Annotated in this window: 47 protein-coding genes and 1 pseudogene; 28 read left to right on the top strand and 20 right to left on the bottom strand. The window is 71.2% G+C overall.

Features of this window, described 5'->3' with window-relative positions; all coding sequences use genetic code 11:
• The 10 genes from ACFWYS_RS33605 to ACFWYS_RS33560 all read left to right on the top strand — a co-directional run.
• A partial coding sequence (locus ACFWYS_RS33605) for an RNA polymerase sigma factor (protein ID WP_384776901.1) occupies positions 1–1,182 on the top strand: 1,182 nt, incomplete at its 5' end.
• Positions 1,183–1,340: 158 nt separating this feature from the next.
• Positions 1,341–2,111, top strand: a complete 771-nt coding sequence (locus ACFWYS_RS33600) for a GntR family transcriptional regulator (RefSeq protein WP_384776899.1) — start codon at positions 1,341–1,343, stop codon at positions 2,109–2,111.
• 59 nt (positions 2,112–2,170) lie between these two features.
• Positions 2,171–2,398, top strand: a complete 228-nt coding sequence (locus ACFWYS_RS33595; RefSeq protein ID WP_031480193.1) for a ferredoxin family protein — start codon at positions 2,171–2,173, stop codon at positions 2,396–2,398.
• Positions 2,399–2,412: 14 nt separating this feature from the next.
• Positions 2,413–3,768: an ABC transporter substrate-binding protein gene (locus ACFWYS_RS33590; protein WP_384776897.1), complete on the top strand. Its 1,356-nt coding sequence runs from the start codon at positions 2,413–2,415 to the stop codon at positions 3,766–3,768.
• On the top strand, positions 3,765–4,607 hold the full coding sequence (locus ACFWYS_RS33585) for an ABC transporter permease (RefSeq protein ID WP_384776895.1): 843 nt from the start codon (positions 3,765–3,767) through the stop codon (positions 4,605–4,607). Before ACFWYS_RS33590 ends, ACFWYS_RS33585 begins: the two co-directional genes overlap by 4 nt.
• A complete protein-coding gene (locus ACFWYS_RS33580; protein ID WP_384776894.1) occupies positions 4,604–5,422 on the top strand; it encodes an ABC transporter ATP-binding protein in 819 nt (272 codons plus the stop codon). The genes ACFWYS_RS33585 and ACFWYS_RS33580 overlap by 4 nt, the downstream gene beginning before the upstream one ends.
• A gap of 66 nt (positions 5,423–5,488) precedes the next feature.
• Positions 5,489–7,528: a fumarate reductase/succinate dehydrogenase flavoprotein subunit gene (locus ACFWYS_RS33575; protein WP_384776892.1), complete on the top strand. Its 2,040-nt coding sequence runs from the start codon at positions 5,489–5,491 to the stop codon at positions 7,526–7,528.
• Entirely contained in the window at positions 7,513–8,364 is an 852-nt protein-coding gene (locus tag ACFWYS_RS33570) for a HEAT repeat domain-containing protein (protein WP_384776905.1), read from the top strand. The genes ACFWYS_RS33575 and ACFWYS_RS33570 overlap by 16 nt, the downstream gene beginning before the upstream one ends.
• A gap of 231 nt (positions 8,365–8,595) precedes the next feature.
• Entirely contained in the window at positions 8,596–9,303 is a 708-nt protein-coding gene (locus ACFWYS_RS33565) for a chitinase (protein ID WP_384776890.1), read from the top strand.
• A gap of 38 nt (positions 9,304–9,341) precedes the next feature.
• Positions 9,342–10,247: an aldo/keto reductase gene (locus ACFWYS_RS33560; RefSeq protein WP_384776888.1), complete on the top strand. Its 906-nt coding sequence runs from the start codon at positions 9,342–9,344 to the stop codon at positions 10,245–10,247.
• A 19-nt stretch (positions 10,248–10,266) separates the two neighbouring features.
• On the opposite strand, the gene sph is transcribed toward ACFWYS_RS33560, so the two are convergent.
• Together sph and ACFWYS_RS33550 are read right to left on the bottom strand one after the other, a co-directional pair.
• Complete coding sequence (sph, locus tag ACFWYS_RS33555; RefSeq protein WP_384776886.1) at positions 10,267–11,253, bottom strand: sphingomyelin phosphodiesterase; 987 nt, start codon at positions 11,251–11,253, stop codon at positions 10,267–10,269.
• Positions 11,254–11,756: 503 nt separating this feature from the next.
• Complete coding sequence (locus ACFWYS_RS33550; RefSeq protein ID WP_384776884.1) at positions 11,757–12,113, bottom strand: hypothetical protein; 357 nt, start codon at positions 12,111–12,113, stop codon at positions 11,757–11,759.
• A 537-nt stretch (positions 12,114–12,650) separates the two neighbouring features.
• Here ACFWYS_RS33550 and ACFWYS_RS33545 point away from each other — a divergent pair.
• The gene (locus tag ACFWYS_RS33545; RefSeq protein ID WP_384776882.1) at positions 12,651–13,112 is read left to right on the top strand and encodes a pyridoxamine 5'-phosphate oxidase family protein; all 462 of its coding nucleotides are present in this window, start codon (positions 12,651–12,653) and stop codon (positions 13,110–13,112) included.
• 485 nt (positions 13,113–13,597) lie between these two features.
• Here ACFWYS_RS33545 and ACFWYS_RS33540 read toward each other — a convergent pair whose 3' ends face one another.
• Positions 13,598–13,843, bottom strand: coding sequence for a hypothetical protein (locus ACFWYS_RS33540; RefSeq protein WP_384776880.1), 246 nt, complete (start codon positions 13,841–13,843; stop codon positions 13,598–13,600).
• A gap of 134 nt (positions 13,844–13,977) precedes the next feature.
• Here ACFWYS_RS33540 and ACFWYS_RS33535 point away from each other — a divergent pair, with 134 nt between their 5' ends.
• Both ACFWYS_RS33535 and ACFWYS_RS33530 read left to right on the top strand, forming a co-directional pair.
• On the top strand, positions 13,978–14,364 hold the full coding sequence (locus ACFWYS_RS33535; RefSeq protein ID WP_384776878.1) for a VOC family protein: 387 nt from the start codon (positions 13,978–13,980) through the stop codon (positions 14,362–14,364).
• Between the two features lie 48 nt (positions 14,365–14,412).
• A complete protein-coding gene (locus ACFWYS_RS33530; protein ID WP_384776876.1) occupies positions 14,413–15,477 on the top strand; it encodes an adenosine deaminase in 1,065 nt (354 codons plus the stop codon).
• On the opposite strand, the gene ACFWYS_RS33525 is transcribed toward ACFWYS_RS33530, so the two are convergent.
• Both ACFWYS_RS33525 and ACFWYS_RS33520 read right to left on the bottom strand, forming a co-directional pair.
• Positions 15,465–15,974 carry a DinB family protein gene (locus tag ACFWYS_RS33525; RefSeq protein WP_384776874.1) on the bottom strand — a complete coding sequence of 170 codons (510 nt, stop codon included), beginning with the start codon at positions 15,972–15,974 and terminating at the stop codon, positions 15,465–15,467. The two genes, ACFWYS_RS33530 and ACFWYS_RS33525, sit on opposite strands and share 13 nt — an antisense overlap.
• 42 nt (positions 15,975–16,016) lie before the next feature.
• Positions 16,017–16,904 (bottom strand): LysR substrate-binding domain-containing protein, encoded by an 888-nt coding sequence (locus ACFWYS_RS33520; RefSeq protein WP_384776872.1) that lies wholly within the window; start codon positions 16,902–16,904, stop codon positions 16,017–16,019.
• Between the two features lie 136 nt (positions 16,905–17,040).
• Here ACFWYS_RS33520 and mgrA point away from each other — a divergent pair, with 136 nt between their 5' ends.
• On the top strand, positions 17,041–18,033 hold the full coding sequence (gene mgrA, locus ACFWYS_RS33515; RefSeq protein WP_384776870.1) for an L-glyceraldehyde 3-phosphate reductase: 993 nt from the start codon (positions 17,041–17,043) through the stop codon (positions 18,031–18,033).
• Between the two features lie 32 nt (positions 18,034–18,065).
• Here mgrA and ACFWYS_RS33510 read toward each other — a convergent pair whose 3' ends face one another.
• A complete protein-coding gene (locus ACFWYS_RS33510) occupies positions 18,066–18,353 on the bottom strand; it encodes a DUF1905 domain-containing protein (protein WP_384776868.1) in 288 nt (95 codons plus the stop codon).
• A 72-nt stretch (positions 18,354–18,425) separates the two neighbouring features.
• Positions 18,426–18,830: a nuclear transport factor 2 family protein gene (locus tag ACFWYS_RS33505; RefSeq protein WP_384776866.1), complete on the bottom strand. Its 405-nt coding sequence runs from the start codon at positions 18,828–18,830 to the stop codon at positions 18,426–18,428.
• A gap of 349 nt (positions 18,831–19,179) precedes the next feature.
• On the opposite strand from ACFWYS_RS33505, the gene ACFWYS_RS33500 reads away from it, so the two are divergent.
• The 4 genes from ACFWYS_RS33500 to ACFWYS_RS33485 all read left to right on the top strand — a co-directional run bounded on the left by ACFWYS_RS33500 (position 19,180) and on the right by ACFWYS_RS33485 (position 23,610).
• Positions 19,180–19,590, top strand: a complete 411-nt coding sequence (locus ACFWYS_RS33500) for a hypothetical protein (RefSeq protein WP_384776864.1) — start codon at positions 19,180–19,182, stop codon at positions 19,588–19,590.
• Between the two features lie 71 nt (positions 19,591–19,661).
• On the top strand, positions 19,662–22,010 hold the full coding sequence (locus tag ACFWYS_RS33495) for an FHA domain-containing protein (protein ID WP_384776862.1): 2,349 nt from the start codon (positions 19,662–19,664) through the stop codon (positions 22,008–22,010).
• Positions 22,011–22,019: 9 nt separating this feature from the next.
• Positions 22,020–22,565 carry a hypothetical protein gene (locus tag ACFWYS_RS33490; RefSeq protein WP_384776860.1) on the top strand — a complete coding sequence of 182 codons (546 nt, stop codon included), beginning with the start codon at positions 22,020–22,022 and terminating at the stop codon, positions 22,563–22,565.
• Entirely contained in the window at positions 22,555–23,610 is a 1,056-nt protein-coding gene (locus ACFWYS_RS33485) for a serine/threonine-protein kinase (RefSeq protein ID WP_384776858.1), read from the top strand. Before ACFWYS_RS33490 ends, ACFWYS_RS33485 begins: the two co-directional genes overlap by 11 nt.
• 12 nt (positions 23,611–23,622) lie before the next feature.
• On the opposite strand, the gene ACFWYS_RS33480 is transcribed toward ACFWYS_RS33485, so the two are convergent.
• The gene (locus ACFWYS_RS33480) at positions 23,623–24,909 is read right to left on the bottom strand and encodes a streptophobe family protein (RefSeq protein WP_384776856.1); all 1,287 of its coding nucleotides are present in this window, start codon (positions 24,907–24,909) and stop codon (positions 23,623–23,625) included.
• Between the two features lie 124 nt (positions 24,910–25,033).
• Here ACFWYS_RS33480 and ACFWYS_RS33475 point away from each other — a divergent pair, with 124 nt between their 5' ends.
• From ACFWYS_RS33475 to ACFWYS_RS33465, 3 genes are all read left to right on the top strand, one after another.
• Positions 25,034–26,242: a DUF6777 domain-containing protein gene (locus ACFWYS_RS33475; protein ID WP_384776854.1), complete on the top strand. Its 1,209-nt coding sequence runs from the start codon at positions 25,034–25,036 to the stop codon at positions 26,240–26,242.
• Positions 26,243–26,341: 99 nt separating this feature from the next.
• Positions 26,342–26,797, top strand: coding sequence for an ATP-binding protein (locus tag ACFWYS_RS33470; RefSeq protein WP_384776852.1), 456 nt, complete (start codon positions 26,342–26,344; stop codon positions 26,795–26,797).
• A 97-nt stretch (positions 26,798–26,894) separates the two neighbouring features.
• The gene (locus ACFWYS_RS33465; protein WP_384776850.1) at positions 26,895–27,389 is read left to right on the top strand and encodes a helix-turn-helix domain-containing protein; all 495 of its coding nucleotides are present in this window, start codon (positions 26,895–26,897) and stop codon (positions 27,387–27,389) included.
• Between the two features lie 39 nt (positions 27,390–27,428).
• Here the strand turns inward: ACFWYS_RS33465 and ACFWYS_RS33460 are convergent, their stop codons facing one another.
• The 3 genes from ACFWYS_RS33460 to ACFWYS_RS33450 form a co-directional block, all read right to left on the bottom strand.
• Positions 27,429–28,031, bottom strand: coding sequence for a ClpP family protease (locus ACFWYS_RS33460; RefSeq protein ID WP_384776848.1), 603 nt, complete (start codon positions 28,029–28,031; stop codon positions 27,429–27,431).
• 1 nt (position 28,032) lies between these two features.
• On the bottom strand, positions 28,033–28,671 hold the full coding sequence (locus tag ACFWYS_RS33455) for a ClpP family protease (RefSeq protein WP_384776846.1): 639 nt from the start codon (positions 28,669–28,671) through the stop codon (positions 28,033–28,035).
• A gap of 87 nt (positions 28,672–28,758) precedes the next feature.
• Positions 28,759–29,979: an epoxide hydrolase family protein gene (locus ACFWYS_RS33450; protein ID WP_384776844.1), complete on the bottom strand. Its 1,221-nt coding sequence runs from the start codon at positions 29,977–29,979 to the stop codon at positions 28,759–28,761.
• 148 nt (positions 29,980–30,127) lie between these two features.
• On the opposite strand from ACFWYS_RS33450, the gene ACFWYS_RS33445 reads away from it, so the two are divergent.
• The gene (locus tag ACFWYS_RS33445; protein WP_384776842.1) at positions 30,128–30,610 is read left to right on the top strand and encodes a VOC family protein; all 483 of its coding nucleotides are present in this window, start codon (positions 30,128–30,130) and stop codon (positions 30,608–30,610) included.
• Positions 30,611–30,634: 24 nt separating this feature from the next.
• On the opposite strand, the gene ACFWYS_RS33440 is transcribed toward ACFWYS_RS33445, so the two are convergent.
• From ACFWYS_RS33440 to ACFWYS_RS33420, 5 genes are all read right to left on the bottom strand, one after another.
• Positions 30,635–31,546: an SGNH/GDSL hydrolase family protein gene (locus tag ACFWYS_RS33440; protein WP_384776840.1), complete on the bottom strand. Its 912-nt coding sequence runs from the start codon at positions 31,544–31,546 to the stop codon at positions 30,635–30,637.
• Positions 31,547–31,762: 216 nt separating this feature from the next.
• Entirely contained in the window at positions 31,763–32,641 is an 879-nt protein-coding gene (locus tag ACFWYS_RS33435) for a geranyl diphosphate 2-C-methyltransferase (RefSeq protein ID WP_384776838.1), read from the bottom strand.
• 74 nt (positions 32,642–32,715) lie between these two features.
• The gene (locus ACFWYS_RS33430; RefSeq protein WP_384776836.1) at positions 32,716–33,762 is read right to left on the bottom strand and encodes a family 2 encapsulin nanocompartment cargo protein terpene cyclase; all 1,047 of its coding nucleotides are present in this window, start codon (positions 33,760–33,762) and stop codon (positions 32,716–32,718) included.
• A 16-nt stretch (positions 33,763–33,778) separates the two neighbouring features.
• Positions 33,779–35,221, bottom strand: a complete 1,443-nt coding sequence (locus tag ACFWYS_RS33425) for a family 2B encapsulin nanocompartment shell protein (RefSeq protein ID WP_384776834.1) — start codon at positions 35,219–35,221, stop codon at positions 33,779–33,781.
• A gap of 191 nt (positions 35,222–35,412) precedes the next feature.
• Positions 35,413–36,420, bottom strand: coding sequence for a zinc-binding alcohol dehydrogenase family protein (locus ACFWYS_RS33420; RefSeq protein WP_384776903.1), 1,008 nt, complete (start codon positions 36,418–36,420; stop codon positions 35,413–35,415).
• A 148-nt stretch (positions 36,421–36,568) separates the two neighbouring features.
• On the opposite strand from ACFWYS_RS33420, the gene ACFWYS_RS33415 reads away from it, so the two are divergent.
• Together ACFWYS_RS33415 and ACFWYS_RS33410 are read left to right on the top strand one after the other, a co-directional pair.
• Positions 36,569–37,372: a VOC family protein gene (locus ACFWYS_RS33415; RefSeq protein WP_384776832.1), complete on the top strand. Its 804-nt coding sequence runs from the start codon at positions 36,569–36,571 to the stop codon at positions 37,370–37,372.
• A 47-nt stretch (positions 37,373–37,419) separates the two neighbouring features.
• Complete coding sequence (locus tag ACFWYS_RS33410) at positions 37,420–38,100, top strand: ribonuclease H (protein ID WP_384776830.1); 681 nt, start codon at positions 37,420–37,422, stop codon at positions 38,098–38,100.
• A 19-nt stretch (positions 38,101–38,119) separates the two neighbouring features.
• Here the strand turns inward: ACFWYS_RS33410 and ACFWYS_RS33405 are convergent, their stop codons facing one another.
• Positions 38,120–38,944: a tyrosinase family protein gene (locus tag ACFWYS_RS33405; protein ID WP_384776828.1), complete on the bottom strand. Its 825-nt coding sequence runs from the start codon at positions 38,942–38,944 to the stop codon at positions 38,120–38,122.
• Between the two features lie 34 nt (positions 38,945–38,978).
• Positions 38,979–39,350 (bottom strand): tyrosinase cofactor, encoded by a 372-nt coding sequence (locus ACFWYS_RS33400; protein ID WP_384776826.1) that lies wholly within the window; start codon positions 39,348–39,350, stop codon positions 38,979–38,981.
• Positions 39,351–39,697: 347 nt separating this feature from the next.
• On the opposite strand from ACFWYS_RS33400, the gene ACFWYS_RS33395 reads away from it, so the two are divergent.
• Positions 39,698–40,909 (top strand): FAD-dependent monooxygenase, encoded by a 1,212-nt coding sequence (locus ACFWYS_RS33395; RefSeq protein ID WP_384776824.1) that lies wholly within the window; start codon positions 39,698–39,700, stop codon positions 40,907–40,909.
• A gap of 7 nt (positions 40,910–40,916) precedes the next feature.
• Here the strand turns inward: ACFWYS_RS33395 and ACFWYS_RS33390 are convergent, their stop codons facing one another.
• Complete coding sequence (locus ACFWYS_RS33390) at positions 40,917–42,608, bottom strand: cholesterol oxidase substrate-binding domain-containing protein (RefSeq protein WP_384776822.1); 1,692 nt, start codon at positions 42,606–42,608, stop codon at positions 40,917–40,919.
• 138 nt (positions 42,609–42,746) lie between these two features.
• Between ACFWYS_RS33390 and ACFWYS_RS33385 the strand changes: the two genes are divergently transcribed.
• Both ACFWYS_RS33385 and ACFWYS_RS33380 read left to right on the top strand, forming a co-directional pair.
• Positions 42,747–43,730 carry an aldo/keto reductase gene (locus ACFWYS_RS33385; protein WP_384776820.1) on the top strand — a complete coding sequence of 328 codons (984 nt, stop codon included), beginning with the start codon at positions 42,747–42,749 and terminating at the stop codon, positions 43,728–43,730.
• Between the two features lie 86 nt (positions 43,731–43,816).
• Positions 43,817–44,299: a DUF6328 family protein gene (locus ACFWYS_RS33380; RefSeq protein ID WP_384776818.1), complete on the top strand. Its 483-nt coding sequence runs from the start codon at positions 43,817–43,819 to the stop codon at positions 44,297–44,299.
• Positions 44,300–44,327: 28 nt separating this feature from the next.
• On the opposite strand, the gene ACFWYS_RS33375 is transcribed toward ACFWYS_RS33380, so the two are convergent.
• Entirely contained in the window at positions 44,328–45,371 is a 1,044-nt protein-coding gene (locus ACFWYS_RS33375; protein WP_384776816.1) for a hypothetical protein, read from the bottom strand.
• A 119-nt stretch (positions 45,372–45,490) separates the two neighbouring features.
• On the opposite strand from ACFWYS_RS33375, the pseudogene ACFWYS_RS33370 reads away from it, so the two are divergent.
• Positions 45,491–46,309: pseudogene (locus ACFWYS_RS33370) on the top strand (serine hydrolase domain-containing protein); the annotation flags it as partial.
• Positions 46,310–46,316 lie beyond the last annotated feature (7 nt).

Raw genomic sequence — 46,316 nt, 5'->3', positions numbered from 1 at the left:
CGCGCGCGCGGCGCGGCGGCCGCCCCCCCCCCCAGCGGGCTCAGGCGCGCGGGCCTCTGCGCCGCGCCCACCCCGCCTCGCCCCCCCCCGGTCCAGGACGCCTTCACCACCGCCGTACGGCGCTGGCCGGAGACCGGTGTGCCCCCGAGCCCCGCCGGCTGGATCATCACCACCGCCCGAAACCGTGCCGTCGACCGCCTGCGCCGCGAGGCCGGCCGGGACGAACGCCACGCCCAGGCCGCCCTGTTGCACGCCCCCGACGCACCGCCCGAGGAGGGCCCCGTGCGCGACGACCGGCTCCGGCTCATCTTCACCTGCTGCCACCCCGCCCTCGCCGTCCACGCCCGGGTCGCCCTGACCCTGCGCCTGCTCGGCGGGCTCACCACGGCCCAGCTCGCCCGCGCCTTCCTGGTCCCGGAACCGACCATGGCCCAGCGCCTGGTGCGGGCCAAGGCGAAGATCCGCAACGCCGGGATCCCGTACCGCGTGCCCCGCGACGCCGACCTGCCGGACCGGGTCCCGGGGGTGCTCGCCGTCGTCTACCTGATCTTCAACCAGGGATACGAGGGTGAGGCGGGCCTGTGCGAGGAGGCGCTGCGCCTCGGGCGCCTGCTGGCCGACCTCATGCCGGACGAACCCGAAGCAACCGGGCTGCTCGCGCTGATGCTCCTCGTCGAGTCGCGCCGGGACGCCCGGCGGGATGCCCATGGCGAGCTCGTGCCGTTGCCCGAGCAGGACCGTGACCGCTGGGACCGGGAACTGATCGCCGAGGGGCAGGAACTGGTCCGGCGCTGTCTGCGCCGCAACCGGCCGGGGCCGTACCAGATCCAGGCCGCCATCCAGGCCGTGCACAGCGACGCACCGGACGCCGGGGACACCGACTGGGGCCAGATCCTGCGCCTGTACGACCAGTTGGCCGCCGTCGCCCCCGGTCCCGTCGTGGCCCTGAACCGGGCGGTCGCCGTCGCCGAGGCCGAGGGCCCACGGCAGGCCCTCCGTCTCGTGGACGCCCTGGACCTGGACGGCTACCACGTATTCCACGCCGTCCGCGCCGACCTCCTGCGCCGCCTGGGCCGCGACACGGAGGCCGTGCGGGCGTACGAGGCCGCCGTAGCGCTCTCGGAGAACCCGGCGGAGCGGGCGTACCTCGAACGCCGCCGCCGGGAACTCGTCCGCGGGTGACATGCCGTCGGCGACCCGCCCCGCGCGAACTGCGGGCGCAGTGGCGAAACCGCGCCAAGCTCCCGGAAACACGCAGGTCAGAGACCTGGTGAAAGGGGCTCAGGTGGCGCAATGATTCAGCAACACCATCGCGCGGAAACCGTCGGTATGGTCGCCGCATGCCACCCGAACGAACCCGCGAGCACACCGCGCCACTCGCCGCCGCCCGTCGCCGTCGGCTGCGTGCGGACCGGGCGCGGCAGCTCGCGGACCTGCTTCGGCACCTGATCCTGACCGGGGGATATCCCGGCGGCGCGCTGCCCCACGAGGACGTCCTCGCCGCCGACTACCAGGTCTCGCGCAACACCGTCCGGCACGCACTGGACCTGCTGCGCGCCGAACAGCTCGTCGAGCGGCTCCCCGGCGTCGGCACCGTCGTCGTCGCCGAGAAGTACTCGCACGGCCTCGACCGGCTGATGGGACTCGCGGAAACCCTGCGGGAACACGGCCGGGTCACCAACGAGGTACGCACCATGGGCCCCGTCGCTGCGCCCGCACCCGTGGCCGAGCGCCTCCGCCTGCCCACCGGCACCGACGTCCTCTACATCGAGCGGCTCCGCAGACTCAACGGGCTGCCGCTCTCCCTCGACCTCACCTACCTCCCCCTGGACATCGGCGGCGAACTCATCGGCGCCGACCTGGAGAACACCGACGTATTCCGGCTGCTGGAGCAGATCACCGGGCAGCCGCTCGGGCACGCGGAGATCACCCTGGAGGCCGTCAACGCCGACGCGCACTCCGCCACCGTGCTCCAGGCGCCGCGCGGCACCGCCGTGCTGATGCTGGAGCGCCTCACCCACCTGTGCGACGGCAGGCCCGTGGACCTGGAGTTCATCCGGTTCCGCGGCGACCGGATCGCGATGAGCGGGCTGCTGCGCCGCACCGTCTGAACACCCCCGCCCCGACCGGCGTTCCTTTCACCCCTCGCAGTACCTCACTGGAGACAGCCATGCCCTTGGTGCCCCAGCGGGCCGACGTGCCCGTGACCGTCGACGAGTCGAAGTGCATCGACGGCTGCACGCTCTGCGTCGACATGTGTCCGCTGGACTCCCTCGCGATCAACCCCGACAGCGGCAAGGCGTACATGCACGTCGACGAGTGCTGGTACTGCGGCCCCTGCGCCGCCCGCTGCCCCACCGGGGCCGTCACGGTCAACATGCCCTACCTGCTGCGGTGAAAGGCCCACTTCCGATGAAACGCACGACTCCTGCCGCCCTGCTCGCGGCCGCCCTCCTCTCCACCCTCGTCACCGGCTGCGGCGGCGACGCCTCGGCCGGTGACGCCACCCACGTCACCGTCACCGTCGGCTACCAGTCCAAGACCATCAACACCGTCACCGCCGGCACCCTGCTGCGCTCCCTCGGCTACTTCGAGCGCGCACTCGCCGCACAGGGCAAGCGGGACGGCATCTCCTACAAGGTCCAGTGGCAGGACTACGCCACGGGCGCGCCCATCACGGCGCAGATGACCGCAGGGAAGATCGACATCGGCTCGATGGGGGACTTCCCGCTGCTGCTCAACGCCGCCCGCGGCAAGCAGCTGAACCGCCCCACCCACCTGGTGTCGGTCACCGGCTACAACCTGAAGGGCGCCCTCAACACCGTGGTGACGGCGCCGGACTCGAAGCTCGGCTCCCTGAAGGACCTGCGCGGCAAGAAGGTGTCCACCAGCGTCGGCTCGGCGGCCGACGGCACCCTCGTACGAGCGCTCCAGCGTGCCGGGTTCGACCCGCAGAAGGACATCAGCAAGCTCAACCAGCAGCCGGCGGTGGGCGCTTCGGCACTGCAGGCGGGCAGCGTCGACGCCCTGTCGCAGTTCGTGGCCTGGCCCGGACTGCTCGTCTTCCAGAACAAGGCGAAGGCCCTGTACGACGGTGCGGAACTGAACCTTCCCACCTTCCACGGGGTCACCGTCCGCGAGGACTTCGCCGAGCAGCGGCCCAAGGTGCTCGACGCCTTCCTCACCGCGCAGATCGAGGCGACGAAGTACCTCAACGAACACCCCGTCCAGGCCACCGAGAAGGTCGCCGACGCCACCGGCCTGCCCCCGGAGGTCGTCTACCTCTACAACGGCAGCGGCGGCATCGCCACCTTCGACCCGGCCGTCAAGCCGCAGCTCGTCGCCGCGCTGAAGAAGGACGTGTCGGTGCTGAAGTCGGCGGATCTCGTCGGCGACGTGGACGTCGACTCCTTCGTCGACGACGGCGCGATCAAGCGCGTGTACGGCAAGGAGTACGCCGAGCGGCTCGCCGCCACCCCCGCGGCCTCGCGCAGCGAGGTGTGGCTCAAGGGCGAGGACAGCACCCATGGCTTCGACTCGCCCGCCGCCTTGCTGAAGTTCGTCGCCGGGCACCAGGACGACGTACGCGCCGCCTATGTGCCGGACGCCACCAACGGAACCCGCTGGTACGCCGACAAGGCGGTCTGGACCCAGGACGGCAAGGAGCTGAAGCCCTTCGTCACCGCTTCCGCCGCCCGGGCGTACACCCAGGCGCACCCCACCGCCCGTACCGTCTCCTACACCACCGCACTGGAGCAGGCGTCATGACCGCGGTGACGGCCCCGCCGAAGAAGGCATCGGCGGGGCCGGCACCCGTGCGGCGCACGGCCCCCCTCCGGCCCGTCGTGCGTGTCCTGTCGCTGCTCGCCGCGCTCGGGCTGTGGCAGCTGCTCACCACGCTCGACGTCCAACTGTGGCTGCGCTTCGACCAGTTCCCGTCCGTCACCGACGTGGCCGGGGAGTTCGGCGAGCGGCTCGGCGACGGCGCCTACTGGCAGGACGTGACCGACAGCCTGCGCAGGATCGTCACCGGCTTCCTGCTGGCGGCGGTGCTCGGCGTCGCCGCGGGCGTGGCCGTCGGCCGCTCCCGCTGGGCCGCGGACCTGATCGGGCCGGTACTGGAGGTGCTGCGGCCCATCCCGGCCATCGCGCTGGTACCCGTGGCGATCCTGCTCTTCCCCAGCAACGAGCAGGGCATCGTCTTCATCACCTTCACCGCCGCCTTCTTCCCGGTGCTCGTCGCCACCCGGCACGCGGTGCGCGCCCTCGTCCCGGTGTGGGAGGAAGCGGTGCTCACCATGGGCGGCGGACGATGGCGGGTGCTCGCCTCCGTGGTGCTGCCCGGCGCGCTGCCGGGGATCTTCGGCGGGCTGTCGGTCGGGATCGGCGTCTCGTGGATCTGTGTGATCTCCGCGGAGATGATCTCCGGCGAGTACGGGGTCGGCTACCGCACCTGGCAGGACTACACCGTCATCGACTACCCGGGTGTGTTCACCGGCATCGTCAGCATCGGCCTGCTGGGCTGGCTGACGTCCACCGTGGTGGAACTCCTGGGACGCCGCCTGACGCACTGGCTGCCGCGCCGCGAGGGGAAGGCCACTTCATGAGCACGGACACGGATACGAACACGGACACGGACGCCAACACCACCGTCACCGCCGCGCGCACCGACCTGCCCGCACCCGGGGCACGGCTCACCGTCACCGGCGCGGAGCTCGGACGACCGGGTGCCGTGGTGCTGCACGGGCTGGACCTCGAAGCCGCCCCCGGTGAGATTCTCACCGTCGTCGGACCGTCCGGGTGCGGCAAGTCCACCCTGCTGCGGACCCTGGCCGGGCTGCTGCCCGCGCTCGCCGGACAGGTCGCCCAGGACGGGCGGCCCGTCACGGGGCCCGGCGCGGACCGGGCGCTGGTCTTCCAGGAGGACGCGCTGCTGCCGTGGCGTACCGCCCGGGCCAACGTCGAACTGCCGTTGGCGATCCGGGGTTCGGGCCGTGCCGAGCGCCGGGCCACGGCGGAGCGGTGGCTGGACCGGGTCGGACTGGCAGGTCTGGAGCGGCAGTTGCCGCACCGGCTCTCCGGCGGGCAGCGCCAGCGCGTGCAGCTCGCCCGCGCTCTTGCCGGTCAGCCGCGGGCCGTCCTGATGGACGAGCCGTTCGGCGCCCTGGACGCCCAGACCCGGGCCGGCATGCAGCAGCTGCTGGTGGAGGTGCTGGCGGGGACCGGCGCCACCGTCGTCTTCGTCACCCATGACGTGGACGAGGCGCTGTTCCTGGGCGACCGTGTCGCGCTGCTCGGATCGGGCGGCCTCACCCGGGTCCGGACCGTGCCGCGGCCCCGCGACCGCGGCGCCCGCGACGACCCCGCGACCGTGGCCCTGCGCCACGACATCCTCGCGTCCCTCGACCCCAGCACGTCCTGAGCGTTCGTCGGCCCCGAGCGTCCCGAGAGCCCTCCGCCGCCCGCACGTCCTGAAAGGCACTCCGCCATGACCACCCCGACACCGACGCAGATCCCCGCCCTCGACTCGGCCGAGGCGCTGAGCTGCGACGTCCTGGTGATCGGCGGCGGCACCGCCGGCACCATGGCCGCGCTGACCGCCGCCGGGCGCGGTGCCTCCGTGCTGCTGCTGGAGAAGGCCCACGTACGGCACTCCGGAGCGCTGGCGATGGGCATGGACGGCGTCAACAACGCCGTCATCCCCGGCCGCGCCGAACCGGACGACTACGTCGCCGAGATCACCCGCGCCAACGACGGCATCGTCGACCAGTCGACGGTCCGTCAGACCGCCACCCGGGGCTTCGACATGGTCAAGCGCCTGGAGTCGTACGGGGTGAAGTTCGAGAAGGACGAGCACGGCGACTACGCGGTCCGCCAAGTGCACCGCTCGGGTTCGTACGTGCTGCCCATGCCCGAGGGCAAGGACGTCAAGAAGGTCCTCTACCGGCAGCTGCGCAGGCGGGAGAACCGGGAGCGGATCCGGATCGAGAACCGGCTGATGCCGGTGCGCGTCCTGACCGCCGACGGCAAGGCGATCGGCGCCGCCGCCTTCAACACCCGCACCGGCGCCTTCGTGACCGTGCGCGCCGGCGCCGTGATCCTCGCGACCGGCGCCTGCGGCCGTCTCGGGCTGCCCGCGAGCGGCTATCTGTACGGCACCTACGAGAACCCGACCAACGCAGGCGACGGCTATGCGATGGCGTACCACGCGGGCGCCGAGCTCACCGGCATCGAGTGCTTCCAGATCAACCCGCTCATCAAGGACTACAACGGCCCGGCCTGCGCCTATGTCGCCAACCCGTTCGGCGGCTACCAGGTCAACCGGCACGGGCAGCGGTTCGTCGACTCCGACTACTGGTCCGGGCAGATGATGGCGGAGTTCGCCGCCGAGGTCGCCTCCGACCGCGGCCCGGTCTACCTCAAGCTCAGCCATCTGCCCGAGGAGTCGGTCGCGGCCCTGGAGTCCATCCTGCACTCCACCGAGCGCCCCACCCGCGGCACCTTCCACGCCGGACGCGGCCACGACTACCGCACCCACGACATCGAGATGCACATCTCCGAGATCGGCCTGTGCGGCGGTCACTCCGCCTCGGGGGTACGCGTCGACGACCACGCCCGTACGACCGTGCCCCGCCTGTACGCGGCGGGCGACCTGGCCTGCGTCCCGCACAACTACATGATCGGCGCGTTCGTCTACGGCGACCTCGCGGGCGCGGACGCCGCTCAGTACACCGCCTACGAGGGCGAGTTGCCGCGCGACCAGCTGGCCGAGGCCCATGAACTGATCTACCGGCCGCTGCGCAACCCGGACGGCCCCGCCCAGCCCCAGGTCGAGTACAAGCTGCGCCGCTTCGTCAACGACTACGTCGCCCCGCCCAAGAGCGGCGCCCGGCTCTCCCTGGCGCTGGAGCACTTCGAGCGGATGCGGGACGAGATCGCCGGCATGGGGGCGCGGACCCCGCACGAACTGATGCGCTGCGCCGAGGTCTCGTTCATCCGCGACTGCGCGGAGATGGCGGCCCGGTCCTCCCTCGCCCGCACCGAGTCCCGCTGGGGCCTCTACCACGAGCGCCTCGACCACCCCCAACGGGACGACACGGCCTGGCTGCACCACCTCGACCTGCGCAAGAGCCCGGCCGGAGCGATGGAGTTCACGGCGCGTCCCGTGGAGCCCTACCTCGTCCCCGTCGACGAGTTCACCCCCACCGGCGGCTCCTCCCGCCACCTGGGCGAGGTGCATCCGCTGGAGACGGCCACGGCGGGGGGGGGGGGCGGCGCGCCCCCCGGCGCCCCCCCCCCCCCCCGCGCGCCCACCCCCCCCCCTGCGGGGGTGCAGCCCCGCGGGCCGCCCGCCGCGGGGGGCCCGCCGGCCCCCCCCCCCCGGCGCCCGCCACCCCGGAGCCGGGAGACGCGGCCGACCCCACCGGACCCGCGCACGGAACCTCGGAATCGACCCGGGAACGGCTTCTCGAACTCGTCGCGCTCACGGAGGAGGAACCCGATCTCCCTGCTCTGGAGCCCTACTTGAAGGACGGGGACGCGGCCGTGCGACTCGCCGCCGTCAAGGCGCTGACCGAGACGGTGCCGCCGGGAGCGGGCCCCGCACTGGCCGCCGCCCTGACCGACGGCGACGGCCGCGTGAGCGCCGCGGCCGCCGCCTCGCTGCGTGAACTGGCCGAAGTCCTCGCGCCGGAACCGGAGTTGAGGGTCCCGCTGGTGACCGCCCTGACGGCGGTCGATCCGACGGCCCGTGGCACGGCCCTGGACGTGCTGCGTGCCCTGCGCCTCGGAGACACCGCCCTGTTCGCCGCGCACCTGGCCGATCCGGACACCGACGTACGCCTGGCCGCCGTGCGCGCCCTGGTCTCGGTGGACGCGGCCGAGGCGCTGTCCGGGGCGGCCGGCGACGCCGCGCGTGAGGTACGGGTCGCTGTGGCGCGCGGGTTCGCCGCCCTGGCCCCGCATCTCGACCGGGACCGGCGGGAGCACGCGGAGGAAGGCACGCCGGCCGCGCTGCACCGCCTGATCCACGACCCCGACGTCCTGGTGCGCGCCGCGGCCCTGGAGACCCTGGGCGCCCTCGGCGTCCCCCACGCACTCCTCGAAACCGTGACGGCGGCACTCAACGACCCTGCCTGGCAGGTCCGCACGGGCGCGGCGACCGCCCTCGGCGCAGCGGCACCGGACCACGGCGTGCCCGCCCTCGCCGAGTTGCTGCGGGACGCCGACGCCGACGTGCGCAAGGCCGCCGTACTCGCTCTGTCGCGCCATGCCGGGCACGAAGACGCCCGCACGGCACTGTCCACCGCCGTCGACGACCCCGACGCCGACGTCCGTGCCTACGCGAGCCGAGCGGTGCGCTGACACGGGGGATCCGGCGCCTCACCAACCGCTTCGGCCAACCCTTCAGGCCAACTTTCGAGTTGATTGGTCCGGACCATTGACTGGTACAGACCAATGCGATTGAGTGTGTCTCCACACCCCCCACCACGGCCGCCCCACGCCGTGGCCGACCCCGTCGGCACGTGCGCACAAGGCGCTGCTTCGCCCTGCCCTTGTCCGGGTGCGGCCGTGCTCCGCAAAGGAGTTGATCCTGTGTCGAGGCGCCGCATAGCCGCAGTCCTGTCCGCGCTCGCCCTGGGCAGCGCCGCGCTGGTGATCCAGCCCCCGAGCGCGTCCGCCGCCGGCTTCGTCGTGAGCGAGTCGCAGTTCAACCAGATGTTCCCGAACCGGAACCCCTTCTACACGTACAGCGGTCTCACCGCCGCCCTCAGCGCCTACCCCGCCTTCGCCAACACCGGCAGCGACACGGTGAAGAAACAGGAGGCGGCGGCGTTCCTCGCCAACGTCAACCACGAGACCGGCGGCCTGGTCCACATCGTCGAGCAGAACCAGGCCAACTACCCCCACTACTGCGACCGCAGCCAGCCCTACGGCTGCCCCGCGGGCCAGGCCGCCTACTACGGTCGCGGCCCCATCCAGCTCAGCTGGAACTTCAACTACAAGGCGGCCGGTGACGCCCTCGGCATCGATCTGCTCAACAACCCCTGGCGGGTGCAGAACGAGTCGGCCGTCGCCTGGAAGACCGGCCTGTGGTACTGGAACACCCAGAACGGCCCCGGCACCATGACCCCGCACAACGCCATGGTCAACCAGGCCGGCTTCGGCCAGACCATCCGCTCCATCAACGGCTCCCTGGAGTGCGACGGCAAGAACCCGGCCCAGGTGCAGAGCCGTGTGGACGCCTACCAGCGCTTCACCCAGATCCTCGGCGTCTCCCCGGGCGGCAACCTCTACTGCTGACGCCCACCGGTGCCCCAGGCGTGTGCGAGACTCCGCCGATGACCTCCGAAACGATCACCGCACACGCCGCGGGCACCTGGGAACTCGGCGATCTGCCGGTCCACCGCGTCGGCTTCGGCGCGATGCGGCTGATGGGCAGCGCCGCCTTCCACCACGGGACGCCGAGCGACCGGAAGCACTCGATCGCCGTACTGCGCAAGGCGATCGAGCTCGGCGTCAACCACATCGACACGGCCGCCTTCTACTTCTCCGCGCTCCGCTCGGCGAACGAACTGATCAACACCGCGCTGGCGCCGTACCCCGACGACCTGGTCATCGCCACGAAGGTGGGCCCCCACCGCGACTACCACGGGGACTGGGGCACCTCGGCCCGACCCGACCAACTGCGCGGCCATGTCGAGGAGAACCTGCGCCAGCTCGGCCGCGACCACCTGGACGTCGTCTACCTGCGCCGCATGCGGCAGGACTCCATCGCCGAGCACTTCGGCGCGCTGGCCGAACTGCGGGAGGCGGGGCTCGTCCGGCACCTCGGCATCTCCGCCGTGGAGCCCCGGCACCTCGCCGAGGCGCAGGCCATCGCGCCCGTGGTGTGCGTACAGAACCGGTACGCGCTCGACCGGCCCGACCCCGAGGCCGACGAACTCCTACGCCTGTGCGGCGAGCAGGGCATCGCCTTCGTACCGTTCTACGCCGTCGCCGGGGAGGCGGGGGAGCGGGGCGCGACCGCCGCCCACGACGACGAGGTGCTCGCCATCGCGCGGGCGCACGGCGTCGGCCCCGCACAGGTGCGCATCGCCTGGACCCTGCACCAGGGCCCGCACGTCCTCGCCATCCCCGGCACCGGCAACCCCGGCCACCTGGCCGAGAACGTGGCCGCCGGCGCCCTGCGCCTCACCGCCGACGAACTGGCCCGGCTCAACACGGCACGCGAGCACGCCGGTTGAGCCGGACCGACGCCGTCGCTCAGCCCGCGTAGCCGGTCACGGGGTAGTGGTCGGAGAGGTTCGTGTACGTGTAGTCCGTGCCCCAGCTCGTCACCGTCCAGGGCGCGCTATGCTCCTTGACGACCTCGTTCTTCCAGACCGCGGGACGGACGTGACCCGCGCGGTGCAGAACGTAGTCAAGGTCCTCGCGCGGGTCGTCGGGATAGCGGTCGTGGGCTATGGAGTTGTCCTGCGTGTCGAAGGAGTACGGGTGCCCGGTGCGCCCGTCGGCGCCCGCCAGCCCGCCGTCGGCGAGCATCGAGGCGTACTCCGAGCTGCGCGAGTCGACGTTCATGTCACCGGCGACCAGCACCTGCTCGCCCGCCGGGATGTTCTTCGCGTCCAGGAACGCGTCGATCGCCTTGAACTGCCGGCTGCGCATCGCGGCCGCCTCACCGGCGGCACAGCCCGGGTCGGTCGACTGGGCGTGCGTACCGACGACGTGCACCTTGGTGCCGTTCACGTTCAGCACGACGTACGCGAAGCCCTTGTTGGACCACCAGTCCGCGCCGCACGCGTCCTTGTAGACCCACTGCTCCTTGCGCAGGATCGGCCACTTGCTGAGGATCGTGACCCCGCCGTCCTCGGGCGTCGTCGCCGAGTACGAGCCGCCGGTCGCGTCCCAGCCGCTCTTGGAACGCCCCACCACCGGCGTCTGGTGCGGGTACTGGCCGGTGAGGGAGCTCTTCAGCGCGTCCGAGGCGGAGTTGTCGAACGCCTCCTGGAGGACGACGACGTCGTTGCCCTGCACGAACGGCGCCTTGGCGATCTCGGCGGCCCGGTGGTCCTGGCCCCAGTTGGGGTACAGGGACTTGCTGAAAAGGAACACGTTGTACGTCAGCACCTTGAGCGGTGGCGTCTGCTCGGCGGCCGATGCGGTGGGCGTCGCGCCCACGAGACCCGCGGTGGCGAGCGAAAGTGCGAGCACGGCCGAGCCCTGTGCACGTCGGTGTGCGAAGAGCGTCACTGGATCTCCCTGTGGGGTGAAGGGGGTTGAGTGGCGCCGCACATCAAACCATCAGGGATTACTCCCAGGTAACAGTCGTGCGGGAATTGGATGGCGTAGGGACGTACGCCACGGAAGTTGTTCAGACAAGCCACGTTCCGTTTCGCATCAGATGCCGCTGCGGAGGTTCGCGCACCTGAAGCGGGCGATGGTTTGCCGGGCGTGCGCGGACCAGTGCCACCACCACTTCAGCTTCAGCTGACGTCAGGGGGCCTGACAGGGCTCGACACGCCGCCCACAGACATCTGGCCAACGCGGACAAGGTGCAGGCGATGGACCGAGGTTCTCGAACCTCGGTCATCTGCAGCTCCAGATGAGGATGGCGGCCAGATCCGGCGCAGCCACGGACCGCGGTGCCGCGCGGCGGGGTGAGGCCAGCCGGGTTGGCCTGCGAGCTACCGATTCGGCGCTCGCGTACCGCCAGTGACGCCACCCTCGTGGAGGGGAGCGGGCGAAATGCGCTTTCAGTGCCGGTCGGTCAGGTACACCGAACGCAACTTGAGCCGGTCCGAGGCAGGTTGCCCATGCGGGCGCAACGTCCAGGAGTCGCCCGTGCAGTCCGGCTCGGTGAACACCATCACCCACGTGTCGGTGTCGTTGTGCGGGGCGAACGCCGGCTCGGAGGAGCCCGGGTCCGCTACCTCCGCCAGGGGGATGCAGCCGGGGCTCGGCGGGTCGTGCAGGGTGACCGACTGCGGAGAGCCGTCGAGGCCGGTGAACTTGTACGAGAAGTCGCCGGTGGCGGCGCTCGCCGAGGCCGGCAAGGTGACAACAAGAGCGACGGCGCCGAGGGCGGCACCGAGAGTACGGCGTAGACGCATGAGATCCCTTTGCTTGGCGGACATCGGCCGACGACCGGCCGTCCGGCCCAGAGCATGCCCCGCCCGCTGCCCCCGCCCCGGGATCATGCGGGAGCGCCAGGGTGATCTTGAGAGCGCACGGAAGTGTCATCGGTAAAGGCCCTGCGCGTCTGCACGCTCGCCCAATCGAGTTCCGGGGGCTCGGCCCGGTCCCCGATTTCGGCGATCGACCAGCAGTTCTTGCGTGGCAGGTCCGACAGCGGCCCCAGTACCAGGTCCCGTACCCGGCGCCGGGGCTCAACCCTCGCAAACCGGCCCGCTATCCGGCCCATCAGGACCTCGAACATCTCAGGCCAGCGGGCAGGGTCTACGCCATGACCCGCGGCCAGCGTCTCTTCGTTTGTCCACGCCACACACGATGATCAGCGGTGGCCGTAGCCGTCTGCCAGCCAGCCTGTGCTGGCTGTCCGGATCAGAAGCTGAGGGGTTCATCGGTCGCGGGGCGTAGGTCTCTCGCCTCATGCGCGCTTTGAGCCTGCCGGCTTATGGTCGGCACTCATGCAGACCACGGGGATTGTTCGCCGCCAGGCGGCGGAGCGTAGGCGCGACACTCTGGAACGGCTCGTCACCGAGCGGGATGTATGGGTGTCGACAGCACATCCTGATCACGGGCCGCACCAGGTGCCGCTGTGGTTCATGTGGGATGGGCGAGCAGTGTGGATGTGCACCAGTGCCACTTCCGCGACTGCGCGGAACGTCCGCGAGGAGCCGCGCGTGCGCCTGGCGCTGCCGGACACCTTCGACGTGGTGCTTCTCCAGGGTGAGGCGGAATGCTTCCTGGACCAGGACGTGCCCGGAGACGCGGCAGAGGCGTTCGCCGCCAAGTTCGGGTGGGACCCGCGGGCGGAGGAAGGTTCCTTTCTGTATGTGCGCGTGATGCCGAAGAGTGTCCGCGCTTGGCGCGGCGAACCGGAACTACGCGGCAGAGTCATCATGCGCGACGGGACATGGCTGGAATAGCGGCCGTCGCTGACTGGCGCTCCTCTCCCCACCAGCAAGATCACGATCTACGGCTGGAGTACTGACCAAGAGGCTGGCGCCGCAGCCGCTGCCTGGGCGTAGGTCATCTTCCGCATGCGCGGCTTGCTGGTGGCTCTGAGGGCAGTGGGAGCGAGAGCGGGACAGCGGCCGAAGTGGGCACGCTTTGTGTCGCTCCGTTCCAACTGCTTCTCACCTGCAATGCGGCGGGAAATGCCGGCCGTGTAGGCGGCCCTAGAAGTCGGCGTGCCTACGTCCGCCAACTTCGGCGCTCACGCTCGCCAACTCAAGCACCTATCGGCCGGATAAAGCACACAGTCACACCACGATTTCCCTCACTCCTGTCTGAGCATCGGATCTGACCTGTCATCAAACCCTGTTGTCAGCCGTCATCGGAATTCATGGGATCCGCGCCGACGTGAAGCCCCGAAAGGGCCGGGTTCACTGGACACCCGTCATGCCTGTCGTCATCGCCATTGACGACAGGTACGGAGATGTGTCCGGCTGCCGGTGCGGAGCTTGCGGCCCGTGAGGTCGGCCGGGCGCGTGGCCAGCCGGAGCGCCTCGCCGTCCCAGACGAACCAGAGCGCGACCGGACACGGCACCCCGACCGCGTCCGCCGAGGCCGCCCAGATGTCCGTCTCCCGTGCCAGCCGGTCCAGTACGTCCTGCTTACGGCGTTCGGGGCTGCGTGGCGCTTGCGTGATCGTCATGCCCGGAACGCCGGCCGCGGGCCGTCTGTCGCACCTTGGGCCGCAGACGTAGCACCGCGGTCCCGGTCATGACTGGCGCCACCGAAGTTTTACGTATAACCTCTCCCGTCAACCGACTGCCCCGGAAGGCCCCGATGAGACGCATCGCCCTGGTCACCCTCGTCGTCGACGACTACGACGAGGCGATCCGCTTCTACACCGAAGCCCTCGGCTTCCGGCTCGTCGAGGACGCCCCGCGCCCGGACGGCTCCCGCTGGGTCGTCGTCCAGCCCGGCGACCACGGCACCGGGCTGGTGCTGGCCCGGGCCAAGGGCGACGGCCAGCGTGCCCGGGTCGGCGACCAGACCGGCGGGCGTGTCGGGTTCTTCCTGCACACCGACGACTTCGCCCGCGATCACGCCCGGATGCTCGCCGCGGGCGTGACCTTCCTGGAGGAGCCCCGGCACGAGCCGTACGGCTCGGTCGCCGTCTTCCAGGACCTGTACGGCAACCGCTGGGACCTGCTCCAGCCCGCCGGCTGACCCCTTCTCCCGCCCCTTCGAACCGCCCCGCTCAAGGAAAGACCCGCCATGACTGCTACGCGCGTAGACGCCGAAGTGATCCGCCGCCTCCCCAAGGCCGTCCTGCACGACCACCTCGACGGCGGCCTGCGCCCCGCCACCGTGGTGGAGCTCGCGGCAGAGGTCGGTCACACCCTGCCCACCACCGACCCGGACGAGCTCGCCGCCTGGTACTTCGAGGCCGCGAACTCCGGCGACCTGGTCCGTTACATAGCCACCTTCGAGCACACCCTCGCCGTGATGCAGAGCCGCGAGGGCCTGCTGCGCACGGCCGAGGAGTACGTCCTCGACCTGGCCGCCGACGGTGTCGTCTACGGCGAGGTGCGCTACGCCCCCGAGCTGAACACCAACGGCGGGCTGAGCCTCGCCGAGGTCGTCGAGACCGTCCAGGAGGGGCTCGCGGCGGGCATGGCCAAGGCCGCTGCCGCCGGTACCCCGGTGCGGGTCGGCACGCTGCTGTGCGGGATGCGGATGTTCGACCGGGTGCGCGAGGCGGCCGACCTGGCCGTGGCCTTCCGCGACGCCGGTGTCGTCGGCTTCGACATCGCCGGTGCCGAGGCCGGCTTCCCCGCCGCCGACCACCTCGCCGCCTTCGAGCACCTGCGCCGCGAGAGCGTGCCGTTCACCATCCACGCCGGTGAGGCCGACGGCCTGTCCAGCATCCACCAGGCCCTGCAGATCTGCGGCGCCCAGCGCCTCGGGCACGGCGTCCGCATCACCGACGACATCGTGGACGGCAAGCTCGGCCGCCTCGCGGGCTGGGTGCGCGACCGCCGTATCGCGCTGGAGATGTGCCCGACCTCCAACCTCCAGACCGGCGCCGCCACCTCCATCGCCGAGCACCCGATCACCGCGCTGAAGGACCTCGGCTTCCGCGTCACCCTCAACACCGACAACCGTCTGGTGTCCGGAACCACGATGACGCGCGAGATGTCGCTGCTGGTCGAGCAGGCCGACTGGAGCGTCGAGGACCTGCGCACGGTCACGGTGAACGCCGTGAAGAGCGCGTTCATGCCGTTCGACGAGCGCAAGGCCCTCATCGAGGACGTCGTCCTGCCGGGCTACGCGCTCTGAAGCAGCCCGCGCGCATAGGCGGCCTGTCCGACGTGCTGCAGATCGTCGGACAGGACGCTGACCAGCCGTACGCCCAGCGTGACCGGCGGATCCCAGCGGTCGTCCACGACGCGCTCCAGATCCTTGGCGGCCAGCGCCCGCAGTGCCCCTAGGGTCTGGGCGTGCACGGCGTCGTAGTAGCCGGTGAGCAGGTCACCGGAGTCGACCCGCACCTTGGCCACCTTGGCGGGGGTGTGCCCGTAGCCGGTGTCGTGGCGCGGCAGGTCCAGGCCGAAGGTCTTCTGGAAGTCCTGGGTCAGCCAGACCTGGTCGAGGCCGAAGGCGTCGGCGATGTGGTCGTCCTGGACGCGGGTGAGATGCCAGATCAGCCAGGCTACGGAGTTGGCGTCGGGGGAGGGGCGGGCGTGCAGCGCCTCGGGGTCGAGACCCTGCACGGCTGCGTGGACTTCTTCCTGGATGCGGTCGTATCCGTCGATGAGGATGTCCTTGGCATGCATGGCTCCACCATCGCGCACCCGTCCGTCATGCGCCTTCCGTCGTCATGCGCCTTCTGTTTCGAGCAGCGCCATCAGTGCCCGGGCCGCCGGGCTCGTGGCCTGTGCGGGCGGCAGCAGGGCGACCGTCTCGTAGACGCTCTCGCCGCTGACCTTCACCGGCAGCGCGGTCAGTGACCGCCGCTTGTGCCGGAAGTGACGCGGTACGACGGCGACGCCGAGGTTCTCGTCCACCAGGTCCAGCAGGCTGTGCACGTCGTTGACCTCCAGGGCGACGCTGCGGCGTACGCCCGCCGCGGCGAACACGGCGTCGGTGGTGCGGCGCGGCCCCCAGTCCGGGTGGAAGTCGACGAAGACCTCCCCGCCGAGGTCCTCCGGGGTGACCGCCGCCCCGGCGGCCGCGAGCGGGTGGCTCGGATGGCACAGGACGGTCATCGGCTCGCCGGTCAGCGGTACGACCCGCAGCTGGTCGGTGTCCTCCTGCGCGGCCCGCACCGCGAAGGCCATGTCGAGGCGGCCGGCCGCGACCTCCTCCGCGAGCGCGCCCGAGCCCGCCTGCCGCAGACAGATCTCCACGTCCGGATGCGCCCGCCGGAACGCCGCGAGCAGCCCCGCCACATGCACCCCGGCGATGCACTGCTCGGACCCGAGCGCCAGCATCCCGCGCAGCACACCCTGCACCGCGGCCACCGCCTCATGGGCGGCCCGCACCTGGGCCAGGATCCGCTCCGCCTCGCACAGCAGGGCACGTCCCGCCGGGGTGAGGGTCACCCGGCGGGTCGTCCGCACGAACAGCGGCGTCTGCAACTCCCGCTCCAGCGCCCGGATCGAGGCCGACAGGCCCGACTGGGACACCATCAGGCGCTCGGCCGCCCGGGTGAAATGCTGGTCCTCGGCGACCGCCACGAAGTGCTGGAGATGGCGCAGTTCCATGATTGAGCAGCGTAGCCGCTCAATCCCATCTGATTTACCTGTTGGACCACTGCCCGCAGGTCACGAAAGAGTGGATACCGAACGGAACTCGGCTCCACGGAGCCGTCCCTCGTGTGCCAACCCCTCTGGAGTCGCGTTGTACACCGCACACCCCGACCGCTACGCGGACATGCCCTACCGGCGCACCGGACGCAGCGGCCTCAAGCTCCCGGCGCTGTCCCTCGGACTGTGGCACAACTTCGGCCCGGACCGCCCGGTCGAGACCCAGCGCGCCATCCTGCGCCGCGCCTTCGACCTCGGCGTCACCCACTTCGACCTGGCCAACAACTACGGCCCGCCGCCCGGCGCCGCCGAGTCGGCGTTCGGCGAGGCGCTGAAGGCGGACTTCGCGCCGTACCGCGACGAGCTGATCATCTCCACCAAGGCCGGCTACCACATGTGGCCCGGCCCGTACGGCGAGTGGGGCTCGCGCAAGTACCTGCTGTCCTCACTGGACCAGAGCCTGAAGCGGATGGGCCTGGACTACGTCGACATCTTCTACTCGCACCGCCCCGACCCGGAGACTCCCCTGGAGGAGACGATGGGCGCCCTGCACTCGGCGGTGCAGCAGGGCAAGGCGCTGTACGTCGGTGTCTCCAACTACTCGCCCGAGCAGACCCGCGAGGCCGCCCGCATCCTGCGCGAGCTGGGCACCCCCCTCCTCATCCACCAGCCGCGCTACTCGATGCTCGACCCCCGTGTCGAGAACGCGGGCCTGTTCGACACGCTGGACGAGCTCCAGGTCGGCTCCATCGTCTTCTCCCCGCTGGAGCAGGGCGTGCTGACCGGGCGCTACCTCGACGGCATCCCGGAGGACTCGCGGGCCGCGAGCGACAGCCCGTTCCTGAACTCGGACCGGCTCACCGAGGAGCTGCTGGGGCAGCTGCGTGCCCTCGACGAGATCGCCAAGTCCCGCGGCCAGAGCCTGGCCCAGATGGCGCTGGCCTGGGTGCTGCGCGGCGGCCGGGTGACCTCGGCACTGGTCGGTGCGAGCAGCACACGGCAGATCGAGGACAGCGTCGCCGCGGCCGGCAACCTCGACTTCGACGCCGAGGAACTGGCCCGGATCGACGCGGTGGTCAAGAGCTGAGCGTTGTGGTGATCAGGGGCTGATCCCTGTGATCACGGGCTGAGCCGTTCCGTCAGGCGGACGGTGACGCAGTCCCCCTCCTCCTTCCCGATGGCCTTGCGTACCTCGGCCTTGACGGGGAGCTTGTGGGTGCCGTCCCCGAGGGCCATGAACGAACTCTGGAACGGATGTCCGTCGACGGTCCCGCGGATCCTGAACAGTCCGCGGGTACCGAAGAAGCCGACGGACTCCGGCCAGACGACGTAGGTCCATCCGCCTTTGCTCGGGCTCTTGCGCAGCACGGCGGTGAACTCCGCGTCCACTTTCCCGCTGGTTGTCATGGTGTTCCTCCGTCGCGGCGGTCTCTGTGGCCTTCACTGGTCGAGACCGCCGCAAGTCCCGGAACTCATCGCTCACGCGTCGGCGGGCACCCGGTCCAGGAATCCGAGCACGGACACGATCCGCCCCTCGGCGTCCAGGGTGATCACATCGGACCCGGCCACGGGCGCCGACCCGTCGGCCTCGTTCACCAGCTCCCAGGAGAAGCGGGCCGTGTCGTGGTGGCCCTCCACGGAGCCGGTGAGGCGGAAGGCGAAGCCCGGGAACTGCGCCTGCGCGGCCGCGACGACGGCCACGATCCCCTCCTGTCCGCGGACGTCGGCCAGGGGGTCGGTGTAGCTGCCGAGCGGGGTCCATGCGGTGGCGACGGCCCGGGCCAACGCTGCGGGTTCGCGGGCGTTCCAGGCCTCGAAGTAGCGGTCGACGGCGGTCGCGTAGCGGTCGATGCCGGTGTCGTGGTGGTCGGTGGATGCGGGCATGGCCGATCAGCCTCCAATGAGGTCGTCACTGCTGGTGGGACCCGGGTCCCGGTAGGGGGGAGCCGGTACCGCAACGATGCCCGCACGCGTCGGGAAGCTCGATTACCTCGGGGGTAAGGAAAGGCGGGTTTGACGTGGGTTTGACGTGTACCCGCAGTGTTTCAGCCAACACCGGCTGTGAATATGCCAGGAGACTGGCCGGAAAGTCATGGTGACAGTGTTTCAGTAGTGAACATACTCACTACGAGGGTGCCTCACATGGGGCGACGGCGCCCTTACACACCGCTCATGAGCCGCACCGAAAGCGAGGCCCGCCGACAGGCGAACACGGCAACACGGGGGAGGCCACGTGCACGACGAGTTCCTTTGCCATGTCACCGCATACGGAGTCTGCGGAGGCCGGCGCATCGGTGTACCCCTGGGCACGTACCGCGCACCCACCCTGGCCCTGGCCCTGTGGTGGTTACGCGACCGGGCCTCCTGGATCGCCGAGCGATTAGACCCGCAACCCGATGCCGAGCACTTCCCCCCGAGCGCGCTCGTCCCGGTCGCCGACACCGTGCCCGACGTACCGGCCGTGCTGCGCACCTGGTGCGCCGACACCGACCGACAGGAGCTGGTCGCCGACGAGTTGGCGGCCGGGCACCTGGTCCGGATTGCCGTGAGCGACGACACCACCGAGTACGAACTGCTCGCCGAGTCGGTGGACGCCCTGCGGATGCAGCGCACCCTCCCGGCGCTGGTCATGCCCGTCGGCTGAGCCCCGTAGAGCAAGATCCCCGCTCCGATCGTAGGCAGGCGTATATGTGGGCAGATCGATAGAATCCTGGCATGGCGGAGCGGCCGATCGCACCGACAGCCCCCGTACTGGTCCTGGAGACCGAGTCGGGCTCCACCGTGATGACCCCGGGCCGTGACTACCACGTCGGACGTGACCCGCTCTGCGACATCGTCATCGACGACGCCCGCGTCTCCTGGCACCACGCGGTCCTGCGGCCCGAGGCCGACCACTGGACCCTCGCGGACGAAGACAGCACGAACGGCACCTACACCGAGGGCCACCGCGTCCAGGAGTGGGATGTCGGCCCGGGTACCGTCATCCGCTTCGGCAACCCCTCCGACGGACCGCGCGCGGTGCTGCTCGACCGCCGCCCCGCCCCGGCCACCGCGCCGGAACGCCCCTCGGCGGTCTCCATGCCCGGCCTGACCGGCACCTTCCGGCAGCCCACCCATGTCCGGCCGCTGCCCACCCGCACCGTCCGCATCGGCCGCGCCGCCGACAACGACCTGGTCATCGACGACCTGATCGTCTCCCGCCACCACGCCGAACTGCGCGCCCTGCCCGACGGGACGTACGAGATCGCCGACCTGGGCAGCCACAACGGCACCTACCTCAACGGCAGTGCGGTCACCGGGTCCCCGATCGGGCCCGGCGACATCGTCGGCATCGGCCACTCCGCGTTCTGCCTGGTCGGCGACCAGTTGCAGGAGTACGTCGACACCGGCGAGATCTCCCTGGAGGTGCAGGACCTGGAAGTGGCCGTCGACCACGGCCGCAAGATCCTCCTCGACAACGTCTCCTTCCCGGTGGGGGAGAAGTGCCTGCTCGCCGTCGTCGGCCCGAGCGGCGCCGGGAAGTCCACCCTGCTCAACGCCTTGACCGGACAGCGGCCCGCCGACCACGGCACCGTGCTCTACGACGGCCGCGACCTCTACCGCGACTACGCCGAGCTGCGCCAGCGCATCGGCCTGGTCCCGCAGGACGACATCCTGCACGCGCAACTCACCGTCCGCGGCGCCCTGTCCTACGCCGCCGAACTGCGCTTCCCCCAGGACACCGCCAAGGCCGAGCGCCGGGCCCGGGTCGACGAGGTGATCCGCGAGCTGGGCCTGGAGCAGCGCGCCGGGCAGCCCGTGCACAGTCTCTCGGGCGGGCAGCGCAAGCGGGTGAGCGTCGCCATGGAGCTGCTGACGAAGCCGTCGCTGCTCTTCCTCGACGAGCCGACGTCCGGGCTCGACCCCGGCATGGACCGCTCGGTGATGAACATGCTGCGCGGCCTCGCCGACGACGGCCGCACCGTCATCGTCGTCACCCACAGCGTCCTCAGCCTCGACGTCTGCGACCGGCTCCTCGTCCTCGCGCCCGGCGGCCGGATCGCCTACTACGGCCCGCCCGACGAGGCCCTGCTCTTCTTCGGCTTCGCGCACTGGCCGGAGGCCTTCGAGGCCTTCGAACGCGACCAGGAACGGGACTGGGCCGGCGACTACCGGGCCTCGCTCCTGCACCGGCAGTACATCGCCGACGCGACCGGACAGCCCCGGCTGCCCCGCACCGGCCCGGTCGTCATCACCCGGCCGCCCAGACCGCGCAGCCGCGGCGCCCAGCTCGGCACGCTGATCCGCCGCTACACCAGCGCGCTGAGCGCCGACCGCACCTTCCTCGCCATCATGATCGCCCTGCCCTTCGTGATGGGCGCGATGGCCCGCGCCCTGGCGGGCAGCAGGCTGACCCAGGAGACGGCGATGAACGCGCTGCTCATCCTGTGCGTCGGCGGCGTCCTCACCGGCGCGGCGAACGCCGTGCGCGAACTCGTCAAGGAGCGCGTGATCTACCAGCGGGAGCGGGCCGTCGGCCTGTCCAGATCGGCGTATCTGATGTCCAAGGTGGTGGTGCTGGGCACGATCACCGTGCTCCAGGCGATCGTGCTGACCCTGGTCGCCCTGCTCGGCGTCGACCTCAACGCCCCCGGTGGCGAAGGCGTGCTGATGCCGCCCCTGGTCGAGATCACCGTCGCCGTCGCCCTGCTGGCCTTCACGGCCATGATGCTCGGCCTGGTCGTCTCCGCGCTGGTGCGCAAGGAGGAGGTGACGATGCCGCTGCTGGTGCTGCTCGCCATCGTCCAGGTCGTCTTCTGCGGCGCCCTGCTGAAGCTGGACGGGGTTCCCGGCCTGGAGCAGCTGTCCTGGCTGGTGCCCTCGCGCTGGGCGCTCGGCGCGATGGCCGGCACCGTCGACCTGGCCCGGATCGTGCCCGGCGACCTGACCGGCGACCCGCTGTTCGAGCACTCGGCCGGCGTGTGGCTGTTCAACATCGCCATGCTCGTCGTGCTCTCCGCGGCCTTCGGCTACGTCGTCGCCCGGCTGCTGCGCCGCCGCGAACCCGTCGTGATGCGGAAGTAGGCGCAGGCCATGACGTCCCCCGGCTTCCGGCCCACCCACGTCGTCCCCCAGCACGGTATGCCCGCCTGGGAGAGTCCCGACCCCGCCCGGCCCACCGTGCCCCTCGACGCGTTCCTGCCGGTCCAGCTCGTCGAACGGCGCGGCGACTGGGGGCGCATCCTGTGCGCCAACGGCTGGTCGGCCTGGGTCGACGGCCGCTTCCTGGTCGCGGTACCCCAGGACCCGCCCACCGCCGACGGCGGCCCGCCCGCCCGCACCGCCGACCCGCGCCCACTGCTCGCCCGCGCCGAACGGGTGCTGGCCGGCTACCACTCCGCGGTCGAGGACCTGGCGGCCGGCGCACTGAACGGCGAGACCTTCCGGGTCCGCACCTCGGGCCTGCGGATCGGGGTCGTCGTCGAGGGCGAGTCCATGTGGCTGTACGACGCCGAGCACGGGCGGTGGACGTATGCGGACGGCGCGCGGCTGAGCACCTACGCCACGGACGACGGACCCCGCGCCACCGAGGACCCCGGCCACGCCCCGACCCAGGTCGTGACCCCCGATGGCCCGTGACACGAGCCTGTTCTCCGGCCGGCCCTCCGAGCTGATCGGCCGCCAGGTCGCGGGCTACCGCATCGAACGCGAGATCGGCCGAGGCGGCATGGCCGTCGTCTACCGCGCCCGTGACCTGCGCCTGGACCGCACCGTCGCGCTCAAGCTCCTCGCCCCCGAACTCGCCCGCAACGACACCTTCCGCCGCCGCTTCACCCACGAGTCCCGCACGGCCGCCGCGATCGACCACCCGCACATCGTGCCCGTCTACGAGGCGGGCGAGACGGACGGCGTCCTGTACATCGCCATGCGCTACGTCTCCGGCAGCGACCTGCGCCACCTCCTGGACCGCGAGGGCCCGTTGACGCCTCCGACGGCCCTGCGCATCGCCGCACAGGTCGCCTCCGCGCTCGACGCGGCGCACGAGCACGGACTGGTCCACCGGGACGTGAAACCCGGCAACATCCTCGTCGCCCGCGGCACCGACAGCGACCACCCCGAGCACGTCTACCTCACCGACTTCGGCCTGACGAAGAAGTCGCTGTCCCTGACCGGCTTCACGACCGTCGGCCAGTTCGTCGGCACGCTCGACTACGTGGCCCCCGAGCAGATCTCCGGCAGGCCGGTCGACGCGCGCTGCGACGTCTACGGGTTCGCCTGCGTGCTCTACGAGTGCCTCGCGGGCCATCCGCCGTTCCGCCGCGACGACGACATGGCCCTGCTGTGGGCCCACCAGTACGACGAGCCACCGCCGCTGACCGAGGCCCGACCGGACTTCGCCGCACAGGTCGACGCCGTGTTCGCCAGTGCCCTCGCCAAGAGCCCCGACGACCGCCACGACTCCTGCCTCGCCCTGGTCGCCGACCTGCGGGCGGCCGTGGCCGGTGGCGCGGGGGCCGGGCACGCGGCGACGGAGGTCGACCTCAAGGCCGTAGGGCTGCGGAAGGGATCGGCGGACGAGGGAGTGCCGCAGAAGTCCGGCGCAGTGGGACGACCGGAGACGTCCGCCACCGACGCGCCGAAACCCCCGCCCCGCTGGGCCGAGCCGGTCTTCCGGCGGCGGTGAACGCCGGCCCGCTCATCCCTGCGCGGGTGGCACGACCTCGCCCCTGTGCCGCACCCGCCGGGCCGCCAGGCCCCCGAGGAACCCGGCGACCAGCCCCCACAGCAGTGCCAGCCCCACCGCGCTCCACACCTCGGGCCTCAGGAACAGCTCCCCGCCCAGATCTCCGCCGAGGTCGCCGATGCCCAGCACCGACAGGCCGTAGTGCGCCGCGATACGACCGACGAGACAGATCATCAGCACCGTGAGCGCGAGTGCCACCGCCAGGTGCACGGCGTGCTGCCAGGCGCGCATCCGGGACGGTGAACGCCTCGCCATCACGAACGCGGCGGCCAGCAGCAGCACCGCGTCGGCCACGACCAGCCACCACACCCGGCCGTCGTACTCGGCGAGCGTGCCCAGATTGAGCTCGGCGACCTCCCGGCCGCGCAGCACCTCGTCGAGCACATGCGGCATGGGCAGCCCGAACGGCCCCTCCACCCTGCCGTTCCAGGTGGCGCCCAGCCCGAGGGTCAGGGCCAGCCACATCAGGTTCGGCAGGCCGAGCAGGATCACGGCGAAGGTCTCGGCCACGTGCCCGCGGGTCGCCGCGACGACCAGACCGATGACGACACCCAGCCCGACCCAGGCGAGCAACAGCAGAACCATGGCGTACGCGGCCGGCCGCACCGACTCCTGGAAGCGCAGCAGCCGCCCCGGCAGCGGAGCCCCGCGCGAGACCAGCAGGGCCAGCACCAGCACACCCGCCAGCCACAGCAGGCCGAAGAACAGCGTCGCGGGGACGTCCGTGGTGAAGCCGACCTCCGGTGAGATGCCGAACAGATCACCGAGGTCGCCGAGCTCGTCCTGCCCGAGATCGTCGAGGGAGAGGGTGAACGTCTGGCGGGCGGCGAATGACAGCCCCAGCAGCGCGAGCAGCCACAGTACGGCGATCCGTGCGGCCCACCCGGCCAGCTCCCGGGCACCCGCGACCGCCCGGTGCCGCAGCGGCCGCAGGAAACCGGCGGCCAGGACGAGGGCGCCGACGAGCGTGACCGACAGCGGGACCACGGTCATCCCGGCATCGGACTCGGCCAGCCCTCCGGCGTTCCCGGAGAGCTCGATCGTGCCCCCGACCGCCGTGACCACGGTCGCCGCGACGACCCTCGGGAACGCGTGGTCCGGCAGCTCCGCGGCCCCGGCCGCCCACAGCCCCAGCGCGGCGACCACCCCCATCGAGACCAGCCCGGCCAGCACGGCGCCGAGCGCCTGCGGCCAGCCATGACGGGCCACGGCCGGGCGGGAGGGAGTCGGCACGCTCACCCTGCCCACGCTAAGCAGCACGCCAGGCGCGCGCCCGCCGGGAGGTCCGTCCGCGTCGGCTTGCGAACGGTGCGGCACGCGCGCACAGAATAGAAAACATACGGAAAGCCGCAAAAGGGGCAGAATGAGCGTCGAACCTCCGTCGTCCGGTCGCCCCACAGGGCCGCCCTCGGGTCCCCTGTCGGGCCCCTCCCAGCCGCCCTCCGGCCCGCCCTCGCAGCCGCCGGACGGCAGCGGTGCAGGAGCGCCCGGCCCCGAACCCCATCACCCCTGGTGGCGGCACGCACCCCGGATCGCGGTGATCACCTTCGTGGCGGTGGCCGCCGTGGTCGTCGCCGTCATCCTGTCGCGCGGCGGCGGTGGCGGCGGCACCGCGCAGAGCGGCGAGGTCTTCCTCCAGGCCGCGGGCAAGTCCGGCCCCGACCCGTTCACCGAGTCCACGGCGACGGACAGCTCCGCCCCGCCCGTCACCCCCTCCGCGCCCGCCGAGTCGGCGCCCTCCAACGCCGTACGCGGTGTCGACGGCGGAGCGGCCGGCCTGTACGGCGGCACCCGCAACGTCGCCGCCTGCGACGTCGAGAAGCAGATCCGGTACCTCAAGGCGGTCCCGGCGAAGAACAGGGCGTTCGCGTCGGTCGCCCGCGTCGAACCCGCCGGTGTCCCCACCTATCTGCGCTCGCTCACCCCCGTCCAGCTGCGGCTGGACACCCGCGTCACCAACCACGGCTACAGCGACGGCGCCGTCACCAGCTACCAAGCCGTCCTGCAGACCGGCACGGCCGTCCTCGTCGACGACCGCGGAGTGCCCCGGGTGCGCTGCGCCTGCGGCAACCCGCTGACCCCGGCGGTCGCCCAGCAGGGCACACCGAAGCAGACGGGTGACTCCTGGCCGTCGTACCGCTCCTCGAACGTCGTGGTGGTCGCGCCCTCGACGACGGTCATCAACATCTTCGTGATCTTCGACCCCGACCGCGACGAGTGGATCTCCCGCCACCGCGGCGACGACGGCGGCAAGGACAAGAAGACCCACCGGCCGCCGAAGCCCTCCCCGTCGGTGAGCGTGTCGACGCCGACCTCGCCCGGCACCCCCACCACCTGCGTCACGCTGCCCGACGACGCCACCACCACGCCCACCGGTTCGGTGACACCCTGCCCGCCCACGTCGACGGCCCCCTCGTCCCCGTCGACGAGCCCCCAGACGACGACGTCGGAGCCACCGACCACGCAGCCGGAGACACCGACCTCCCAGTCGGCGCCGGACACGGATTCGGACACGACCACGACGTCGCAGTCGGCGTCGACCACGAGCGCGACGGCGTCTCCGTCGCTGTGACGTACGGCGCCACCTGGGTAGTGACTGCGCGGCTCCGCTCTGGGTACGAGGACTGGTGCAGTAGTGTCCGGCCAGTTCCGGCTTCCGAGAGAGAAAAGCATGATCGAGCACGTGGACGGGGCAGTGATCCAGACTGGTTTCGACGTGCCCGTGGAACCGCTCAGGCGGGCGGCGCACTACAGCGGTGAACCGGGATGCATCGCCGAGGCGCGGTCCTTCGCCGCGCTGTTCCTCGGCAGATTGAGAACCGAGTGGTGCGCCAGCATCGCCGAGTCCGCCGAGGACAAGGTGCTCCTGGTGGTGAGCGAGCTGGTCACCAACGCCGACCGGCACAGCAACGGGCCGTACATCCTGGACCTGGAGGGCACGGACGACGCCGTGACGGTCAGCGTGTACGACAGCAGCTCCGCCCTGCCCCGCCGCTTCCCCAGGGATCCGGAACGGATCGGCCGCCACGGGCTGGAGATAGTGCACGCGCTGGCGGCGGAGGTCGCCGTGGAACGCGTACCGGTGGGCAAGCGGGTACGTGCCGTGCTGCGGCTGAGCGACGAGTGACGGCCGCCGGGCGCGGCCGGAGTTCGCCGACCGCGATTTCCCCCAGGGCAGAACGCTGATCCCTTCCCCCGGCGCCGGACGCTCCTAGGCTGGGCGGGTGAGCGAACAAGCGCCGAACGAAGCCCGCGTCATCCCCCTGCGCCCGCCCGCCGCACGCCGGCCTGCCGCCGGCCCGTCGGCCACGCGCCCGGGAACGACCCGCCCCACGTCCGAACGCCCAGCCACCGCCGCCCCCGTGCCGAGCGCGCCCGCACCCGGCCTACGGCCCGCCGCGCCCGCGCCCAAGGAACCCCTGTGGCGCGATCTGATCGGCGACGTCCTGCGCCGAGAGCGCCTCGCCCAGGAGCGCACGCTCAAGGACGTGGCCGACGCGGCCCGGATCTCCATGCCGTACCTCTCGGAGGTCGAGCGCGGCCGCAAGGAGGCCTCCTCGGAGGTCCTCGCGGCCGCCGCCCATGCCCTGGGACTCGGCCTCGGCGACCTGCTGTCGCTGGCGCAGGGCGAGTTGGTCCGGGTCACCGGCCGCCGCGTGCCGGGCGGCGACCGCGGCAGGACCGGCACGCCGTACAACGGGTTGTGCCTGGCGGCGTGAGACCCCACTGCCCGGCCGCGTGAAATCCGCGCCGGCGCCTCAGACCCCCACGAGGCGCCGGCTCACCACCTCGTCGGCGAGCCCGTAGGCCACCGCCTCCTCGGCGGTGAACACCTTGTCGCGGTCCATGTCCGCGCGCAGTGTCGCCACGTCGTGACGGGTGTGCCGGGCCAGCACCTCCTCGACCTGGGCGCGGATCCGGACCATCTCCTTGGCCTGGAGGGCGAGATCGGAGATCGATCCCCGGCTGCCGCCGCTGGCCGGCTGGCCGAGCAGCACGCGCGCGTGCTCCAGCACGAACCGCCGCCCGGGATCCCCTCCCGCCAGTAGTACGGCCGCCGTGGAGGCCGCCTGGCCGACACAGAACGTGGAGATCGGCGCCTGCACGTAGGTCATGGTGTCGTAGATCGCCATGAGCGAAGTGAACGAGCCGCCGGGGGAGTTGATGTAGATCGCGATCTCGGTCTCCGGCGCCGACGACTCCAGGTGGAGGAGCTGAGCGATGACGACATTGGCGACGCCGTCGTCGATCTCGGTGCCGAGGAAGATGATCCGCTCGGACAGCAGCCGGCTGAACACGTCGGAGGAGCGCTCGCCGTGCGCGGTCCGCTCGATGACGTACGGAATCGTGTAGTTGCCCATGTCACAGCCCCATCCGTCGCCTGGAGGCGGCCGGGCGGACGTCGGCGAGCGACCCCACGACCTCGTCCACCATGCCGTACTCCCTGGCCTCCTCGGCCGTGAACCAGCGGTCACGGTCGCCGTCGCGGCCGATGGTCTCCGGCGTCTGGCCGGTGTTCTCGGCGAGAAGCCGCTCCATGGTCCGCCTGCTGTGTTCCAGGTTCTCCGCCTGGATCTCGATGTCGGCGGTGGTGCCGCCGATGCCCGCCGACCCCTGGTGCATCATGATCCGGGCGTTCGGCAGGGCGTACCGCTTGCCGGGTGTGCCGCCGCAGAGCAGGAACTGGCCCATGCTCGCCGCGAAACCCATGGCGAGCGTCGACACGTCGTTCGGGATGAGCCGCATCGTGTCGTAGATGGCGAGCCCGGCGTACACCGAGCCGCCCGGGCTGTTGATGTACAGGCTGATGTCGGTGCGCGGGTTCTCCGCCGACAGCAGGAGCAGCTGGGCGCAGACCCGGTTGGCGGAGGTCTCGGTGACCTCGGTGCCGAGGAAGACGATGCGCTGTCCGAGCAGTTGGGCGGCGAGATGGTCGTCGAACCGCGTCGGCGGCGCGTCGCCCTCCTCGGCCCGGGGCGTGAGCGTGGCGAGTGGAGTCATCAGGTCTCCTCGTGGTGGTCGGGATGCCGATGACTCCACTGTTGACCTCGGACGACGCCGACGGCCGGTTTCTCTGCCCGTGGCAGATCAGCTGACGGCAGAGCCCTTGCGCAACTCCCGGAAGAACGCCCGTACATCGCCCACGAGCAGCCCCGGCTGCTCCATCGCCGCGAAGTGCCCGCCCCGGTCGAACTCCGTCCAGCGCACGATGTTCTCCGTGCGCTGCGCCTTGTGCCGCAGTGGGATCAGCGGGTCGCCCGCGAACGACGCCACCGCGGTGGGGGCGGTCGAGGGCTCGTGCGGGGCGGCGATCCGGTCGCCCTCGGCGTGGGCGCGCTCGTAGTAGACCCGGGCCGACGAACCCGCCGTGCCCGTCAGCCAGTACAGCATCACGTTGGTGAGCATCAGATCCCGGTCGACGGCCTCCTCGGGCAGTGCCTCGGAGTCCGTCCACTCCCGGAACTTCTCGACGATCCAGGCGAGTTGACCGACCGGCGAGTCCGTGAGCGCGTACGACAGGGTCTGCGGCCGGGTGGACTGCAGGTGGAAGTAGCCCGATCCGTCCTGGATGAACCGGGCGAGACGGTGCCACGAGGTGAGCGTCCGCTCCCGCTCCTCGGGGCTCAGCGCCGCCAGCTCCTGCGGCGTCGGCTCGGTGGTGGCCTGCGCGCCGGGCAGCAGATTGAGGTGGATGCCGATGACCCGGTCGGGGTGGACCCGGCCCAGCTCGCGGGAGATGGCCGCGCCCCAGTCGCCGCCCTGGGCGCCGAACCGGTCGTAACCGAGGCGCGTCATCAGCTCGGCCCACGCCTCGGCGATCCGCCGCGCCTCCCAGCCGGTCTCCCGGGTCGGCCCGGAGAACCCGAAGCCCGGAATGCTGGGCAGCACCACATGGAAGGCGTCGGCCGGGTCGCCGCCGTGTGCGACCGGGTCCGTGAGCGGCCCGACGATGTCCAGGAACTCCACGATCGAACCCGGCCAGCCGTGGGTGACGATCAACGGCGTGGCGTCGGGTTCGGGGGAGCGGACGTGTGCGAAGTGCACATGCGCGCCGTCGATCTCGGTCGTGAACTGCGGCCACTGGTTCAGCCGCGCCTCGGCGGCCCGCCAGTCGTACGTGTGCCGCCAGTACCGCACCAGCTCACGCAGGTAGTCCGAGGGCACGCCGTACGCCCATCCCACCCCGGGCAGCTCGTCGGGCCACCGGGTGCGGTCGAGGCGGTCGTGGAGGTCGTCGAGATCGCTCTGCGGTATGTCGATGCGGAACGGATGGCAACTGCTGCCGCTGGGGGAGGGCGAAGACGTCATGCCCGCGATGGTAGATCCGAAAGGTGTAGCGGCCACCTGGATTAATCGGCGCCACGACCGATGAGTTTCGCGGGGAGGATCGGTCGACACAGGTGACCGGTTCCACGGCCCAGTTCCACCACCCAGTCCCACGACCCAGGAGGTAGTCATGGCGAGCGACGGTTTCACCACGTGTCTGTGGTTCGACGGCCAGGCGGAGGAGGCCGCCCATTTCTACGTGTCCGTCTTCAAGAACTCCAGCGTCGGCAAGGTCGCGCGCTACCCCGAGGGAGCGATGCAAGCCGCGGGAAGCGTGATGACCGTCGAGTTCACGGCCAACGGACAGAAGTTCCTCGGGCTGAACGGCGGCCCCCAGTTCAAGTTCACCGAGGCGACCTCCTTCATGATCTTCTGCGAGAACCAGGAGGAGATCGACTACTACTGGACCAAGCTCACCGAGAACGGCGGCGAGCCCGGCCCCTGTGGCTGGCTCAAGGACCGGTACGGCGTGTCCTGGCAGGTCGTCCCGGACCGGCTCGACGCGATGATCACCGACCCGGACCCGGCGAAGGCGGCCCGGGTGACCAAGGTGTTCATGGCGATGCGCAAGTTCGACATCGCCGCCCTGGAGAAGGCGTACGCGGGGGAGTGAGCCCCACCCCTGGGCCTCCCCGACCTACAGGTTCTCGCGGATCACCCGGGTGATCTCCAGGGCGATCCGCTGGATCCCGGGGGAGCGGACCGGGCACGGCTTCGGCGTCGACGTCGTGGGCGCCAGACAGAAGTGCAGATAGTCGTCGTCGCGGTGCAGCGCGGTGCGGTCGCGGTCCGGCTGGGTGCAGTACCCGGGGTGTGCGCGTTCGTACGCCGTGCACGGCAGGTGCTGGACCCAGGAGTAGCGGGCCCCGGCCGCGCTCACGGTCTTGCCCGCGTCGGCGAGCAGGTCGTCGGAGGCCCCGGCCCGCAGCTCGTACAGGGCGTTGACCCGCCGGACCCGGTCGGGAGTGATCGGGTCCGGGCCCTGCAGCACCCACACGATCCGGGCCTCCCCGGCCGCCGAGATCTGGTCGGCGAGCCGCTTCATGTCGGCCTGGTACCGCCTGAAGTACTTCTCCGGAGAGGCGTCATGGGTGATGCCGTCCATGCACGGCGTGTAACCCCACGCGTTGCCCCAGAACTGCAGCACCACGAAGTCGGGCCGCAGCCTGCGCACCAGGGTGGCCGCCTTGTCCGCGACCGGGACCAGGGACCGCTTGCCCGTGCCCTCCAGGTAGTCGCACAGCGTGGTTCCCGAGTACGGGGCGCTCGTGTACGTCGCCGTCAAGTCCCGGCGCAGCTCCTGCCCGAGCACCCGCTGCGCCTCCATCGCGAGCGAGTCGCCCAGATACAGCACACTGGGCCTCTTCGCCGGGGTGCCCGAGGAGGGCGTCGCCGCCGCACTCGGTGAGGCCGGCGCCCGTTGCTGTGTGGTGGCCGACGCCCGCGGCACCTCCGGGGGCGCGGCGGTCTCGGGCCCGGACGCCGGATCCCCGCACGCACCGAGCAGCACGGCGGCCAGCAGTACTCCGACGAGCCACGGCTTGCGCATACGGCAACTCCCGCCCCGGACACCGAAAACGGTTCCCCAGGCAAGCACAGCCCGGCCCAAGGGGGAAGACACGCGGGCGGCCCCCGGAGCACCCGGGGCCCGCGCGACCCGCCCCGCCGGCCAAACCGGCGCCCCCCGCCACCCCCCCCCCGCCCGGGGGCCACACCCCCGGCGCCCCCGGGCCGCCGGGGGCCCCGCCCCGAGCCCGGCCGTCGCTCAGACGCGGTCCGCCGCGATCAGCAGGTACTGGAAGCTGCCGTTGCGGTACGCGTCGATGAACGTGTCCTCGATCCCGGTCACCAGGTGGTCGGCCTCACGGCGCAACTCCCAGTAGGGGATGGTCGCCTCCGTGAGGTCCTGCACATGCACCGGGACGAGCCGGTTGCGGGCCATGGCGCGGAAGTACGCCGAACGCGGGTGGATGTCGCAGATGTAGTGGGCGTTGATGAGGGACACCTCGCGGGAGGCCTGCCCGTAGGTGTCGTTGTAGCAGCCGGTGATCACGACATAGCGGCCGCCCCGGCGCAGCAGCCGGGCGTGCTCGGCGAACAGCAGGTCGAGCTCGACGTACATGGTGGACTCGTTGTTCCAGGAGGCCGCGAACGCTCCCGTCGGCAGCCCGGTGTCCAGCATGTTGCGGTGGTGGTAGCGCACCCGGTCGTCGATGCCCCGCTTGCGGGCCTGCGCGTTGGCGAACTCGGCCTGCTTCTCCGAGATGGTGACCCCGTCGGCCTCGCAGCCGTGGCGCAGATGGGCCACGACGCTGCCGCCGCCGCGCCCGCAGCCGGCGTCGAAGACCCGGTCGGCGGGTGTCAGCGGGCCGAGGCGGGAGGCGAGGAGCTCGGCCTGGGCGTGCTCCAGCCGGTGCAGTTCGGCGGTGATGAGTTCCCGGCGCCGGACGGGGTCGGGTTCGTCGAGCATGGAGCGGTCGGCGTCGCCGATGCCGTAGTGGTGGTGGTACAGGTCGTCGAGCTTTCCGAGTTCGAGGTTGACCGGGTTCTCCTCGGCGTTCCAGTAGTCCGCGACGCGGGTCTGGTACGTGGACTGGGACGGCACCTTGGCGTTGGCGGTGCCGGCTTCGGGGGCGATGGTCAACGGTGACTCCTCGTGCTGGTGCGTGTGACTCTCTGTCATTCGTTCGCGCATTACCCGTAGTTGGCGGATACGGATTACCAGTAGTTGGGCAGGTGGTAGCGGTGGGTGTTGGTGGAGTGCCACTCGTGGTTGCCGGCCACCCAGTCGGACAGCCCCTGCGCATAGCGCTCCACGAGAGGTGAGGTGGCGGCGAGCAGCGCGGACTCCTCCTCGAAGGCCTCCATGATCCGGTTGTGGATCTCGACGGCCTTCAGATAGGCGGCCTTCAGCCCGCATCGCTCGTTCGCGGCGATGACCTGCGGCAGATTGAGGTGCGTCGGGTCGCTCGCCAGTTCCTTGGTGAAGGAGTACAGGTCGTTGACGATCGTGGTCGCGTTGCAGGCGAGCGCCGTGATCCGCTGGATCTCGGGCCGTGCGTAGACCGGCTCGGGCAGTTCGTAGCCGTCGACGGCGTCCACGATCGACAGACAGGGACGGAAGTTGTTGAACTGCCGCATCACCAGGTACTCCCAGACCCGGGGCACATAACGGGTCTCCGCCCAGGCGGCCTCGGCGAGGTAGCCCAGGTGCAGCCGGGCGATGTCGTGCACGAAGCGGTCGGCCTGGCTGGGCGTGGCGACGGCGGCGTAGTCCTGCATGGCGAAGTTGTACGAGCGAAGCGGACCGTCGGCCCGCACCCCTTCGCGCCACTCCTCCTCCAGTTCCGGAATGCCGTGGAAGGGGTCGATCGCGGCCTGCGCCATGATCAGCCGCCCCCCGAGGCCGCGGCGCGCCCCGCCCCGGCCCTCGTCCTCCTCGCAGTAGCAGGAGTCGACGACGTTCTCGGCGAGCAGGAACTCGCCGGCGACCGTCAGCCGGTCCAGATCGACGGCCCCCGGATGCTGGAGCACCACGGCCCGCCCGAACTGGAACCCCGCGAAGTCCCCGTTCCACGCCTCGGGGAACAGATCGAGGCGCCGCGCCCAGTCCTCCAGCCTGCGGTCGACCTCCGCGGCCTTCTCCGGGTCGGCGGGGGCGACCTCCCGGTAGCGCAGCCCGGGGATGGCCCCGCCGCGCCGGGTGCGCACCGCGCTCGCCAGGTTCGGCGGGCCCGGCAGCGAGAACGGGGGTGACGTGCTCATGGCTTGCTCCACGCGGTCACTCGGCCGTCCGGCCGATCTGGGCGTTCTCCAGGATCCCGACCGCGTCGGGCACGAGGATCGCCATGGAGTAGTAGGCGGTGACGAGGTAGCGGATGATCGAGTTGGCGTCGATGCCCATGAACCGCACGTTCAGACCGGGCTGGTACTCCTCCGGGATCCCGGTCTGGTACAGCCCGATGGCGCCCTGGTCGCCCTCCCCGGTGCGCAGCGCGATGATGCTGCTGGTGTGCTGCGGGCTGATCGGGATCTTGTTGCAGGGGAAGATCGGCACCCCGCGCCAGGCGGGGATCTCGTGCCCCTCGACGCTCGCCGTGCCCGGCACCAGACCACGCCGGTTGCACTGCCGGAAGAACGCCGCGATCGCCTTGGGATGGGCGAGGAACAGCTTGGTCTTACGGCGCATCGACAGCAGGTCGTCCATGTCGTCCGGGGTCGGCGGCCCGGAGAAGGTGCTGACGCGCTGCCCGTAGTCGACGTTGTGCAGCAGCCCGAACTCCCGGTTGTTGACCAGCTCCCACTCCTGGCGTTCGCGGATCTCCTCGATGGTCAGCCGCAGTTGCTGCTCGGTCTGGTTCATCGGGTTGTTGTAGAGGTCGGCGACCCGGGTGTGGACGCGCAGCACGGTCTGGGTGAGGGACAGCTCGTACTCGCGCGGCGCGAGGTCGTAGTCGACGTAGCCGCCGCCGATCGTGGGCTCGCCGACATGGCCCGCCTGCACCGGCACATCGGCCTCGCCCTTGCGGTTCATGGGCAGGCTCTGCTGTGCGGCGTAGGCCTCCAGGTGCGCCGCGAGGGACGGCACCCGGTCGGTGAACTCCTCGACCACCGTCCAGGGCAGGACGAGCAGCACGCCGGCGGTCTCCGCCCGCACCGAGCTCAGCCACAGCGGGTGGTCCCGGCCGATGGCCTCGTCGCCGAGCTGGTCGCCGTCGGTGACGACGCCGAGGATCTCCTCCTCGCCGTACTTGCCTTCGGTGAAGCGGGTGAACCGGCCGTGCACCACGAGGTAGGCCTCCGTGACCGGCTGCCCGGCCTCGACCAGCACCTGGCCGGCGCGGATCTCACGGACCCGGAACCGGGTGGCGACCTCCCTGAGCACGTCGAGGTCGGCGTAGCCGCGCAAGGTCGGAAGCTCGGTGAGCGTCTCGGGGATGACCTTGATGTCGTCGGCGCCGTTCTGGACGAACTGCACCCGGCCCCGGCCGACCCGCAGTTGCAGTCGGCGGTTGACCCGGTAGGTGCCGCCCTTCACATCCACCCAGGGCAGCATCCGCAGCAGCCAGCGCGAGCTGATGGCCTGCATCTGGGGTTCGGACTTGGTGGTCGTGGCGAGCTGCCGTGCCGCCTGTGTGCTGAGACTGGTGAGCTGACCGTCGGACTGGGGATCGGGCGCGGGTTCGTCGATGGCGGGACCGGTGGCGCTGTCCGGAGTGGACACATTCCCTCCCGGGAGGTGAGCTGGCTGGCCGTGCGCGCGTCCTAGCCAAACAGCCGCCGTGACAGCATGATCAGGGCGTGAATGGGGCGGCTTCAGGACCCTGGAGGTGCAAACCTGCCGCGTGAGGCAGTGATCGCACCATGAGTGCCCCCGCTCCCCTCCCGTGCTCCCGCACGCCTGAATGGCCGCGCTCAGAACAGGTCGTTCACCAGCACCGCCGCCCCGTCGAACCGGCCCGCCTTCAGATCCCGCAGTGCCTCGTCGGCCCGCGACAGCGGATAGGTGTGCGTCGTGGCGTGTACGCCGTGCCCGGCGGCGAGCGCCAGGAACTCACGGCCGTCCTCGCGGGTGTTGGAGGTGACGCTGCGCAGCTGTTTCTCGTAGAAGAGCTCGCTCTCGTAGCGCAGCGCAGGCACATCGCTGAGGTGGATGCCGGCGATCGCCAGCGTGCCGCCCCGGTCCAGCGCCCGCAGCGCCACCGGGACCAGGTCGCCGACGGGCGCGAAGAGGATCGCGCTGTCCAGCGGTTCCGGCGGCATCGCGTACGCGTCGCGCGCCGAGGCGGCGCCCAGCCCGAGCGCCAGCTTCCGCGCGGCCGCGCCCCGCGTCAGCACATGCACGGTGGCGCCCTCGGCCAGCGCCACCTGCGCGCACAGATGGGCGCTGCCCCCGAACCCGTACAGCCCGAGCCGGCCGCCCGCGGGGAGCGCGGCCCGGCGCAGCGCGCGGTAGCCGATGATCCCGGCGCACAGCAGCGGGGCGAGCGTCACGTCGTCGACGTCACCGGGCAACCGGTAGGCGTACGCCGCCGGTACAGTCGTGTACTGCGCGTAACCGCCGTCGGCGTCCCAGCCCGTGTACCGCGAGGCCCGGCACAGGTTCTCGGACCCGCGCGCACAGTAGGCGCAGCCGCCGTCGGTGCGCCGCAGCCAGGCCGCCCCCACCCGCTCCCCGGCCTCGAAGCCACGTACCGCCGCCCCGACCCCGGCCACCTCGCCGACGATCTCGTGCCCCGGCGTCACCCCCGGCCGGTGCACCGGCAGATCCCCCTCGGCGACATGCAGATCCGTACGGCACACCCCGCACGTCCGCACCCGCACCAGCAGTTCGTCGTCCCCCGGCACCGGAACCGGCTTGTCGACCAGCCGCAGTGACCCGGCTTCCACCGGCCCGGGCTCGACCACCGACCACGCGTGCATCGTCCCGTCCCTCATACCGAGCCCCGTCCGTCGAGCGGCCGTCTCCCACCAGTCTGGAACGGAACCAGACATTCGGCGCGCGGCCCGACCGCCCGATGACTAGCGTGAGAATCCGGACAACTCACCGATCCCGGAGAGGGCCGCAGCCATGGCCGTGCAACCTGAAGGAACCCCCTGTTGGGCCGATGCGATGTTCAGCGACGTCGAGGCAGCCAAGAGCTTCTACGGTGACGTCGTCGGCTGGACCTTCGGCGAGGCGTCGTCGGAGTTCGGCAACTACACCCAGGCCTACGCGAACGGCAAGGCCGCCGCCGCGGTGGTCCCTCCCATGCCGGGACAGGAGGGCATGGCGCAGTGGTGCCTCTACATCGCCTCCGCGGACGTCGCCGCGACCGCCGCCCGGATCCGTGAGAACGGCGGCGAGATCCTGATGGAGCCGATGGCGGTCGGCGACTTCGGCAGCATGTGCCTGGCCCGCGACCCGGGCGGCGTCGTCTTCGGCGTGTGGCAGGCCGGCACCCACGAGGGCTTCGAAACGGAGCCGAACGAGCCCGGCGCCTTCTGCTGGGCGGAGGTCTTCGCCCGCGAGCCGGAGAAGTCCGACACCTTCTTCCCGGCCGTCTTCGGCTACGGGCAGCAGCAGATGGAGGACGACGCGATCGACTTCCGCATCTACACCCTCGGCAAGGACACCATGGCCCTGGGCCGGATGAAGATGACCGACGACTTCCCGCCCGAGGTCCCGCCGTACATCAACGTCTACTTCGGCGTCCCCGACTGCGACGACGCCGTCGCCAAGGCCACCAAGCTCGGCGCCGTGCTCCGCTTCGGACCGATGAGCAGCCCGTTCGGCCGGTTCGCCGCGCTGAGCGACCCCCAGGGCGCGAACTTCTCGGTGATCGACACCGGCACGACCGAGGGGGAGATGCCCAAGCTCAACGACGTCTCCTGACCGACTCCGCGACCGGGCACCCGGCCCGCCCATGGCATGATCGGCACATGCGTGAACGAGTTGTGGCCGCGTGCGACGGGGCATCGAAGGGAAATCCCGGGCCGGCGGGCTGGGCCTGGGTCGTCGCCGACGAGACGGAGACCCCGGCCCGCTGGGAGGCCGGACCGCTCGGCAAAGCCACCAACAACGTCGCGGAACTCACCGCACTGGAGCGCCTGCTCACGGCGACCGACCCCGGCGTGGCGCTGGAGATCCGCATGGACTCGCAGTACGCCATGAAGGCCGTCACCACCTGGCTGCCGAACTGGAAGCGCAACGGCTGGAAGACGGCCGCCGGCAAGCCGGTCGCCAACCAGGACCTGGTCGTGCGCATCGACGAACTGCTCGACGGCCGCAGCGTCGAGTTCCGCTACGTCCCCGCCCACCAGGTCGACGGCGATCCGCTGAACGACTTCGCCGACCGCGCCGCCAGCCAGGCGGCCACCGTGCAGGAACCGGCGGGCAGCGGCCTCGGCTCGCCGCAGCCGCCGCCCTCCCCGGACACCCCGCCCGCCAAGGCGCCCCGCCGCAAGTCCGCGGCGCCCCGGAAGAACGGCAGCTCCTCGCGCACCATCAAGGCCAAGTTCCCCGGCCGCTGCGTCTGCGGACGCGGCTACGCGGCGGGCGAGCCCATCGCCAAGAACACCCAGGGCTGGGGCCACCCGGAGTGCCGCACCGCCGACGCCTGACCGAGGGGCCCGACCGGGCTCAGGCCGCGTCGAACGTGTAGTACGCGGTGTGGTCCAGCAGGTCGGCGGGACGCACGTCGTTCCACGGCTTCATCGTGTCGTTGAGATCGACCACGTTCGGCGTCCCGGCGGTCGGCACGTAACCGGAGCCGGGGTGGCGCTGCTGCCAGTCCGCCCACAGCTTGTCGATGTAGGCGTGGTGCATCCAGAACACCGGGTCGTTGGGCGACATGCCGGTCGCCATGTGCCCGCCGACCCACACATGCACCCGGTTGTGCAGATTGACGCCGCGCCACCCTTCGAGATGGTTGCGGAAGCCGTCCGACCCGCTGTTCCAGGGCGCCATGTCGTACGTCGGCATGGCGAGCACGGACTCCACCTCGGCCCGGGTCGGCAGTTCCCGCACGGCCGTGCCGAGGGAGCGGCGCAGAAACGTACGGCCGTCGACGCGCACATTGATCGACCAGTTGCCGGATGCCGACGCGAACGGACCGTCCATGACCTGTCCGTCGCGGCTGCGCCCGGTGCCGCCCAGGAAGTCGGGCGCCCACAGCGAGGACCGTGTCGAGCGGTCGGTCGTCCAGTCCCAGTACGGCAGCGCGACCGAGGCGTCCACCTCCTGCAGCGCGCGCTCGAATTCGAGCAGGAATCTGCGGTGCCAGGGCAGGAAGGACGGTGAACGGTGGCCGGTGCGTTCCCCGTTGTCGGTGTCGCCGACGATGAAGGCGTTGTGCGTGGTGACGAACTCGTCGTAGCGGCCGTTGCGCTTCAACTGCACTACGGCGGCGACGAATCGGCGCTTCTCGTCGGTGGTCAGGGCGGCCTGGTTCTTGCGGACGGTCATGGTCGCTGGTGCTCCAAAGTGCGGGTACGGCAGGTCAGTTGGCGGGGAAGGGCAGAAGGGCCGCGCCCTGCAGCTCGTCCACGGCGGCGCGGGCGGCGGCGCGCGGCGTGGGGACCGGGTCGTAGTGGCTGACGACGCTGATCCAGCTGCCGTCGGCGTTGCGCATCACGTGCAGCTCGACCCCGTCGACGAACACGGCGTATCCGCCGCTGTGGTGCTCGTGACCGCCGCCCGAGACCGGCCGGCCCGCTATTCGGCGGCCCTTGTAGACCTCGTCGAAGGACATCGGGGCGTGGTGGTCGTGTTCGGCGGCGGACGCGGTGAGGGCGGTGACCGCCGGGACACCGGCCGCGGTGGCGAGGGCGGCCGCGGCGGTGAGCGCGCGGCGACGGCTGAGTTCCGGCATACGGACCTCCTGGGTTGGTTCGGTGGGGACTCCGTATGCCTATCCGGACCGAGGAGAGCGGGAGAAATCGGTCGGTAGTGGTTGGCTACGATCCGGACAAGTGCCCACAATTTCATGCAAGGTTGAACAAGGGTGATCTTGCTGTTCACGGCACCGCGCATCCCCGGAATGGGTAATTCCTTCTCCTGGGGATCGTGATTCCGGTGGTCCTTGGCGGGTGGGAGTGCCCTTCGTGGTCTGTCTCACCCCCGGAAACTGACGCGATCCGAAACGCCGCGGCCCGGCGTGCCCGCCCTGCTACCCTGCGGTGCCGAAATGACCGCTTTGAGTAATTTTCAGGGGTGTGTGTGAAGGTCGCGTGTGTCGGCGGCGGACCCGCCGGCCTGTATCTCTCGATCCTGCTGAAGCTGCGGGACCCGTCCCACGACGTCACCGTCCACGAACGCGACCCGGAGGGCGCCACCTACGGCTGGGGCGTCACCTACTGGCGCGCACTGCTGGACACGCTGCACCAGCACGACCCCGAGTCCGCCCGCGCCATCGGCGAGAGCTCGGTCCGCTGGCGGGAAGGCGTCGCCCATGTACGGGACCTGGCGACCCGTCGGCCCGGTGACGAGGGACACGGCATCGGCCGCCACCGGCTGCTGGAGATCCTCACCGCACGCGCCCGCGCACTCGGCGTACGGCTGGAGTTCGAGCACCGGATCACCCCGGACGCCCTGCCCGCCGCCGACCTGGTCGTGGCCGGCGACGGAGTCCACAGCGCCCTGCGCACCCGCCACGCCGACCACTTCGGCACCCGGCTCACGGCGGGCCGCAACCGCTACGCCTGGCTCGGCACCAGCAAGGTCTTCGACGCCTTCACCTTCGCCTTCGTGGAGACCGGGCACGGCTGGATCTGGTGCTACGGCTACGGCTTCGGCCCCGAGGCCGGTACCTGTGTCGTCGAGTGCAGCCCCGAGACCTGGACCGGCCTGGGCCTCGACACCGCGAACGAGGCCGACTCGCTGGCTCTGTTGGAGAAGCTCTTCGCCGCCGTCCTCGACGGCCACCCCCTCCTCGGCCGCTCCGGCGCCGACGGCAGCGCGCAGTGGCTGACCTTCCGCACCCTCACCAACCGCACCTGGCACCGCGGCAACCTCGTCCTGCTCGGCGACGCCGCCCACACCACCCACTACTCCATCGGCGCCGGCACCACCCTGGCCCTGGAGGACGCCATCGCCCTCGCCGACGCCCTGCACGAGCACGCCTCGCTCCCGCAGGCCCTCGCCCGCTACGAACAGGCCCGCAAACAGGCCCTCCTGCCCGTCCAGAGCGCGGCCCGCTACAGCGCCCGGTGGTACGAGAACCTGCCCCGCTACATCGACCTGCCCCCACGGCAGATGTTCGCCCTGCTGGGCCAGCGCCACTCACCCCTGCTGCCCCACGTACCGCCCCGGCTGTACTACCGGCTCGACACCGCGGCCGGACAACTGGAGGCGTTGCGCCGCCTCAAGCGCTGGCTGGGGCCGAAGGTCGCCCGCACCGTGCACGCCAGGGCGCTGACGTCCCGCAGATAGCCGTACCTCACCGGAGCAGCCGGTCGAGGAAGGCGTTGCCGAACACCCCGTGCGGGTCCAGCCGGTCCAGGGTCCTGGACGCCTGCCCCCACACGTCCTCCCCGAAAGAGCCCGGCACCACCGTGTCCAGCATCTCGTCGTCGCTCCAGGCGGCCTCGTCGGTATAGGCCCAGCCCTTGGACCACTCGACCCGGGGCTCGGCGTACCCGCCGTCGAAGGTGCGCAGCATGAACTGCTCGATCTCGCGCAGGAACGCCTCCGCGTACGGCGTCCCGGGCAGCGTCAGGATGTTCAGCCACACCGCGGTGTCCCACTCGGGCCGGTCGTCGCGCGGCCGGAGCGCGGACAGCAGCGGGGTCCGCGCCCCCTGCGAGCCGGCGTCCGCCGGGTCGTCCAGGCCGGTCACCCGGATCTCCACCGAGCCGTTGACCGGGAAGCGCCCCCGGTCGGCGTACGCCGTGAGCCGCTTCCGGTAGAAGGCGGTGAACTCGGCGACCACACGCTGCACCTGGGCCCGGCTGGTCAGCACCGCGCAGCCGTTCGTGGCGATCCTCAGCGTCGTCGGCCGCAGATACAGCAGCGTGTTCTTCGACGCCCCCCAGATGTCCGCCGACAGGGTCGTCACCAGCCCGAGCGCGGCCACGTCGTACTGCGCGTTGCCGAGCACCGGCGCCAGATACCAGGCCCCGTCCGACACCATCCGCCCGACCAGCTCCGCCACCGGGCGCGGGACGCTGTCGGAGAACGGGTAGTTGTACGGCGTCCTGACCTGCCGCGAGGTCAGCGGCCGGGCGGGCGAGACGCTCCACACCTTCAGCCACGGGAACTCGGTGAACGCGAACCAGATCGCCTCGACCCGCCCGGCCCGGTCCAGATGGCTCGCCAGGGTGCGACCCCCGGTGCCGGGCGCGGCGAAGAGTTCGGCGGCCGGGATGTCCGTACGGCTGACGCAGCGCAGGTTGGTGTTCGCGCCCACGCGCAGCACGACCTCGGTGACCAGGGACCGGCCGAGATGGGTGAGCAGCGCCGCGCAGTCCGCGTCGGCACGGTCGTAGGTCCGCAGGACGTAGGCGCCACTGGCCTCGTCCCAGACCACGGCCGTCAGCGACAGCACCAGATTGCTCAGCGAGCCGTACGTGTGCCCGGGCAGCCGCTGTTCGCCCCGCGCCGGTACGGCGCTGCCGTGGGCGTCGACGGCCAGGGCACCGCCCAGGGTGAGGTTGCCGGGTGCGGGCGCGGCGGTGACGCCGAGGCCGTGCTCCTCCAGGTGGGTGAGCAGGGCCTCCAGGGTGACGCCGGTGCCGGCGCGCACCGAGTCCGCCGACTCCAGGGACAGGCCCGTGAGATGGGAGGCGGTGTCGACCAGGAGGACCGGCGCGTCCGACGGCGTGCCCTGCGTGATGGTCAGGGGCGACCAGCCGTGCGAGGCGCCCCGCGCGCGGACCCTCCAGCCGTGCCGCCAGGCCCAGTTGACGGCGGCGACCACCTGGTCCGGGTCGTCCGGAGCGCAGGCCCACAGCCCGTCGGCGGTGATCTCGCCGACCCAGTTGCGGTACGCCGAGCGGTACAGCGCCACCTCCGCCGGGAAGTCCGGTAACTCCTGGGCGGCGACGGCCGGATCGGCCGGGAGGAGGACCGGTATGGCGGCCAGGGCGGCGGTGGTGCGCAGGAAGCCTCTGCGGCTGACGTTGTCGAACACAGGTCCCAAGCTAGGATCGGCCCGACAGCAACCGCTTGCCCGTCGAGCCGATTCACTCGTGTGGGTGATGGATTCACAGACGGCGGGAGCGGAGGGGCCCGTTCCGCACCCATGGACGGCGAATGACACACTGACGCCATGGACGAGCGTGTATTCGGTAGGTCGGGTCAGCGGGCATCCGTCGTCGGTCTCGGTACGTGGCAGCTGGGCGCCGACTGGGGAGACGTCGACGAGAAGGAAGCCCTTTCGGTGCTTCAGGCGGCGGTCGAGTCGGGGGTGACCTTCTTCGACACCGCCGACGTGTACGGCGACGGGCGCAGCGAACAGACCATCGCCACCTTCCTGCGCGGCAGGCCCGAGCTGGACATCTTCGTGGCGACCAAGATGGGCCGCCGGGTCGACCAGATCCCGCAGAACTACGTCCTCGACAACTTCCGCGCCTGGAACGACCGTTCGCGGCGCGACCTCGGTGTGGACCGCCTCGACCTGGTCCAGCTGCACTGCCCGCCGACGCCGGTCTACTCGACGGACGAGGTGTTCGACGCCCTGGACACCCTGGTCGAGGAGGAGCGCATCGCCCACTACGGAGTCAGCGTGGAGACCTGCGAGGAGGCGCTGACCGCCATCGCCCGGCCCGGCGTTGCCAGCGTGCAGATCATCCTCAACCCGTTCCGCATGAAGCCGCTGCGCGAGGTGCTGCCCGCCGCCCGGGAGGCGGGCGTCGGCATCATCGCCCGCGTCCCGCTGGCCTCCGGCCTGCTGTCCGGCAAGTACACCAAGGACACCGTCTTCCCGGCGAACGACCACCGCACCTACAACCGGCACGGCGAGTCCTTCGACCAGGGCGAGACCTTCTCCGGCGTCGACTACGAGTCGGGCGTGGAGGCCGCCGTCGAGTTCGCCGCCCTCGCCCCAGAGGGCTTCACCCCGGCCCAGCTGGCGCTGCGCTGGATCATCCAGCAGCCCGGCGTGACCACGGTGATCCCCGGCGCCCGCTCGCCGGAACAGGCCCGCGCGAACGCGGCCGCCGCCGCACTGCCGGACCTGTCGGACGAGACGCTCGCCGCGATCCAGGACCTCTACGACCGGCGGATCAAGGACCAGGTGGAAAACCGCTGGTAGCCGCGTACGGCTCCGGGACCCGGCCACCCGGCTGGTCCCGGAGCCCCGCCGTTTGAGCGCCACGCGCCGGGGTTACCCGTACCCGCATGACCGAGCAGGAGCAGCGCACGGGCCGCGACGAGAGCGAGGAAGAGCGCGCCGACCGCATGTGGGGCGAGATCCTCCAAGAGGTCCGCGTGGCCCAGATGGGCGTGCAGATCCTGTTCGGCTTCCTGCTCACCGTCGTGTTCACGCCGAAGTACGCCACCCTCAGCGACACCGACCAGGCCATCTACATCGCGACCGTCGTCCTCGGCGCCGCCGCCACCGGCGCCCTGATCGGCCCCGTGTCCCTGCACCGTCTGGTGTCCGGGCGCCGCATCAAGCCGCAGGCCGTGGAGTGGGCCTCCCGGCTGACCGTCGTCGGCCTGCTTCTGCTGCTGGCCGTGATGGCGGGCGCGCTCCTGCTGATCCTGCGGGTCGCCACCCATGACGACTATGTGCCGTGGCTGGTCGCGGGCGTGGTCGTCTGGTACCTGGTGTGCTGGTTCGTCGTCCCGCTGTGGACGCGCCGCCGCCACACGGAGTGAACGGCGGCGTCCCGCCCCCTGAACGCGGCTACTGCCCTTGCCGCGGGCTTCCCTGCGTCCCGCGCAGTGCCGAGATGCAGGTGGCGATGGCCTGCTGGAGCTCCTCCAGCTGCTGGACCATGTCGTCCTCGACGAACTCCTGCACATCGTCGAAGGTCAGTTCCTCGAAGACCTTCGTCGCCTTCTGCAGGCTGTTGTAGAACTTCGTCCGCCGCTCCTGCACCCGCAGCTCGGGGTCGGCCTCCACGGCCTCCACGACGAGGGACTTCATGGCGTCGTAGGCCTCCGTCGCCCACTCGCCGGTGTCCTCGTCCTCCTCCAGCTCCTCGATGAGGGACAGATGCCGCTCGGCCTCCTCGCGCAGGTCGAGGGGCGCGTCGACGGTCTGCCCGGCCGGCGTCTTGATCTGCCCGGACTCGGCGATCTGGCGGACGTAGCCGATCCGGTCGGCCGCCCGGCTCTCTCCGGCGACGGCCTTCTTCAGCTCCTCGGTGCGGACCACGTCACGCGCCAACTCGGCCTGCAGGTCCGGGTCTTCGCGGACCCGGTCGAGAAGCGCCTGACGGGCCGCGCGGGCCGTCGAGGGGTCGGCGAGGATCGCGGCGCGCAGCGCGGTCGGGTTCTCGGCGACCTCCAGCGCCTTGGTCGGGCGGATGCCCTCGGCCTCGGCGGCCTCGGTGATGGCGGTGCCGCGCTCGGAGGTGGCGCTGTTGCGGGAGACGTAGTAGCTGAGCCACACGTCGGAGTCCGGCAGTTCCACCTCCTGGCCCGGCACGAGCGCCTCGAAATGCGGCACGAGACCGTCGTCGGCGGCCCGGTCCCAGGCCTTGTAGTAGCGCATGACACGGTCGGGAGAGCATCCCGCGAGCTCGGCGAACTCCTTCGCGGACACTTTCGGCGTCTCGCCCGCGCCCTGCCCGCCGGGCCGCACACTGCGCGCCACCATCAGCCCGAAGGCCCACCCGCCGGTCCGCGCGTAGACCCCGAACTCACGCGCGTCCCGGGCGACGAGGTCGGACAGCGGGGCCTGGGGCGCGGGGGACGTCTCGGGCGGAACGAACGCAAGGGTCACGGATGACTCTCCTGGAAAGGGCTGGTCGGACTGCAGAAGTGCAGAGACGCAGCCTATATGCAGGGCCCCGCAGCGTTTATTCCCTCGATCGGCGGCGGGTCCCGGGGGAGGATGCCCGTATGAGTGTTCGCCCGTTGCCTTCGAGTACTCCCGCCGCCCAGGGCGTCGACGCCTCCGGTGTCCTCGCCTTCCTCGACGACCTCGAAACCACCCCCGACATCGAGCCGCACAGTCTGATGATCCTGCGGCACGGCCACCTCGTCGCCTCCGGATGGTGGGCGCCGTACACCGAGGACCGCCCGCAGCTGCTCTACTCGATCAGCAAGAGCTTCACCTCGACAGCCGTCGGCATCGCCGCCGGCGAGGGGCTGATTCGGCTCGACGACCCGGTGATCTCGTACTTCCCCGAGTTCGAGGCCGACATCACCGATCCGCGCAGCCGCAGCATGCTCGTGCGGCACGCGGCGTCCATGGCCAGCGGACATGAGACCGACACCCTCTTCGAGGCGCGGGACCGGGACCGGGAGGACCTCGTGCGCGGCTTCCTCCTGGTACCCCCGCCCCACGATCCGGGCACGGTCTTCGCGTACAACCAGTCCGCCACCTTCGCCCTCTCCGCCATCATCCAGCGCGTCAGCGGCCAGTCGCTGACCGAGTATCTGCGGCCGCGCCTGCTGGATCCGCTCGGCATCGGCGACGTCGCCTGGCTGACCGACCGTTCCGGCCGGGAGCTCGGCTTCAGCGGACTGCACGCCACCACCGACGCGATCGCCCGGCTCGGCCAGCTGTATCTGAGCGGCGGGGTGTGGGAGGGCGAGCGGCTGCTGCCCGAGTGGTGGGGGGGGGGGGGGGCGCCCCCCGCCGACCCCAAAAACCCCCGGGTTCAGGGGGCGGGCCGGCGGCGGCCCGCCGGGGGGCAGATGAATTATTGTTTAATATAAAAAA

It is taken from the genome of Streptomyces sp. NPDC059010, from assembly GCF_042740355.1.
GTDB lineage: Bacteria > Actinomycetota > Actinomycetes > Streptomycetales > Streptomycetaceae > Streptomyces.
Note: the sequence above shows the minus strand (reverse complement) of the source record. Positions and strands in the feature narration are given on the sequence as shown.

Excerpts from the sequence above, each read along its gene's own strand:
- ACFWYS_RS33420 (WP_384776903.1), bottom strand. The coding sequence starts at position 36,420 with ATGCACGCGTGGTCGGTGGTCGAGCCCGGGCCGGTGGAAGCCGGGTCA.
- ACFWYS_RS33485 (WP_384776858.1), top strand. The coding sequence starts at position 22,555 with ATGGCCCGTGACACGAGCCTGTTCTCCGGCCGGCCCTCCGAGCTGATC.
- ACFWYS_RS33530 (WP_384776876.1), top strand. The coding sequence starts at position 14,413 with ATGACTGCTACGCGCGTAGACGCCGAAGTGATCCGCCGCCTCCCCAAG.
- ACFWYS_RS33525 (WP_384776874.1), bottom strand. The coding sequence starts at position 15,974 with ATGCATGCCAAGGACATCCTCATCGACGGATACGACCGCATCCAGGAA.
- ACFWYS_RS33440 (WP_384776840.1), bottom strand. The coding sequence starts at position 31,546 with ATGCGCAAGCCGTGGCTCGTCGGAGTACTGCTGGCCGCCGTGCTGCTC.
- ACFWYS_RS33430 (WP_384776836.1), bottom strand. The coding sequence starts at position 33,762 with ATGAGCACGTCACCCCCGTTCTCGCTGCCGGGCCCGCCGAACCTGGCG.
- ACFWYS_RS33445 (WP_384776842.1), top strand. The coding sequence starts at position 30,128 with ATGGCGAGCGACGGTTTCACCACGTGTCTGTGGTTCGACGGCCAGGCG.
- ACFWYS_RS33450 (WP_384776844.1), bottom strand. The coding sequence starts at position 29,979 with ATGACGTCTTCGCCCTCCCCCAGCGGCAGCAGTTGCCATCCGTTCCGC.
- ACFWYS_RS33535 (WP_384776878.1), top strand. The coding sequence starts at position 13,978 with ATGAGACGCATCGCCCTGGTCACCCTCGTCGTCGACGACTACGACGAG.
- ACFWYS_RS33470 (WP_384776852.1), top strand. The coding sequence starts at position 26,342 with ATGATCGAGCACGTGGACGGGGCAGTGATCCAGACTGGTTTCGACGTG.
- ACFWYS_RS33460 (WP_384776848.1), bottom strand. The coding sequence starts at position 28,031 with ATGGGCAACTACACGATTCCGTACGTCATCGAGCGGACCGCGCACGGC.
- ACFWYS_RS33595 (WP_031480193.1), top strand. The coding sequence starts at position 2,171 with ATGCCCTTGGTGCCCCAGCGGGCCGACGTGCCCGTGACCGTCGACGAG.
- ACFWYS_RS33415 (WP_384776832.1), top strand. The coding sequence starts at position 36,569 with ATGGCCGTGCAACCTGAAGGAACCCCCTGTTGGGCCGATGCGATGTTC.
- ACFWYS_RS33545 (WP_384776882.1), top strand. The coding sequence starts at position 12,651 with ATGCAGACCACGGGGATTGTTCGCCGCCAGGCGGCGGAGCGTAGGCGC.
- ACFWYS_RS33585 (WP_384776895.1), top strand. The coding sequence starts at position 3,765 with ATGACCGCGGTGACGGCCCCGCCGAAGAAGGCATCGGCGGGGCCGGCA.
- ACFWYS_RS33560 (WP_384776888.1), top strand. The coding sequence starts at position 9,342 with ATGACCTCCGAAACGATCACCGCACACGCCGCGGGCACCTGGGAACTC.
- ACFWYS_RS33505 (WP_384776866.1), bottom strand. The coding sequence starts at position 18,830 with ATGCCCGCATCCACCGACCACCACGACACCGGCATCGACCGCTACGCG.
- ACFWYS_RS33405 (WP_384776828.1), bottom strand. The coding sequence starts at position 38,944 with ATGACCGTCCGCAAGAACCAGGCCGCCCTGACCACCGACGAGAAGCGC.
- ACFWYS_RS33475 (WP_384776854.1), top strand. The coding sequence starts at position 25,034 with ATGAGCGTCGAACCTCCGTCGTCCGGTCGCCCCACAGGGCCGCCCTCG.
- ACFWYS_RS33575 (WP_384776892.1), top strand. The coding sequence starts at position 5,489 with ATGACCACCCCGACACCGACGCAGATCCCCGCCCTCGACTCGGCCGAG.
- ACFWYS_RS33550 (WP_384776884.1), bottom strand. The coding sequence starts at position 12,113 with ATGCGTCTACGCCGTACTCTCGGTGCCGCCCTCGGCGCCGTCGCTCTT.
- ACFWYS_RS33400 (WP_384776826.1), bottom strand. The coding sequence starts at position 39,350 with ATGCCGGAACTCAGCCGTCGCCGCGCGCTCACCGCCGCGGCCGCCCTC.
- ACFWYS_RS33455 (WP_384776846.1), bottom strand. The coding sequence starts at position 28,671 with ATGACTCCACTCGCCACGCTCACGCCCCGGGCCGAGGAGGGCGACGCG.
- ACFWYS_RS33580 (WP_384776894.1), top strand. The coding sequence starts at position 4,604 with ATGAGCACGGACACGGATACGAACACGGACACGGACGCCAACACCACC.
- ACFWYS_RS33540 (WP_384776880.1), bottom strand. The coding sequence starts at position 13,843 with ATGACGATCACGCAAGCGCCACGCAGCCCCGAACGCCGTAAGCAGGAC.
- ACFWYS_RS33520 (WP_384776872.1), bottom strand. The coding sequence starts at position 16,904 with ATGGAACTGCGCCATCTCCAGCACTTCGTGGCGGTCGCCGAGGACCAG.
- ACFWYS_RS33495 (WP_384776862.1), top strand. The coding sequence starts at position 19,662 with ATGGCGGAGCGGCCGATCGCACCGACAGCCCCCGTACTGGTCCTGGAG.
- ACFWYS_RS33410 (WP_384776830.1), top strand. The coding sequence starts at position 37,420 with ATGCGTGAACGAGTTGTGGCCGCGTGCGACGGGGCATCGAAGGGAAAT.
- ACFWYS_RS33490 (WP_384776860.1), top strand. The coding sequence starts at position 22,020 with ATGACGTCCCCCGGCTTCCGGCCCACCCACGTCGTCCCCCAGCACGGT.
- ACFWYS_RS33385 (WP_384776820.1), top strand. The coding sequence starts at position 42,747 with ATGGACGAGCGTGTATTCGGTAGGTCGGGTCAGCGGGCATCCGTCGTC.
- ACFWYS_RS33380 (WP_384776818.1), top strand. The coding sequence starts at position 43,817 with ATGACCGAGCAGGAGCAGCGCACGGGCCGCGACGAGAGCGAGGAAGAG.
- ACFWYS_RS33510 (WP_384776868.1), bottom strand. The coding sequence starts at position 18,353 with ATGACAACCAGCGGGAAAGTGGACGCGGAGTTCACCGCCGTGCTGCGC.
- ACFWYS_RS33600 (WP_384776899.1), top strand. The coding sequence starts at position 1,341 with ATGCCACCCGAACGAACCCGCGAGCACACCGCGCCACTCGCCGCCGCC.
- ACFWYS_RS33590 (WP_384776897.1), top strand. The coding sequence starts at position 2,413 with ATGAAACGCACGACTCCTGCCGCCCTGCTCGCGGCCGCCCTCCTCTCC.